We start from the raw sequence: 54,985 nt of genomic DNA, 5'->3' as shown, positions 1-54,985 counted from the left end.
AACAACATTCGAGGTTTGATGCTCGAAGACGTTGAAAAATCACGTGAGATGCTGACCAAACTTTCTGAAATGCTCCGCTACTCGTTGACCAAGAACAACGTGAATGCCATTGCGGTTTCAGAGGAGCTGGAAATGGTCGAGAATTACATCGCGCTTTCCAAGATACAGTTCGAAGACCGGTTGGAATATGTTGAAGAGGTCGACCCCGGTTGTCTGCAACTGCAAATCCCACCGATGATCATTCAATTGCTTATCGAAAATGCGGCCAAGCACGGCATTGCAACGCTAAAAAACGGTGGGAGGATTTTGTTGTCGATTCAAAGTGAAGCCTCGGTTTTGACGATAGTCGTCAAGAATACCGGTGTTTTGCAAATCGCAAAGAACAGTACCCAATTGGGATTAAAAAACATCAGACAGCGCTTACGATTGTTATACGGTGACCAAGCCCGTTTTGAATTGGGTGAAGATGCCGGAGAAGTGAAAGCTACCATCAAAATTCCATTGACATGAAAATACGGGCAGTTATCGTTGAAGATTCCCGGTTGGCCCGAAATGAGTTGAAAGAGCTGATCAAGACTTTCGACGAAATCGAGTTGGTCGGAGAGGCCGAGAATGTGGATATGGGTTTTGAGCTGCTGCAAAAAGAACTTCCGGATCTGTTGTTTTTGGATATCAATATGCCCGAGAAAGACGGGTTCGATCTACTCGAAATGCTCGATGAGGTCCCGATTACCGTATTTACAACGGCATTCGATGAATATGCTATCAAGTCATTCGAATACAACGCTTTGGATTACCTTTTAAAACCCATTAATGCCAAGCGTTTTGGTCTGGCCATTGAGAAAGTCAAGGTCCAGCTTGAGAAAACTTCGGATACGGACACCACCGCAACAAGATTGACCGGAAGTAGTCAGATCTTCATAAAAGATGGGGAACGTTGCTGGTTGGTCAAAATCGATGAAATCTCCCATTTTGAAATCGTTGGCAACTATACCCGGGTGTTTTTCGCCGAAGAGCGGCCCATGCTCTATAAATCATTGCAACAGATCGAGGAAAAGCTTCCTGAAGCCAACTTTTTCAGGACCAATCGACAGCAGATCGTCAATACGAATTTCATCAAAGAAGTGGTGCCATGGTTCAATGGCAAACTGAAGCTGGTCATGGGCAATGGGGAAGAAATCGAGGTCTCTAGACGACAGTCTTACCTTTTTAAAGATAAACTCAGTTTTTAGAAATCGCTTGATCGTTCTTTCATTGGATTACCGAACGACCTTAACGACATAGGTTGAAATGGCCTGGTTACCTGAGAAGATATGGAGGTCGTATTGCCCTCGCTTTTTGAAGGAATGCCGAAGGTGGATGGTATCACCATTGCGGTAGTGGATCGGGTCGATCTCTGTGGTTTTTCCATTTTTATTGATAACGAACCGCATCGGCCGGTCAGCCGGATTGTCAAGTTGTTCTATGGTGAACTCAAGGGGTTGGTCGACTTTGAGCGCGACGTCCATGGTGGCAGGGTAGGTTGGGTTTAATCGGTTTTTGAACGCCGATCGATAAATAATAGGTCCAGTGATAAACGTCTTGAAGGAGGGTGGCTCTTCGAGCAAGGTCCACCGTGGCTCGATCGGATAATGGTTCTTGATGAACAGTTTAGGGTCGGGCAAGAAATAGATGTCATTGAAATCGGGTTTGAAGGATATGGACTCCTTTTCAAACCGGATGCTTCCTGCCGACCAAGTAGCATCGCATAAATACCAGTTTCCCTCCAAATCAACGGCATTCCATGAATGGTTGGCAACACTTTGTTCATTCAAAGTGGTATGCGCGGTACGTCCGTAACCATCCACGATGCGGCAATCAAGCCCTGATAAAGATGAAAGTTCGCGAATCAGATAGGCATATCCGCTACAAGCGGTTTTTTTCTTCTTCAATAGGTTTTTGAACATGGTCGGCAAATACTTGCGGTTCCATTGTTCGAATGCCAAAGGCTTTTTCCTTAATTTTTGACGCCGGTGCTTTGTTTTGGTGAAGGCATCGTAATCGTTTGCGATGTTGGTGCTTACCCATGTGAAAATCGCCCTGAATTTTTCATGCTCGGTCGGTAGGTCTTTGGTCAGGCGAAATGCAAGTAGCGGTAGGTTGTCAAGTGACATCCCATGATGTATTGCGGCAATGCTATCGGCTTTATGGTAGGCAATGCCATTCTTTGCTTCCCATTGCCCAAATGCCGCAATACATGTAAGATACATTAGGATAAAGATCCGCATTATCTTCTGTTTTGGGGATGTTTTTTGATCGGGTCCGGCGTACTGCTATAGAGTCCTTCTACCATGACTTCACCCATTAAGAGGATATCGGCTTGATCGAATTGTACCGTAATCACCACCTTTTGGCCTGTCTCTTTCGTGACCTCATAAGACTTGGTGTCATAGCCCAAGAAACTGAAAAGCAAAGTGTCCCCTACTTTTAGGGGTTTTGGAAATTCGAACTTACCGTTGAAGTCCGTTGTTGTCCAAAGTTCACTATCCTTCAAGACTACATTGGCTCCGACCATCGGAATACCCTGGTCATCGAATACGGTTCCTGAGACTATGGATTCACCCACGGTCGCGGTAACTACGGCTTTATCAGTATCGATTGAGGTCGTGACCTCTTGTGCCTGCAAGTTTTGGGTAGCCAAAACGCCCAATAGTGAGAAACCGGCCAATCGCAGTCCATGTCTACGCTTGAGGGGATCGAATAGTTGACCGATCTTGAAACGACCGCACAAGGCATCTTTTCCGTGTTCCAGACGTTGCATCATCTCGTCTCTGCCCATTTGGGTAAAATCGATGACTTCCTTGCTGCAGCTTTGGCAGAAGCCCCCGGATCGGGTCGGTTCAAAACCTTCAAAATCTTCGGTGCACGGCGTTTTCAGTGTAATTTTTTTCATTGTTTCCATGGGATTCAAATTTTGATTAGAACCTGAAAGTACTTTAGGTGAACGTGTAGTCAAACCTAAAAATAGTGGTCGCGTACCTTGAACGAGTGACGCTGGGGTTTCATTGAGGTAAAAAAAAAGCCCCGTTTGGGGCTTTTGCGATTCAGGTCAAGCTTTCAGTATCTCGGCGTATCGATCCTTGTATCCGACCAAGGCAAGCACGTTCAAGACCAATAGGGCCAGGGCAGGTCCGATATTCGGAGGATCCAAGGTGGCATGGAATAGTACGGCGCAAACCGAAATACTCATCAAAACCACGGCCATTAAAGCGCCCCATTTGTTGAAAATCAACGCCAGGCCGGCCAAGGTCTCGACCACACCGACCATGGTCAAGTGCTGGCTTTTCGATAAAGCGGTGAAATACTCAAGAGGGTCACCGGTCAATTCAAAGGCGGGCAGGAACTGAAAAAACTTATTCAGTCCGAAGACCAAAACGAACAAGCCCAACAATATCCGTACGGCCATAAAAACTTTTGCATTCATAAGGAATATAATTAGTTAGTTATCAATTAAATGTAGCAAAAAATGCGAATTCCTTACGCTTTTGGGATTTTTTCTATAAAGACTTTAGGAGTCCGCCATCGATCGGAAGGTTGATACCGTTGATATAAGCGGCCTTGTCCGAAGCCAGAAAAGCGACTAAAAACCCATACTCTTCAGGATTCCCGATGCGGTTAGCAGGTACCTTTTTTTCCATTTCGGAGCGTACCTCAGCTTCTTCGATCCCCATTTTTTCAGCTTTCTTGGCATTCAGTGATGCCAGACGTTCGGTGTCGAAGTACCCGGTCAATATGTTGTTTACCGTAATCCCGTCCCGTGCGACATCGATCGCAAGGCTCTTTGCCCAAGTAACAACGGCAGCTCGTATGGTATTCGAAAGGGCCAAATAATTCAAGGGTTCCTTGACCGAAATCGAAGCGACATTAATGATTCGTCCCCAGTTCGACCGTTGCATTTCCTTCAGGGCCAGTTGCGTGGTATAGACCACCGATTTGAACAACTGATCGAATGCCTTTTGATAATCCTCGACCGATTTTTCAAGGGCACCTCCCGCTTCGGGGCCTTGGGTATTATTGACAAGGATATCGATATGGTTATTGGCGAAAAACCGCGCTAGAACCCTTTTATACCCTTCGAAATCGTTGAAATCGACCACAAGGTATCCATGTTGTTGTCTTTCATGGGTTGGTAAATCGGTGATAATCTCTTGCAGCAGTTTTTCACTTCTTGCCATAAGGGTAACCTGGGCACCACTTTCGGCCAATTGTTTGGCAATGGCCTTTCCGATACCCCGGCTGCTCCCACCGATCAAGGCACGTTTGTTTTTTAAGGAAACGATCATTTGTACGCTTCCCTTACCGGACTGAAAACGTCCATTAGTTTGCATGGGGTCAATGCTTTTCCGCCATGTGGGGTATCGGAAGGGATGACCACGACATCAGCTGCACGGTAAACCGAGGTTTTTCCGTCAAGGGTGAATTCGAATTCCCCTTCGACCACGTGCATGATCTGCTCGTGATGGTGTTGGTGTATGGGAACTTCAGCGTCTTTCTCGACAGTCCAAAAGACCCAACTTAGTTTTTCTCCATGGACCATTTTTCCGTGGTACCCTGGCATGATTTCTTTCGAAACCAAAGATGATAGGTTCATAGGCGCAAATTTCTGTATGAAGTTAAAAATATTCCTCAAGGCCAATGGCTATCTTTGATGCGAAATCCATTTCAATGAAAATCCATTTTATCGCAATCGGCGGTAGCGCCATGCACAACCTTGCTTTGGCCTTGGCCTATAAAGGGTATACGGTAACGGGAAGTGATGATATTATTTTTGAACCCTCCAAGGGAAGGTTAAAAGCCAAAGGCCTTTTGCCCGAAACCTTCGGTTGGTTTCCTGAAAAGATAACCGCCGACCTTGATGCCGTTATTTTGGGAATGCACGCCAAACCCGACAACCCTGAATTGGAGCGGGCCCAGGAGCTGGGAGTGAAGATCTTCTCCTATCCGGAATTCCTCTATGAACAATCGAAAGACAAAACAAGGGTCGTTATCGGCGGTAGCCATGGGAAGACCACGATTACTTCCATGATCTTACATGTATTGGATTACCACGATATATCAGTGGATTATATGGTTGGGGCCCAATTGGATGGGTTCGAACGTATGGTCCATTTGACCGAAACCAATGATTTCATCGTACTGGAAGGCGACGAGTATTTGAGTTCGCCCATAGACCGACGACCAAAATTCCATTTATACCAGGCGAATATCGCGCTCTTGAGCGGTATCGCATGGGATCATATCAATGTCTTTCCGACTTTTGAGAACTATGTGGCCCAATTTCAAACCTTTATCGATGGGATCGTCCGTGGTGGTAGTATTACCTATTTTTCGGAAGATCCAACGGTAGTCCAGGTGGTCGAGGCTACGGAGAACACCATTCGAAAGTTCCCCTATGCCGTTCCGGAATATGAAGTGATTGGAGGTGAAACCTATCTGCGGACCGAAGATGGTCCGTTACCCTTGCAGGTATTCGGTCGACATAATTTAGGTAATGTGATGGGGGCAAAATGGATCTGCCAGCAAATGGGCGTTGATGAAACGGATTTTTATGAGGCCATAGCAAGCTTCAAGGGTGCCAGTAAACGAATGGAGAAAATCGCAGAGAAATCGAATCGGGTAGCGTTTAAGGATTTTGCACATTCCCCGAGCAAAGTAGGGGCAACAACCGCGGCCTTGCGGGAGCAGTACCCTGAGCATCACTTGCTGGCCTGTCTCGAATTGCATACCTACAGCAGTTTGAACCATGACTTTCTCGAACAATATCGAAATGCCCTCGATAAGGCAGACGAAGCGGTCGTATTTTATTCGCCAGAGGCCGTCAAGATCAAACGGTTGGACGAGGTGTCACCAGATCGCATAAAGAGTGCTTTCAAGCGCGAAGATTTACTGGTGTTCACCGATCCGAAGGCCTTCGAAGCCTATTTGTTTGAAAAAGACTTCGCCAATACCGCCTTGCTTTTAATGAGTTCAGGAAATTACGGCGGACTTGATGTTGAGGCCTTACTCAGCAGATTTTAGGCAATTTTGTCAGTTCGGACATCTTAGGAACGGCTTTTGAAATCCATCAAACATGAAAAAGCATGGTACGATGAAACGTTCTGCTAAGCTCCTGCGCTTACTTTCAATGACGTTAATGGCGGTAATGATCGGTTTTTCAAATAGTATTTTGGAAGAAAACAGAAGCATCAACGATACTAGGGCCCGTATCGAGCAGCAGTTCGAACAGGCTGACGAAGAAGAATGAAGGCGTGTCGATCAAAGGCCGAATTGGCGCAGATGGTGGTCGAGATGTTTGTACTGCATTTGTCCCCATTGCTCTCGGGTAAAGGTGCCGAACAATGGATGGGGGTTCCATTCTTCCCGGTTTTTCACCCCATGGCATTCGTCGATCAACGCTTTTAGTTTTGGAAGCTCGACCATAAAATCCTTATCCTCTTTTGCTACCAATCCCGGCGCCGTCGGAAGGTTTTTGCGCCAAGGCTTGTCATTGTACATTGATTTTTTGAACAACCACCGTACCAACGGGTTGCCCTTTACCTTATGGGGTTCGTTCTTAATGGCCAGTTTTAAAGGAAACTGACAATGCCAAACCATTTGTGCGGCAGTCATTTTACCCCATTGCCGCGGAGAATCCGGTTGGAGCTGTTCTAGACGGGTCATGATCTCGCCATGGTGCCGGGTATCAAAAATTGACTTCATCCTTTCGTTTTTTTACAAATTAAGGAAAGCATGCCAAAGAAGTGGCAAAAACCATAAAAACGAATGGGGATACCGAAACAGCACCTGGCCATAAAGGATTGGGCCATTGATGACAAGCCTAGGGAAAAGCTTTTGGAAAAAGGAAGCTCCGTCCTTTCCGATGCCGAGATCATTGCCATCCTTATCGGCTCCGGAAACCGCTATGAAAGTGCCGTAGAACTCTCCAAACGCATTCTTTCAAGTGTCGATCATGATCTTGATAAATTAGGAAGGCTTTCGGTCGACCGCTTGTTGCACTTCAAAGGCATCGGTGAAGCCAAGGCCATTACCATAACCGCAGCCCTTGAATTAGGACGGAGAAAACGACTGGTTGGTGCATTCCGTTCGCTGAGGATCCATAAAAGTTCCGATGTATTCGAGTTGATGTATCCTGTAATCGGTGATTTGCCCCATGAAGAATTTTGGGTCCTATACCTCAACAATTCGAACAAGCTTTTGGCAAAAGATCTGATCAGTAAAGGGGGTATCACAGGAACACTGGTCGATGTGAGGTTGGTGTTAAAGCGAAGTCTTGAGCTAGGGGCCATAGGCCTCATATTGATCCACAACCATCCTTCCGGGTCATTACGGCCAAGTAATCAAGACAAGCAAGTGACCAAAAAAATGAAAAATGCCGCGAATATCATCGACATCAAAATATTGGATCATGTGATCTTGGCCGAAAAAAACTATTTCAGCTTTGCCGACGAAGGCATTCTTTGAGTAATTCACGGTTCTTATCGGCGGTGACGGGTTGGCGGTGATATTCGTACATTTGGGTTTTGAAGACTATGCTACTTGTCTACACCCATAAGATAACCAACAGGTTCAGTTATACGGCCAGGCATCTTTTTACACGGATTTTAGGGGTAGAAGTCGATTTTACGACAAAAGTCGAGGATTTTATAAAGCATAAGGGCCCCAAGATCACCTACACCAAAAAACCTTTACAGAATGAGTTTTTCATTCGGTCGAATGACCTGTTATTCGAACAAGGGATCAATGATATTGCCCTAAAAATGGGGAATTGGGACGGTCTGCCCTGTTTTTTCGAGGCAGGGGAGCGCAGCAATGTGCCCTTCGACATCTTTGCGGCGAGTTTTTATTTATTGAGTAGGTATGAAGAATACTTGCCCCATGTAAAAGATCATTTAGGACGATTTCCACCAGAGACAGGGCTTGCCCATCAAGAAGGGTTTTTGGAACGGCCATTGGTCGATCTTTGGTCGAAGAAACTGCTTATGTTGTTACAAGAACGTTTTCCTGATTTGATGTATCGACCAAAAACATATCGTTTTACGTCCATAATCAACGTAACCAGTTCGCATTCCTATGCACTCCGCGGTTTTTCAAGGGGTTTTGCGGGTTTTGTACATGATTTGGGCCGGTTTAAGTTACGAAGGTTGGCAAGAAGGGTGGCCGTTTGGTTCGATCCAAAAAAAGACCCCTTTGACAATTTTTCCGGTTTGATCGCTATACACAAGCGTTTCAAGATGAAAACGATGTTCTTCTTTCAATTTGCCGATTACTCTCGGCATGACAAGAATATTTCCATCCACAAGAACAAATTCCGCTTTTTGATCAAGTCCATAGCCGATTATAGTAGGGTGTCGTTGAGTGCGTCGATGGCCTCTTCCATGAACAATGCTATTTTGATCGAAGAGAAGGCGCGCTTGTCCCAGTTGATCAATCGGCCGGTGAACAGTTCAAGGATGCGGTACAACAAAGTCGTCTTGCCGGAAACCTACAGAAATCTAGTCGAGGCCGAGTTTACCGATGATTATTCCATGGGGTTCACCCATCGGATCGGCTATCGCGCCGGCACCAGCTCACCCTTCTATTTTTACGATATCAATCTTGAGGTACAACAACCGATCAAGATACATCCGTTTGCTTTTTGCGACCATGCCCTGGTCAACTGTACCACCAAAGATGAGGTTTTTGCCTTGACCGATCCTTTGTTCGATGAGGCCAAACAGGTCGGTAGTGATTTCGTCATGGTGTTCTCGAATCAATTGTTGGGCAGTAAGCATAAAATAAACTGGCTTGAATTGTATGAGGCTATGGTAAAGCGGTACTATGTTTAAAGAAAGGGTCACCGATGTCTTTTTCGATTTGGATCATACCCTTTGGGACTTCGAGCGAAATTCGGCCCTTACCTTTGGTAAAATATTCGCTGAAATCGGCATAGCGGTCGATTTAGAGGCATTCTTGCAACATTATGTACCCATAAACCATAGCTATTGGAAGTTGTTTCGTGAAAACAAGGTGACCAAGCAAACACTGCGTTTTGAGCGATTGCAGCGCTCTTTTCAGGCCTTGGGGGTGCAACTTCCCGATGCGGTCATCGATACCCTTTCAGATGCCTATATCGATACCCTTTCCTCGTTTAACCACGTTTTTCCGGGAGCCTATGAAATTTTGACCTATTTGAAACCGCATTATAAGTTGCATATCATAACCAATGGATTCGATCGGGTTCAGGATAAGAAGCTTAGAAATGCCGATCTCGATGCGTTTTTCTCCATTGTGGTCAACTCAGAAATGGCGGGAGTTAAAAAACCGGATCCGGGCATATTCGAAATGGCCTTGGCGAAAGCCGGGGCAAGTCCGGAAAAGTCATTGATGATCGGAGATAACCTTGAAGCCGATATCTTGGGTGCCATGAAGCTCGGAATGTATGGGCTCCACTTTAATTCAAACGATGAACCCGAGCATGGGTTTTGTCCGATTATTACCGATTTGGGCGAAATAAAATCATTTTTATGAAGTTATAGTAGGGTAACAGGACCACTTAGCTGTTCTACCTACAAACCTCAGAAGATGAACCGGACGATTTTCGGTATTGCGATAGTTTTTTTGTTTTTGGCCCTGGGCGCATGTGCCGATGAACAGAACTTCGATCAGGTTGATGATTTGGAAGTCATTCCCACCGCGGCGACCAGTATTTTTTATTTCGAATCGGATGAGAATACCATTAATCAGGCGCCAATAGGTGCATTTTATACCCAAACCTTCACTTTTGAAGCCTTCAATCAAGACTTCGTCGCCGACAACGTGTTGGACGGTACCATTACCTATCAGGTTGAGAATACCACGAGCAAGCAACTGGATATTTTGATCGAATTCTTGGATGCCGCGGGAAATGTGCTTGATACGGAGAATTTCATCATCCAACCGGAACCAACGGCCCTGATCGAGCGTCAAATCACCTATGGGCCCGGAGGAAGGAACCTTGATATCTTGATCAATACCACCGATATACGGGTGGTCGGAACCAACCTTGGTGACAACACCAGTCAATCTTCGGCCCCACAACCTCTAATCATTTTAAGATCCAGCGCAGTATTTAGGGTAAGACTACTATGAGAAAACTACTGACAATGGTTTTGGTCACATTGGTTTTCGGTGTGGGCGGACTCACTGCGCAAAATCGACAGCTACTGTACGATTTTTATGAGATCCCCCAATCCGCAATGCTGAATCCCGGAGTGAAGACGATACAGCAATGGCATGCAGGCCTGCCCTTACTTTCAGGCTTGACCTTCCAAGCCGGAACCAGCGGCATCACGGTAAACGACCTGTTCGCTGATGATGGCATCGACTTCACAACCAAATTACGCGACCGTGCGATCAATGGGTTGGGTCAAAACGATGAATTTGGAGCCAGCGGCACCATTGAGGTTTTCAGCGGAGGGTTTCGAACTGCGAATCGACCGAATGACTACTATTCTTTCGGAGTGTATGGGGAAGGGTTCATTTCACAATTTTGGCCCAAGGATATCGCCATATTGGCCTTCGAGGGCAATGCACCGAATATTAATAGAAGGTTCAGTCTGAACCATTTCGCAAACCAAGGGGAGGCGGTCAATGTGTTTCATTTCGGGCTGAACCGAAAGCTCAACCAAAAGTGGACCGTCGGGGTGAGGGCAAAGCTTTACTCCAGTGTATTCGAATTCCGATCGGCCAAGAACGATGGGTATTTCGTGACGACGGTCGGCGAGAACAATTTATTGCGCAATACCTTGGTGGCCGATGTACGTATGCGTACCTCAGGGGTCGATGAACTGCTTGATATTCTCACTGACGATTCCGCAGCAACCCGGGAGGAACTCTCCAAACTACTTATTCGTAAATCGCTCTTGGGCGGTAACCTAGGGTTGGGTATGGATTTCGGATTTACCCATGAGCTAAGCAGGCAGACCGTCATAACGGGCAGCGTCTTGGACCTCGGTTTCATCTATTACAATAAGAACGTAAAGAATTATACGTTGAACGGCGCCGCTTCCAATGAAGGTATTGAGATCATCCTACCTGAGGATCTGACCAATCTTACCAGTGATATTTGGCAAGAACTTGTCGATGAAATCGAAAGATTGGTGCCCTTTGAAACCGATGAAGATGCTTATTTGGCCATGAGACCGATCAAGTTATACGGTTCGATCCGACATAATTTCGGCCAAAAGGACCCCCGTAGTAATGATTGTGACTGTGACATCAAACCGAAGATAAACCTTGATCGGTTCGATTATATCAACAGCGTCGGGGCCCAATTGTTCATGATGCAGCGGCCTAGGGGCCCCCAATTGGCTTTGACGGCATTTTTCCAAAAACGTTTTGGTAATTTCCTAACCCTGAAAACAACATATACCGCCGATAAATACTCCTTGTCGAACATTGGTATGGGGATGAGTTGGCAGCTGGGAAAATTCAATTTCTACGCCATGGCCGACAATCTTTTAGGGTACACCAATATTCCCGATAGCCATTACGCATCTTTCCATTTAGGATTTAATATCATATCTTGGAACGGTAATTGATTACTAGCTCAGCATGAAGAAAATTGTATTTGTTTCGCTCCTTGTTTTCGGTTTAAGTTTCAATGGGTCGGCACAGCTGAACGGTTTCAAATACGTCATCGTTCCTAAAAAATTCAGTGCCTTTAAGAACATGAACGAATTTCAGACCAGTACCTTGATCAAGTTCTTGTTCGATAAAGCCGATTTCAATGTGGTCTATGATGACAATTTACCTGATGACCTCAAAGACGACCCTTGTCTCGGAGCCCTTCTTGATTTAGAAGACGAATCGAATTTGTTCGCAACAAAAACCAGACTTCTGGTTAGGGATTGTGAGGGGAAGTTCGTATTCGGCAGCGTCCAGGGAAAATCGAAACTTAAGGATTTCAAAAAGTCGTATCAAGAAGCGATAACCGAAGCTTTTGCATCGTTTAAGGGCATGGAGTACGCCTATGATCCCGAGTTGCGAAAGAAACGGAGCACCGAGGGGCGGAAAACCGAAGAAAAGTCCGAACCCGAATCGGAGACGGTCACGGTAAGTTTCAAAGACGACGTCAAAAACATTGATGAAGTTGAAGAACGCGATGTGAACGTGATGCCTGAAAGTACCGAAAACCAGACTCCAGCACCGATAACCACCGGATCAAAGGGCGATAAAGATATCTTATATGCCCAACCAGTGGCAGAGGGCTACCAATTGGTCGATAGTAGCCCGGCGGTAGTTTATGTACTACGAGCTACCTCTTCACCGGATATCTTTATGGTCACGAAGGATGGTAAAAACGGAATCGTTTACAAGAGCGGTGAAAAATGGTTCCTTGAGATGGACGGAAAAAGTAAAAAAGCGACGGAGCTTAAGATCAAATTCTAAAAATTGTACTTGTCTTTCCACCGCTGTTTTAGGAAGGCACGAATCGCATTCTCGCGTTGGCTGTTTCCTGGCTGGTAAAATTCCGTACCTGAAATTTCTTCGGGTAAGAACTCTGAGGCCACGAAATTTTTTTCATAATCATGCGCGTACGCATAACCATCACCATAACCCAATTCCTTCATGAGTTGGGTCGGTGCATTTCGTATGGCCAAGGGTACTGAAAGATCTCCGGTATCCTTAACGGTTTTTTGGGCTTTTTTGATCGCGACATAGCTTGCATTGCTTTTCGGTGAGCCAGCCAAATATGTGGCACATTGGCTCAAAATGATCCGGGCTTCAGGGTAGCCGATGGTGTTTACCGCTTGGAAGGTGGCATTGGCCAAAACCAGGGCCGTGGGGTTGGCGTTACCAATATCCTCCGAAGCGAGTATCAACATACGGCGGGCAATGAACTTCACGTCTTCGCCCCCTTCGATCATACGTGCCAACCAATAAACGGCTGCATTGGGGTCGCTGCCCCGTATCGATTTGATAAAGGCCGAAATGATGTCATAATGCTGTTCGCCGGTCTTGTCATAGAGTACCGTGTTCTTTTGGACCCGCTGCAATACCTTGTCATTGGTAATCTTAATGTCTTCCGAAGGTTCCGAATTGATCAACAATTCGAAAATATTCAATAGTTTTCTTCCATCACCCCCTGAAAGTCTGAATAAGGCTTCGGTTTCTTCGATCTTGATTTTTTTCGTTTTTAAAATGGGATCCGTCTTCACGGCCCGGTCAAGGAGCGACTGAAGATCCTCTTTGGAAAAAGGATTCAAAACGTAGACCTGGCATCTTGACAGCAGTGCCGGAATTACTTCAAAACTAGGGTTTTCAGTGGTCGCCCCGATTAGGGTGACCCAGCCTTTTTCTACGGCACCCAATAAAGAATCTTGTTGTGATTTGCTGAACCGATGGATTTCATCAATAAAAAGGATGGGGTTTTTCGCAGTGAACAAACCACCGCCTTTTTTTGCTTTTTCGATGACTTCGCGAACGTCTTTGACCCCACTGCTTATGGCACTCAAGGTATAAAAAGGACGTTCACTTTCTTCAGCGATAATATGGGCCAATGTCGTTTTTCCAGTACCTGGGGGACCCCAAAAAATCAACGATGGAATGACCCCTGAGGTAATTTGGTTCGTTAACGAGCCATCGGTGCCCACAAGATGCCCTTGGCTGACGTATTCGTCTAAGGATTTAGGTCGGATGCGTTCTGCTAAGGGTTCGTTCATAGGGTAAAAATACGGAAATAGCAGGATGACAATTTATCAGATTTTGCATTTCTGGTAAGTTAATTGCAATTTTAAAGGAATGACTGAAAAAGGGGATTTGCGGTTTTCGTTAGGCTTATTGATCGTTCCATTGTTCGCGGTATTGTCCATTTGGTTCGTTTTTTGGCTTGAGTTGATCACAGGATCGAATTTCAATACGCATGGTATTTATCCCCGTCGTTTGAACGGTCTACAGGGCATCGCATTCAGTCCGTTCATCCATGGTTCCGTCGAACACTTGTATAACAACACCATTCCATTAGCGGTTTTGACCACAGCCTTGGTCTATTTTTATAGGAGTAGTGCCTTCAAGGTCATCGTGTTCGGCTTGCTGCTTTCAGGGATTCTGACATGGGTGATCGGGAGACCGTCTTATCATATCGGGGCTAGCGGATTGATCTATGTTTTGGTCAGTTTCATTTTCTTTAAAGGAATTTTCGCAAAGCACTTTCGTTTGATCGCACTTTCATTGGGGATCGTCTTTTTGTACGGAAGCATGCTTTGGTATATTTTTCCTATCGAAGACGGGATTTCTTGGGAAGGACACCTGTCCGGATTTTTGACAGGGCTCTTTTTGGCCCGGTTCATCAAGGTCGATTTGCCAAAAAAGAGAACGTATCAATGGGAAAGGGATGATTACAATGAAGAGGAAGATGAGTTTTTAAGACATTTTGACAAAGACGGGAACTTTATCGAACGACCAGTTGATGATATCGAGATCGTATACCACTTCAAAAAAAAGGAACGAAAAGATGGCGACTAAGCCTGGCGTTGTCGAACGACTTCGTATAAAAAGGCCCCACAGGCCACTGAGACATTCAAGGAATCGATTTCACCGAGCATTGGCAATTTCGCTTTTTCGTCGACCAATTTCAATAGTTGATCGGAGACCCCTTTTCCTTCAGATCCCATTAATATCGCTGTGGGCTGGTTGAAATCGACATCGTAAAGCAGCTTGTCGGTCTTTTCGGTCGCCGCAATAATGCGGACACCTGAAGCATTGAGGTAGTATATGGCATCTTTTAGATGGTCTACTTTACTAATAGGGACATTGAAGACCCCTCCTGCCGATGTCTTTACCGTATCTTGATTGACCGGAGCCGAACCTGATTTTGGTACGATGACCGCATGTGCCCCGGTACATTCCGCCGTTCTAAGGATCGCCCCGAAATTCCTGACATCGGTGACTTGATCCAGCAACAATAGAAAGGGCACACCATCTTTCGCGAGCACCTCCTCGATAAGTGTCTCGAAATCCCTAAAGTTGATCGGTGCTATTTTCGCTACGGCCCCTTGATGGTTGTTTTGAGTGAACCTGTTCAATCGTTCAACGGGCACGTAGGAAACGCTCAGCCCTTGTTTTCTCGCCTTATGTTCAAGTTCGCGAAAAAGGGGGCCTGATAGTCCTTTTTGCAAAAAAAGCTTGTTTATGGGCTTTTCTGCACTTATTGCTTCAAGTACGGTTCGGATACCGTAAATCTGTTGTTCTTCTTTCATTCGGAAGGCAAAGGTAGCCTTTTGGAACAAATCGTTGCCTAAAAACCAGTTATAGGTTTTTTGATAAAAGAAATGCAGCCCGGATAAGGCTGCATTTCATAGTTGTTAAGACGGATGGGGTATCAGCTGTTCAGAAATTGAACTACCTTATGGATATCGCCCTCGTCACTCACTTTGATCCTGTTCTCTTTCAAAAACGACTTTAATTCACTTTGCTTGTCGCCTTCGACAAGGTTGAGTAGTTTTTTATTGCTGAGTTGCACCTCATCGATGCGGTTGCCGCCATCGACTTCGATATAGTACTCCGTGAATTTGGTAAATCGGGCCGGTGAAGCTTTGACGAACGTATTCGGTGCTTTCTTGGCTTCTTTGAACGTAATCTTAAGGCGTTTGTATAGTTTGTACTTGCCATCGCTCAAAAGCGTCAGATAGCCATTTTGGGTCTTTCCGTTACGATCTATAAAGGTCTTGAAGGCCATTCGCTTCCCATCGACGACAAGATTGATTTTCTTGTCACGACCCAGTGCGCGTATCGGCTCTTCTTCGACATTTTGCTGCTTGAGTTCGATTTCATCGTTATGGGCATTATACCTATAGAACATATCGCCTGCTTTTTCATCCCCATAATAGATTTGCGTCAACTTGAACTCATTCGCCATATAGGGCGAACCTTCGATGTTCTCATCGAGATAAGTTGCTTTGGCCTCTGAATCCTCTATCGATCCCATGGCATATTTGTAAAGGGCATCTGAAACCCCGCCATCGGCAGAATTCGCGTTATAACTGACTACTTGTCCTGAAGTTTGGGCGTTGCCGACGGCGACTATCGCCAGAGCGGCCAAAAAACTGCATACTTTTTTCATTTTGATTGATTTTATTTTTCTTTAAAATACGTTTTTTTTTTCGACAGCAGGGTAAAGGTTCATCGGGAGGCAAAAAAAAACGGCCTGAAAAGGCCGTTTTTAAACGTAGTACCACGCGGTATTAGCTGTTCAAATATTCAAGGACTTCATACACATCGTATTCGTCTTTGATTTTGATTTTGTTCTCTTTAAGGTATGCCTTCAGTTCCGCTTTTTTAGCATCCGGAATCAACTTGAGTAACTTTCTGTTGCTCAATTCCAATTGATCGATCCTATTGACACCTTCGATTTCCAAATAATATTCAGTGAACTTGGTAAATCGGGCCGGAATCGCAGGAATGAACGAATTTTGGGCTTTTTGACCTTCAGTGAATTTTACATCGGTTCGCTTGTACAAGCTATATTTACCATCCCTAAGTTGGGTCAAATACCCGTTTTGGGTGGTTCCTTTCTCATCGATAAACGTCTTGAAACTCATCGGTCTTCCGTTGATCTTGATGGAAATTTTCTTATCTCGGCCCAAAGCGCGAACCCCTTCGGACTCCAAATTGGTTTCCTTGATCTCGATTTCTTCGTTATAGGCATTGTAACGATAGAATAGGTTTCCTAGGTTCTCGTCACCATAGTAAAGTACGGTTGGCAAAAATACATCCGAAGTGTAAGGCGATCCTTGGAAATCATCGTTCTTGAAAGCTAATTTTTGATTCGCTTCCTGGATTGGCCCCAAGACCGCATTTAATTGCCCCGCAGAAGCGAAGTTCGCGCTTCCTGAAGAGCTGTAGTTTGCAATTTGGCCGGTCGCTTGTGCAGCTGCGATAAACGTACCTGCCACAAAAGCCAAAAGGGTAAAAAGGTTTTTCATTTTCAAGTGATTTTTGAGAATAGCAAATCTAACGAAATAAAGGTGTCATATAACGCGATTCGTGATAAAACTTTCATAAAAATCGTCATACGGTTCAGAGGCCAAGACTTTGTATTTCAGGGGCGTCCTTGTCATAATGGTACCCTCTCCAGAAGAAGCCGGATGTGGTATACCGCCAAACCAGTCCTCCATCGGGGTCGACTTCCCAAAATCCGAAGTCACCTTCGGTAATCAAACGATTGCCATTGGGCAATGCGACCGCACCGGATACCCTGCCCGAAAACAGATCGGTGTCTGTGAAACTCCATACGACTTCAGGCTCGTTGTCGGTATTGGCCAAAAGCGAAAACGTAGAGGGCATCTCGAGTTCGTAGACGGTCGATTGCGCCGCGTTGAAACCATTGGCGAAAATCAACATATTGCCAGCCGATTCACCAGTCAAAAGGTTGGGGTGATGGTTGCGATCGAACCTTCTTACCCCTTGATCGTTGTTATAGGCGGTCGGGTTGCCGAAGCGGTACAGAAGGTCTCCTCCTACACCAAAGTTCCCCCCAGTACCCGTTTGGGCTTCAGCAGTGCTGGTACTGTGGTCTATGACCCAAACCTCACTGTAAAAATTGGCGCTGATGTAAATCAGGTCGTTTTCCGCATCATAAGCCAAGCCGTTGGCATGACTGACATCACCGTCATCATTCGGAACTTCCAAATAATTGATGTCGATTCGGTTCGGATTGTCCGCTACGGATCCAAAATTCAGTTTGGTGTCGTCGAAGTCTTGGACCAAATGATCCCACATATGCCATTGCCAAACGATTTCATCCGTTGATGGGTCGATTTCGAAAACAGCATCGTAAATTACCTGAGTGCCGGCCGAAAAACCGATCTCGGTGGCTTCTTCCATTGATTTTCGTTCCCAAGTCAGAAAAAGGATGTTTCCGTTGGGCAACATCACGGCATCGTGGTGGGCGATGTGTTCCGAACTTGAATATTCGTACGACCACTCAACACCCCCATCTTTATCCAACAATGCAATGACCCCTCCGAAACCACCTAGGGTGATTTCTGGGCTTTCCGATTCCAGCATGGTCAACAATTGGCCGTTGGGTAGTAAGAACGCATCATTGCCCAAACGGCTGCCGTTCAAGTTCCATTCGAAAATCGTGGCGGCCTCTTTGTTCATTAGATACACCCGATTTGCCGAAGCATCGTTCACCAAAATAAACCCGTCATAAACCAAGTCGGCATTGAACACTTCCAAGCCTTCTACCGGAGGAGGGGCGTCGTCATCGCCGCCTGAGACATCGTCATCGGTCTGAACTACATCATCGGTAATGGATCCGTCATCGTTGTTACAGCCTATAAAAAAAATAAATAGCAAAAGGGCCGCGAAAGGGCCGAGTAATTTATGTGATAGTTTCATAGCAATGGTGTTTGGGTCGTAAGGCCCTGAACATCGGTGAAAAGATACGAAATCATTTCATTAACGCATGCAATTGAACCGGACCGTCATTTTGGGTTGCTATCAAATAAAGGTCATCGGTGCCGGTAATCAAATCGAGGTCTTTGATGTTTCCTTCAAGAAGCAAGCCCGATTCGGCCCAGGGTAGGGGAGTATACCCGTCTTTTCGGTTTGAAAGCAGGACCAGGCCTGAAAAAGCGTCCAACCTTGGGGTTTCGACTTCGGTTTCGTAGATATTGCCACCTACGATGAGGTCTTTGAAACCGTCCTTATCGATATCGAGTGAAATCAAATCCAGTATCGGGAACAATTGTGCCTCAAAAGGCAGGTAGTGTTTGCTAAAGGTCCCATCCCCATTGTTCAAAAGCAAAGAGGAACGGAACTCGGTAACCTCGCCCTCATACCCTGAATTCAACTTCTCACCATAGATGTCTACCAATTTGGCATTTGCGAATTCAGAATAGGTCTCGAATTTTTGTTGGATGAACGGCATTTGTTGTGAAGAACATTCGCGGCCCCGAACTGGAACGTATTCGCCATTGTATTGCTTGCTCAACACGATATCATTGGTTCCGTTTCCATCAAAATCATTGGCATATACCTTGAACGGTTTCTTTTGACTTGCCTTGAATTTGATGTTCAACCCTGCATTGCCCAATACATAGTCGGGTAGACCATCATTGTTGACATCGGTTTCGGTAATCCCGAACCACCAACCTTGGTTTTCCTCTCTGGCCACGAGATCGTTGTCACGGGTGAATCGTCCTTCCGAATTGGTGAAAAACCCAATACCATTCCATTCGCCAACAGCGATGAAGTCTGCCCAACCGTCGCCGTTGTAATCGGTTACAAGAATGTCATTGATGATGCCGAATCTTTCCAATTCAGGCGCCACCTCGGCGGTGACGTCGATCAGGGTGCCGTTTTCGTTTTTCCATAAGGTCGAGCTCGATGGGTTTGGATAATTTTGGGCGACGATTCGGTTTCCGACCAATAAATCCGGTTGGCCATCACGGTTAAAATCGATAACATCCACAGATCGACCGCTTTTCGGATTCCGTTGTAAGGCATCGATTTCCGCTTTCGAAAAATTCCCGATACCGTCGTTCAGATAGAGTCGATCGGCATATAAGGACGAATAATTGGCGAATTCGTTGCCACCACTTACCACGAAAAGGTCAAGATCGCCATCCCCATCGAAATCAAAAAACAGTCCTTGCATGTCTTCATAACTGCGATCGTTCTCAAAAGCCTTGGTCGATTTGGCCGTGAATTCGCCATTAGGCCGCTGCAAGTATAGCATACCGTATTGGCCGGAAGCACCACCGATGTACAGGTCTTCCAATTGATCGCCATTCACGTCCCCTTTGGTTACAAAAGGTCCTAGGGTAGATTGTTTGTAGGGCAGCAATACTTCCGTAGCGAAATCGTCATACGTATTTTCCTTATGCACGAAATCCAACCCGCTTTTCATGACATCGATTGGATTGAAATAGGTCGGGTGCGGACTTGTTTCTTGATTTTGGGCGAGGTCTCCATCCTCTTCATTGACTTCAAGAAGGGTGTTGGCTTTGATTTCGTAGAAACGTTGGATGGCCCCGCTCGGCCATTTGACGATAACGCTATCGACTTTATCGTGTGTTCCCAGTCCGAAATGGCTGATATCCTCGTGTGCCGAACGGTAACCACGAACCCGTCTTGATTCAACGAGTTGGGTTTCACCATTGTAGGAGATTGCAATTTGTGGGAAGGCCTCGGATAACTTGCCCTGGGCCTTTATTTTTAAATAATTACCACCACCGTTTTCCATGGTCATGTTGCGATACAGAAAACCCACATCGTCGATGTTGTTCACCACCAGATCCAAATCTCCATCGTTGTCGAGATCGCCCTGGGCGGCCCCATTGCTAAAAGAGAAGTCCGCTAATCCCCATGATTTCGCTTTTTCCGAAAAATCAAGCTTACCGCCGTTCTCATAAAGGATGTTTGGGAGCTTTTCGGAGGGCATGGATTCATAGAGCTGCTTTTTAACGGCCAAAGGCACCTGACCTTTATATTTTCTTTTGGCTTCGAAAACACTTCGTTGAAGGTCGTTATCGAGTGCATAACGCCGGTATCCGTTCGTGATATAGATGTCCTTGTCCGTGTCGTTGTCAAAATCCGACATCAAGACCGACCAACTCCAATCCGTATTGGCCATGGTCGTTGCCTGTGAAATGTTCGAGAATTTGGTATCGGCCGTTCGGAGTTGAAGGGAATTATACATGTATTGATGGTGAAAACCGGCATCATTGACCAAGTAATCAAAGCGATCGGTATTCATGGAGGCCATCAAGGTCTTTGAACGCACATGGTCGTTGGCGGCCATATCGAGGACGAAAATATCTTGTTGCCCGTCGTTGTTGATGTCGGCTACATCCATACCCATTCCGTAGAAAGAAATTTGCTTGGTATAGGTCTTGATTTCATCCGAAAACGTACCGTCATGGTTGTTTATGAAAAGGGCATCAGGTATGTAATAATCACTCGCGATATAAAAATCGAGCCAACCGTCGTTGTTGATATCGGCTACTGATAGGCCCAATCCGAAAATCGGGCGTTCAATTCCGGCTTCTTTGGTCACGTCGACAAAGCGACCGTTATCATTGCGGTACAAGTGTGAGCTGTTGAAATAGGTGCTTTCTTCATTTTCGGCGACCAAGCGATAAAGATTGATGGGGTCGACACCATAGAGTTCATTTTCGTTCATGACGAGGCAATCAAGGTCACCGTCACGATCGTAATCGAAGAATACCGATTGCGTGCTGATCCCCATGTCAGCTAAGCCGTAATCAGCAGCAGATTCTATAAAAGTATCATCTTGCTGGTTGATGAACAATAGATTTTTGCGTTGTAACCTGGGGTTTGGCCCTCCTTGCGAGACATAGATGTCCAACCAACCATCGGAGTTGATGTCAGCGAAGGTTACCCCATTTGACCATAGCTTACCTGCATTGATGTCCGCGGTCGGAGAAATGTCAACGAAGGTAAGGTTGCCCTGGTTGATGTAAAGCTTGTTGTCGACTTGATTGCCACAAAAAAAGATATCGGGCAAACCGTCGTTGTTCAAGTCGGCAATTCCAACGCCGGCTCCATTGTAGAAATAATCGTAGTTGAATAGATTGGCTAGGGAATTTACGTCTTCTTGAATTTGGTTTTTAAAGTCGATTCCGCTGTCTTCGGATGAAACCGATTGGAAGACCGGTGAAGGTTGTTCGGTCACATCATGTAGTTCCTGTTCAACAGCTTTTTTGCATCCGAAAAACGATACACTAACAAGAAGGGCTAAGGGAAGAAGAAAACGGACAAAACCAAGTTGCCGGCTATGACTATTTTTCAACGGACTCATGTATATCAAATACTGTAAATGCGGTTAAATGTACTAATTTGGAAAGATACCGATAGCTGAAGCAATGTTAAATCCCTTTTTAGGAATAGTCTTTAAAATAGTAAAGGCCTTACGCTTATATAAAGCGCATAAAAAAAGCCACCTTAATAGGTGGCTTTTCTATTCTGAAAAATTCGATTAGTCTTTGCAGAAATCGATAGCGATGCTTCCTGCCGGTGTACTGGCCGGAATATCCGCTACTGTATTGCCATTCGGTGTAATCAATTGGAACGACATTTCACCCCAGAAATCACCCCTGAAGTTGAAATCGGCAGCTTCGGTCAAACCGGCCGGAACGGTAAACGTTGCCGTACCTGCGCTTGCACCATCAGTACAATCGTAACCTGGATCTTCGTAAGGCGTACAAAGTCCGATTTCGAATACAGTGCCGTCACTTAGGGTAATAACCAGACCAGGACCGCCACCACCACTGGTAGTAGGTTGCCATCCATCTCCGTATGAATCCTGCATGTTCACGGTCCAAACCCCTGGTGTCGGGGGCTTCGGTGGGCAAACCACCGTAGCGGTGTACAAGAATGGAGAGCTGAAGAAGGAACCGGTCAAGGTACCCGAGTTGTCAGCGAACGAATAGCGGCTGCCATCGCTCAATACCAATTCAAAACGAATCGTGAACTGGTCGGAACCGTCAACGGTCGAATCTGAAATCGGAAGTGCCGCAACCAATTGCGGTAGCGTAATCATGTACATGAACCTAGGCAATCCGAACTCACCGGTGGTGAAGGTCGAAGCATCCAAAGTTTCAGCCAACACTTCATCCGCACTGAAATCAGTACCTCCGTCAGCGACTGAATTGTCACGGAACCCGACCCAGACCTCTACGGACTGGACCAAGGTGCCATCCTCTTGGTCTTGGACCTCGAGTTCGACGGCGAAATTGGAATCTGCACTACCGATCGGAATTTCATTGGATATCACGCTAACGGTTCTTAGAATGGCCCCTCGGGTCTCGGCATCAACAATGCTATCAAAAACGGTGTCACCGTCCTCACAGCCGACGAAGAGCATGGCCAAACCTAGTAGCGAGTAAAGAGTAATTTTTATTTTTTTCATCAGTAGTTTATTAATGATATTGTGGTAAACCGGCTATGAATACCGGACTTTAAGAAGACAACCATCCGATTTGGATGGTTGTCCTTAATATAGCTATGACTAGACTTTAGTCAGTGTTACCTCGGCATCTACGCCTCCACCACAATCATCGCTCTCATCATCCCTAAGGACGATATTGAAAACGCTATCATCGAATGGATCGTAAGTTCCTGGTGCAGCATCGATCGGTGGGCCCAAAGTGATACCACCAGAACATTGTAGCCCTGAAGCTTGTGAAGCTATCGGATTAACCGACTCACAAACCAAATCAAAGGCAAAAGCACGTGGTCCGTTGCCGATTCCGAAATCTGGAAGGTAAACGGCTTCAAATACCCGTTGGGTAGAAGTTTCACCAATGGCCAAGGTTACGGTAGTACCATCACCCCAGGTATTTGAACTGAAGATACCTGGAACCACTTGGTTCACCACATAGTCACCTACGAACTGCTCTGCACCTACCGGGCAAACCACGGTGGGTGTATACAAGAATGGAGAGCTGAAGAACGAACCGGTCAATGTACCGGAGTTATCAGCGAAGGAGAACCTACGCCCATCGTTCAATACCAATTCGAAGCGTACAGTGAACTGATCACCTCCGAAAAGGTCATCCTCACTTACACCTGTAAAGGAAAGCATTTCAACAAGGGTTACCGCAAACGACGTTCTTGGTAGTCCAAATTCACCAATAGTGAATTCGCTACTAGGAATGGTCGTGAACAAGCTTTCAGCAACATCCAAATCGGTGCCACCTTCCGCAACGGTATTATCCCTGTATCCAACGAAAACTTCAATGTTGTTTACGTTGTTTCCATTGGCTTGATCTTGTACCTCTACTTCGACAGAAAAACCAGCATCGGCAACACCGATAGGCAATTCGTTCGAAATAAGGTTAACCGTTCTTAGGATCGCACCCCGTTGCTCTGCATCGATGATGGTGTCGAAAACGGTATCACCGTCTTCACACGCCGTGAACATCAATACTGAAGCCAAGGAAGCGAAACCAAGAATATTTTTAATGATTCTTTTCATATCGCAATTATTTAGTTAGCAGGTGGGAAGGTCGGACTAGCCGGATTGTTATCCCAGAATACCTGCGTGGTCAAATCTGTTCTTTGATCCAAGTTCGGGTTGTTGATCACCTCGTTCTGTGGCAATAGGAACGTTCTTGGGAACGGTCCAGGGTTCAATTCCCAGTTCGGTAAAACCGTAGTAGGGAAACCAGTTTGACGGTAGTAGTTGAATGCATCGGTTCCTCCACCGAACAAAGTGGTGAAGTACTGCTCCGCATAGATGTTCTCCTTGTCATCACCTGTAGCGGCATCGAAAGCAGCTACGATTCCATCAACATAGGCAGTTACAGCCGCAGCATCAGGGGCGAAAGAAGTGTCAGCTCCTCCATCAAGGGCACCGAAAGTTTGAACTTTAGCGATAGACTTAGTAAGACCATCACGTAGGAAACCTGAACGGGCAGCATCACTTGCAGCCATCTGACCTCTCCAGAAGTCGATGTAAGAGGCAAGGATGATCGGCTCGATACCGGCTCCACCGCCACCAAGTCCAAGACCAACATTTCCAAAGCTGTTGTCGTCAAAGCGACCACCAGCAGGATATACCCCAACAGCAGCTCTCAAGAAGTTGTCGGGCGGCGTACCTTCATCGTTACCGTGAGATCTACCCCAGTACCCGTTAGGGACACTGCAGTACGTAAATCCACCATCTTGGTAGTGCTGTGGTGGAACGACCAATGAACAGGCCAAAGTCTCTTCGTTTGGCGGTTCGTCAGCACCAGGCGTAGTGGCACGCTGGCGGTAGAAGTAATAACGGATACGTGGATCATTGTTGTTCAACATCAATTCCATCAACCAGTTCGACTGATAAATGTTAGCACCTGAAGGGGTGTAATCAGCAGCGAAATCTGGATGTCTGTCATCAGGCTGCAACTCACTTGTTCCGTAAGTCAATTGGAAATCATCAGCGGAATCAGTGATGAAATTTCCACCTGAAATAACCCCGTTGAACGCGGCTACATCACCGGTGTTCTTGTAAGCCAATAGTCGAATCGAGTTGATCAATCGAACCCATTGTGCAGTATCACCACCGTAGAAGATATCGGCAGCACCCTGTGTAGCTGGTCCTGAAGACAATGCGCTAGAGGCTTCATCCAATAATCCCAATGCAGCAGTGTAAACAGCTTGCCCATCATCCAAAGTCGGAGCTGGGAACTCAGCTGGATTACCAGCTTGGCTGAAAGCCGCTTGGCCAAGGAAATCGACCAATTGGATCAATGAGTGAGCATAAAGCGTCTTGGCAACCCCGATGTGAAACGAATAATCCGTTTCAGAAGCGGCGTCGATGGCCTCCAAGTTTTGAAGGTTGGTCAAGATACCGATAGATACGAAATCACCGGCACCGTTACCACCTGAACTATAGGTTCTAGACCAAACACCGTTCAAGGTGTTACCTGGCAATTGGTTGAAGTAATCCCTTCCGAAGAAGTAATCGATTCGTGTCAATTCCGCAGCCCTGTCACTCAACGTTTGTTGGTTTGTTGCGTAGGCCAACTGAATCGAGTTCAATAACAGGTTAGGATCCGCCTGGTCGGCAGCAAGATCGTTAGGACTTACCCTTAAGTCCAATTCTGTCGTCTCACATGCGGTAAACAGGCCACCTGCTATGAAGACGATCGAAATATATTTAATAAAATTTCTCATAATTTCTATATCGTTAACAATTTTTATTAGAAAGTGGCTTTGATGCTGATACCATATCTTCTAGAGCTAGGCCCGTTGATGAAATCGAAGCCCCTACCGTTACCGATACCGACACCCTGTACGTTAGGGTCGAAGTTCGCCCCGTCAGGAGTGTTGTAGGCATCGTACCAAAGGTTGAAGCCCTGTGCGGTCAAGGTCAAGGAACCGAAAGGTGTCTTGTCCAAGAATTTCGATGGGAAAGTGTATCCCAAAGAAACCTCCTGTAGACGTACGACAGACGCATCGTAGATACGGGTCTCTGTCGGACCGAATAGCAAGTTGCTGAAGAAATAGGTCGAGTTGTTCAACTGGATGTTGTTCACCTCACCTGTGCTCTGACGTACCCCTGGAAGGACGTACGTGTTCAAACGATCTTCAGTTTCAACGATAAGACCCCTACCTAGAAGTACAGCAACGGTACTTGAAAGGATGTCACCACCTTTGACGTGGTTGATCTGGAAGTTCAAGTTCCAGTTCTTCCAACGTAGGTTGTTGATGAAGTTCATGGTGTAATCAGGAATCGCATCACCGATGATCGGCACGTTTCCGTCATTATCCTGCTCAGCAACTACAAAGCTACCACCATCATTGATCAAGAAGTTACCGGCTTCATCACGAGCGATAGCGGTACCTACGATAGTACCCAATGATTCGCCTTCGATGGCCGCGTTGGAACCTCTGAACAATCCACCACCAACTGCCAATGATCCAGCGTAAGCGATGAAATCCTGCTCTTGCTCTGTCACTGTTTCGTTGTTGGTAAAGAAGTTCACACGAGAGTTCCAGCTGAAGTTGTCACCTCTGAAGATGTCAACACCAAGATCAACCTCGATACCTTCGTTCTGGATCTCACCAATGTTACTTTGAGTAAAGCTAAATCCTGTTGAAGGAGGAAGTGGCTCAGTTACGATCAAGTCATTCGTCCTTCTGTCAAAGTAGGTGAAATCGATAGAAATCCTGTTCTTCCAAAGTTTCGATTCGAAACCGAATTCCAACTCTTCCAAAAGCTCAGGCTTAAGATCTGGATTCGCACGGAAGTTATCCACCTGGTTGGTCGTTAACGGACCGGTGAAAATCTGTGTGTTCTGCTCGATTACGTTAACCGTAGGATATCCAGTTGGGAAGGTAGCTGAAGTACCGTAAGAAGCACGAACTTTCAAGAAGTTCAATCCGTTCTCCGATTTCAAGCCGCTGAAGGCATTGGTCGGTAGGAACGACAAACTAGCTCCTGGATAGGTCTTACTGTTGTTCTCCGTAGTCAAGTTCGAAACCCAGTCAGTACGGGCCGATACGTTCAAGAAGAGGTAATCGTCATAGTCTAAGGTCGCTTGACCCAAAACACCTACGATGTTCCTTTTCTGAGAGAATTGGATCGGAGTCTGGTTTTCGAAGTTAAAGTGTCTCTTAACACCGAATACGATCTGACCGGTACTTGAAACCCCTGATTGATCGAAGAAATCCTGACGTGAAGTCGCACCAGCTGTAAATGAAAGACCTAGCTTTTCAGAAAGATCGTAGTTGGCGTTCAACGAAAGGAAGTGATCCCAGATCGTGTTGTTGTTATCGAATGTTTGTAGGAATCCGAAAATAGCAGAGTTGAATTCTACCCCACCTTTGTTCGAACCATTGATGTTACGCTCGTTGTAGAAATCAAGACCTGATCTCCAGTTCAAGGTCATGTTGTCGTTCAACTCGTAAGCCAATGATACGTTCCAGTTGAAACGATTGGTCAACTGACGGTTGGTGACGTTTTGCGCCGTCCAACGTGGGTTGATGATGTCGTTACCGTTACGGTAGTATACACTAGATCCATCTACTGGGTTTTCGAAAGGAAGCCCCAATAAATCGACACTACGAGGTGTAAAGAGAACATTACCATAAACTGAAAGACCGTCAGTACCGTTACCCCTACTCGATGCGATCGGAGGTGTGCGGTAGTCGGTACGGGCGTAGTTCATGGTACCGGTTACGGTGAACTTGTTCGATAGTTTCGAACGACCACCGATCGATACGTTGGTCCTGTTCAAGGAGTTGCCCGGGGTAAACCCGATATCGTTAAGGTAACCGACGTTGACGTTATAGTTGGTATTGCCATCGGTAGTGCTACCCGCGATGTTCACGGAAGTATTGGTCACATACCCTGGACGGAAGAACTCCTCTACGGAATCATAAGGCCTCCAATCGTAGCGAGCGCCTTGAAGCTCTGGGAAGGCGGCCCTGGTCGAAGCTACCGAAGTAGTCGAGTATGGGTGCTCCAAAGTACCGGCATCATCGATGGCCGATTGGTTGCCCCATCCGGCTACACCACCACGGTCGAAGCTTGGTCCCCAGTTACTGAAGAACCATCCGAACGACTGGTCGAAACCGTTACCGTACTGGTCTTGGTAATCTGGCAAGGAAGCGAACTCGTTGGTGAAGAACGACTGGCTGACCGTAATCTCGGTCTTCTTGGCGCCACTTGTAGCGGCACCGGCCTTGGTCGTAATCAAGATTACACCGTTCTTACCCTGTGTACCGTAAAGTGTCGCGGCGGCAAGACCTTTCAATACCTCCACACTGGCGATGTTGTTCGGGTCAAGGTCCAAGAAACGCGAACCTTGCGTAGCACCGTTTACGAAGTTGGTGGTGTTGTTGGTATCGTTACTGAACGGGATACCATCAACGATGAACAGTGCCTGGTTACTTCCACTAAAGGAACTAAGACCCCGAACCGTTACGTTGGTTGCGGAACCTGAGGCACCACCCGCAGAGGTGATCTGTACACCCGCTGCCTTACCGGAAAGAACCCTGGCGACATCACCCTCGGTTCTGTTTTCCAATTGTTCCGAGCTGACGGAGGTCACGGCGTACCCTAGGGCCTTCTTTTCCCTTTTGATACCCTGGGCGGTCACAACCACTTCCTCGAGTGCCTGTGCATCCTCCTCCATCTGCACGTTGACGGTAGTTCCGGCACCGACTGTCCTTCTGACATCCTTCTGACCAATGTAGGTGAAAAGGAGACTCTGACCTTCGCTGGCCGTAATCGAGTAATTACCATCAAAATCCGTTTGGGTACCGTTAGAGGTGCCCTCGACGACAATGTTGACCCCGGGTAATGGTAGACCGTCTGAATCGGTAACCGTACCTGAAATCGTCTTGTCTTGTGCAAAAGAAATGTGCACAACAAACGCCAATAATAGCGTTAAGATTCCATTTAGTTTTGTTCTCATTTTTAAATTATTTGAATTAGCTAACCGCTAAAATCATAATTTCATGTTAATAATCCAAACTAATTTCACTAAAATTTCACACTCCCGATAAATATTCACCATATCGCAAAACAGGGCGTATATATTAGGTGTACGTTAATATTTAGCCATTTTTTTGATGAATACGAATTGCACATTTAACATTAATAAGAACTCAGCTACAGCCTATCGTTTCGGTGTGGCGGAAAACGGTCAGTCGATAGGTGTCGGAATCAAAAGGCTTTTGGTAGCCATCTTGGTTTCCTTGCCTTTGTTATGTCTAGGTCAAGGAGAAGGTGGGGCGTTCACCCAATCACGTTTTGCCTTATTAAAGAGTGGTGACGGAGGTGGTCTAGGTAACAACCCCAATGCCCTGAATTGGTTCAATGACCTTCGTAACAAAACCGCGGTATTGGGATCCGAGCGCAAACTTGGACTTGATGATATTGAAGGGAGCGTCTATTTGAACGGCCAATTCATAATGGGGTCGGTATTCTATGGTAACGAGCTTTATGGCAAATACAAATTGCGTTATGATGCCTTTAATGACGAAGTCGAGTTGATACGAAATGCCGGTGGGGTGATCGAAGCGCTTCATAAGAGTGAGCCTATTTCCTGTGAGATCTCGAATGAGGTATTGGTTTACCGTCCATTTAAAAATCAAAAAGGCGAGATACAGCGGGGTTATCTTTTTAGGTTGATCAAGGAAGGGCGTTTCCAATTGTATCAGCGCAAAACCAAAATCTTCAAAGAAGGAAAGCAAGCCACAACCTCATTGCAGAATTCGTTTCCCCACAGGTTTGTCGATAAGGTGGGTTGGTATCTTTCCGTCGACGGGGGTGATCCAACATTTTTCCGTCCATCGAAAAAGGCCGTGTCCGCTTTTCTTTCCAAGTCCGAAGCGAAGTCGCTGGCCGCTTATGTCAATTCAAACAACCTTAGCTTTAAAGACCCTGATCACTTGGTGGTCATTTGTAACTATTTGAATGGGTTGGAGTAATCGCTTGTAGTGTAAGTCGGGTTTTCTTAGGGAATTGTTTCATGGATCCAAGGAGTCCTGGCCTTTCAAGTGGTGACTTTGACGGTGTCAGTAGGCCTTGTCTTGCGCTATTAGGTGATGAGAGAGTTATGCGCTAAAAAAATGTGCCTATATATATAAGGTATAGCCGTTCAAAGACAAACCGGATAAATACATCGCTTTTTTTCTTTTTCCATTTATAAAATTTAGGGGGTTTGGGGTTTTGATCAATAGGTCTGATGTTCAGGTTCAAACCCGAAAATCAGCCGTTCCTAAGATCGAGAATCAGGAGTTGACGATAAATTAATTTGAGGCTATTTGATTTATGGTCAAAAAATTATACATTTGCAGCCCTCAAAATGAGGGTTTTTTGATTTTTAACAAAGAAGTTAATGCCAACAATTTCACAATTAGTAAGAAAAGGAAGGGTCACGATTACCAAGAAGAGTAAATCGGCTGCTTTGGATTCTTGCCCCCAACGTAGGGGAGTTTGTACGCGTGTATACACCACGACACCGAAAAAACCGAATTCGGCTATGCGAAAAGTAGCTAGGGTCCGGTTGACGAACGGTAAAGAGGTCAACGCATACATCCCCGGAGAAGGGCACAACCTCCAAGAGCACTCGATAGTATTGGTAAGAGGTGGAAGGGTCAAGGATTTGCCAGGTGTTAGATACCACATCGTTCGTGGTGCTTTGGATACCGCCGGTGTTGCCGGTCGTACCCAAAGGAGGTCTAAGTACGGTGCAAAACGACCTAAGAAGTAATCAACTTTAAAAGGAAGCAATGAGAAAAAGACAGGCAAAGAAACGGCCGTTGTTGCCAGATCCACGATTTGGTGACCAATTGGTGACACGATTTGTCAACATGATGATGTGGGATGGTAAAAAATCCGTGGCGTTCAGGATCTTCTACGACGCCATCGACATTGTCGAAGAGAAAAAGACCGATGAGGAAAAGTCAGGTCTAGAACTTTGGAAGGATGCATTATCGAACGTAATGCCACACGTTGAAGTCCGTAGTAGACGGGTCGGTGGGGCAACGTTCCAGATTCCGATGCAAATCCGTCCAGACCGTAAGATCTCAACAGCCATGAAATGGTTGATCACTTTCGCAAGAAAGCGTAACGAGAAATCCATGGCCCAGAAATTGGCCGCTGAGATTTTAGCAGCGTCCAAGGAAGAAGGGGCAGCGGTCAAGAAAAGGGTCGATACCCACAAAATGGCGGAAGCAAACAAAGCATTCTCTCACTTTAGATTCTAAGTACCAAAATGGCAAGAGATTTAAAATACACTAGGAATATCGGTATCGCTGCACACATCGATGCCGGAAAGACCACTACCACGGAGCGGATTTTGTTCTACACCGGGGTAAGCCATAAGATCGGGGAGGTGCATGATGGTGCGGCTACTATGGACTGGATGGAGCAAGAGCAAGAGCGTGGGATTACTATTACCTCTGCCGCTACCACCTGTACTTGGCAGTTCCCGACCGAAAACGGGCAACCGACCGCCGATGCGAAAGGATACCACTTCAATATCATCGATACCCCCGGGCACGTTGACTTTACCGTAGAGGTAAACCGTTCATTGCGTGTTTTGGACGGATTGGTGTTCTTGTTCAGTGCTGTAGACGGGGTAGAGCCACAGTCGGAAACCAACTGGAGACTCGCCGATAACTATAAAGTTCCACGAATCGGGTTCGTCAACAAAATGGACCGTCAAGGGTCCAACTTCTTGAACGTGTGCAAACAGGTTCGCGAAATGTTGGGTTCGAACGCCGTACCGATCGTATTGCCGATCGGTGAGGAAGCCGATTTCAAAGGAATCGTCGATTTGGCCAAGAACAGGGCCATCGTATGGCATGATGAGAACTTCGGTTCGACCTTCGATGTCATCGACATTCCTGCAGAAATGCAAGACGAGGTAAAAGAATACCGTGCGGCTTTGATCGAAGCCGTTGCGGAATATGATGAGGAGTTGATGGAGAAATTCTTTGAAGACGAAGATTCCATCACTGAAGAGGAAGTACACGCCGCCCTTAGGGCAGCGGTTATGGATCGTGCCATCATCCCGATGGTCTGTGGATCTTCGTTCAAGAACAAAGGGGTGCAGTTCCTTTTGGATGCGGTTTGCCGTTACCTGCCATCTCCATTGGACAAGGACGATATCATCGGTACCGATCCGGATACCGGGGGTGAGATCACCAGAAAACCAGATCCAAAAGAGCCATTCTCTGCATTGGCCTTTAAGATCGCGACCGATCCATTCGTTGGCCGTTTGGCCTTCTTCCGTGCCTATTCGGGCCGCTTGGATGCCGGGTCGTACATTTTGAACAACCGTTCGGGCAAGAAAGAGCGTATTTCGCGGATCTACCAGATGCACTCGAACAAGCAGAACGCCATCGAATACATCGAAGCAGGTGATATCGGGGCCGCTGTTGGGTTCAAGGATATCAAGACCGGTGACACCATGTCTGCCGAGAAGCATCCGATCGTTTTGGAAAGTATGGATTTCCCCGATCCCGTAATCGGTATCGCGGTAGAGCCTAAGACCAAGGCGGATGTCGATAAATTGGGGATGTCTTTGGCCAAATTGGCCGAGGAGGATCCGACCTTCCAGGTTAAGACCGATGAGGCCTCAGGGCAGACGATCATTTCCGGAATGGGCGAGTTGCACTTGGATATCATCGTAGACCGATTGAAGCGTGAGTTCAAGGTAGAGGTCAACCAAGGGCAACCACAAGTAGAGTACAAAGAAGCACTTACGGCAAAAGCTGATCACAGGGAGGTTTACAAGAAGCAGACCGGTGGTCGTGGTAAGTTCGCCGATATCGTCTTCTCGATGGAGCCTGCCAGTGAAGAAACCAAAGCAGGTCTTGAGTTCGTCAATGAGATCAAGGGTGGTAACATTCCTAAGGAATACATCCCATCGGTCGAGAAAGGATTCAAGGAAGCCATGAAAAACGGGCCGTTGGCCGGTTTTGAGATGGACAGTATGAAAATTACCCTTAAGGACGGATCATTCCACCCTGTGGATTCCGACTCGCTTTCATTCGAGTTGGCCGCCAAATTGGGATACAAGGAAGCTGCCCGTGCCGCCCGTGCGGTATTGATGGAGCCTATCATGAAGCTTGAGGTGTTGACACCTGAAGAGAACATGGGTGATATCGTTGGCGATTTGAACCGTCGTCGTGGCCAAGTCAACAATATGGATGACAGGGCCGGATCGAAGGTGATCAAGGCAGAAGTGCCACTTTCGGAAATGTTCGGTTATGTGACCTCGCTCCGTACCTTGAGTTCGGGCCGTGCCACATCGACCATGGAGTTCTCGCACTACGCGGAGACCCCATCGAATATTGCCGAAGAGGTAATCAAAGCAACCAAAGGTGTAACCGCTTAATTTTCAGAAGATGAGTCAAAAAATTAGAATAAAATTGAAGTCTTACGACCACAATTTGGTAGACAAGTCTGCTGAAAAGATCGTAAAGACCGTGAAAACGACTGGGGCTGTGGTAACGGGGCCGATCCCATTGCCTACCCATAAAAAAATCTTTACGGTATTGCGTTCACCGCACGTGAACAAGAAATCGAGAGAGCAATTCCAACTGAGTTCGTACAAGCGATTGTTGGATATTTACAGTTCTTCTTCCAAAACAATTGACGCTTTAATGAAATTAGAGTTGCCAAGTGGTGTGGAAGTCGAAATAAAAGTGTAAATTTGCACGCCCTTTAAGAAACGAAGGGGTGACATGTCCTGAGCTGCGTGCGAAGGAAAAACGGGAAAAAGAATCAAATCTGGGTCACAGAATGCGTTCTTTGACCCAATTTTTTTGCCTCGGTTTCGGGGTTTAACAGAGAATAAAAACGTAATAATACAAGTATGTCTGGGTTAATAGGAAGAAAAATCGGCATGACCAGCATCTTCGACGAGAATGGAAAGAACATTCCATGTACCGTTATCGAAGCTGGGCCATGTGTGGTTACCCAAGTCAGAACCGAAGAGGTTGACGGGTACAATGCCCTTCAGCTCGGTTTCGATGACAAGGCAGAAAGACGTGCCAACAAGGCCGAAACAGGTCATTTCAAGAAGGCAGGTGCATCTCCTAAGAAGAAAGTCGTCGAATTCCGTGATTTTGAAGGTGAGTTTAAATTAGGGGACACCATCGGTGCCGACCTTTTCCAAGAAGGGGAGTTCGTCGATGTTGTAGGTACTTCTAAAGGAAAAGGATTCCAAGGTGTCGTAAAGCGACATGGTTTCGCGGGTGTAGGTCAAGCGACCCACGGTCAGCACAACCGATTGAGGGCTCCAGGTTCCATTGGTGCGGCCTCTTACCCTGCAAGGGTTTTCAAAGGAATGAAAATGGCCGGTAGAATGGGTGGTGAACGGGTAACCGTTCAAAACCTTCGCGTGCTCAAAGTCGTTCCTGAAAAGAACATCATTGTAGTGAAAGGTGCGGTGCCAGGCCACAAGAACGCTTATGTAACCGTAGAAAAGTAAGGTCATGAAGGTAGCGGTATTAGATATTAAAGGAAAGGAAACAGGTCGTAAAGTCGAGCTTTCGGACGCTGTTTTCGCTATAGAGCCGAACGAGCACGCCATCTATTTGGATGTGAAGCAGTATTTGGCCCACCAACGACAAGGAACGCACAAAGCGAAAGAGCGTGCCGAAATCGCGGGTAGTACACGAAAGATCAAGAAACAAAAAGGTACCGGAACCGCAAGGGCCGGTAGCATCAAGTCCCCTGTTTTTAGGGGCGGTGGTCGCATCTTCGGTCCAAGACCGAAAGACTACACCCAAAAGTTGAACAAGAACGTCAAGCGATTGGCCCGTAAATCGGCCTTGAGTTTAAAGTCACAGGAAAAGGAGCTTTTGATCGTTGAGGATTTCAACTTCGAAAGTCCAAAGACCAAAGACTTCAAAGCGGTCTTGAAATCGTTGGGTATCGAGAACAAAAAGACCTTGGTCGTTTTGGGGGGTTCCAATGAGAACGTGTACCTATCGGCCCGAAACCTTAAAGGTTCCGAAGTGGTTACCAATTCTGAGTTGAGCACATACAAGATCTTGAACGCCAAGAGCGTCGTTCTATTGGAAAGTGCCGTAGCGGGAATCGAATCGAACTTAAGTTAAGAAAAGGATCATGAGTGTATTGATAAAACCGATCATCACCGAGAAAATGACCGCTGATAGCGAGCTCTTCAACCGGTATGGTTTTTATGTTGACCCAGCTGCGAACAAATTGCAGATCAAAGAAGCCGTAGAGGCTACTTACGGGGTTTCGGTCGAAAAAGTCCGAACCATGAACTACGGTCCTTCACGAAGGACCCGCTATACCAAGACCGGTATCCAGCATGGGAAAACGAATATGAGAAAGAAGGCCATCGTAGATGTGGCCGAGGGTGATATTATTGATTTTTACAGTAATCTATAAAGACGATCATGTCAGTTAGAAAGTTAAAACCAATCACCCCTGGACAGCGTTTTAGAGTAGTAAACGGATTTGACGCGATTACTACTGATAAGCCGGAGAAGAGCTTGCTCGCTCCGTTAAAAAAGTCAGGGGGTAGAAACAGTCAAGGAAAGATGACCATGCGCCATAGAGGTGGGGGTCACAAAAGAAGGTACCGTATCATTGATTTCAAGCGTGACAAACAAGGTGTCGATGCTGAAGTGAAATCGATCCAGTACGATCCGAACCGAAGTGCGTTCATCGCCCTTTTGGAATACAAAGACGGTGAGAAGCGCTATGTGATCGCACAGAACGGTCTTCAGGTCGGGCAATCGGTCTCAGCAGGTTCGAATTCGGCCCCTGAAATCGGAAACGCACTTCCATTGAGCGAGATTCCGTTGGGTACGATCATCTCTTGCATCGAATTGCGACCTGGACAAGGAGCCGTTATGGCGCGTAGTGCAGGAACCTTCGCCCAATTGATGGCGAAAGACGGAAAGTTCGTTACCGTTAAGCTTCCTTCAGGGGAAACCCGTTTGATCTTGGCGAATTGCTTGGCCACCATCGGTGCCGTATCGAATTCAGATCACCAGTTGTTGGTTTCAGGTAAGGCTGGTCGCAGCAGATGGTTGGGTAGACGACCAAGAACACGTCCGGTAGTGATGAACCCTGTCGATCACCCAATGGGTGGTGGTGAAGGAAGGGCTTCCGGAGGTCACCCAAGGTCTAGAAACGGTATTCCGGCCAAAGGCTTCAGGACCCGTTCCAAAACCAAGGCAAGTAACAGATACATCATCGAACGTAGAAAGAAATAAAAGGATAAGTAAATGGCACGTTCATTAAAAAAAGGACCATACGTTCATCATAGTTTGGAAAAGAAAGTCCAACAAAATGTGGAGTCAGGAAAAAAATCCGTCATCAAGACCTGGTCAAGGGCCTCGATGATCACTCCCGATTTCGTTGGTCAGACCATCGCGGTGCACAACGGAAGACAATTCGTTCCCGTATATGTAACCGAGAACATGGTAGGTCATAAATTAGGAGAATTTTCACCCACACGTTCTTTTAGGGGACATGCCGGGGCAAAAAATAAAGGTAAAAAGTAAGCTATGGGAGTTCGAAAAAGACAGATGGCTGAAAGAATCAAGGCAGAGCGCAAGGAAACGGCCTTCGCTAAATTGAACAACTGCCCGACTTCACCACGAAAAATGCGGTTGGTAGCTGATTTGATCCGAGGTAAGCAAATCGAAATGGCGTTGGCCATTTTGAGGTTCAACCCAAAGGAGGCTTCCCGCAGGTTAGAGAAGCTTTTGCTTTCGGCAATCGCCAATTGGGAAGCAAAAAACGAGGATGGCAACATCGAAGAAGCCGATCTTTTCATCAAAGAGATCCGCGTTGACGGGGGAACCATGTTGAAAAGGTTGCGTCCGGCCCCACAGGGCCGTGCCCACAGGATTAGAAAACGTTCGAACCATGTCACCTTGGTTTTAGGTGCTAACAATAACACAGAAGCTAAAGCATAATATGGGACAGAAGACCAATCCGATAGGAAATCGCTTAGGAATCATCAGGGGATGGGAATCCAACTGGTACGGTGGAAACGACTATGGCGATAAATTGGCCGAGGATGACAAGATCAGAAAGTACATCCATGCGCGTTTAGCGAAAGCCAGTGTTTCAAGGGTCATCATCGAAAGGACCTTGAAGTTGATCACCATTACCATCACTACGGCCCGTCCGGGTATCATCATCGGTAAAGGTGGACAGGAAGTCGACAAGTTGAAAGAGGAGTTGAAAAAGATCACCAACAAGGAGGTCCAGATCAACATCCACGAGATAAAACGACCTGAGGTCGATGCCAATTTGGTAGCGGCCAGCGTTGCGAGACAGATCGAGAGTAGGATTTCTTACCGTCGTGCCATCAAAATGGCGATCGCGGCTGCGATCCGAATGAATGCCGAAGGTATCAAAATCCAAATCTCCGGACGATTGAACGGTGCTGAAATGGCGCGTTCCGAATCGTACAAGGAAGGTAGGATCCCATTGTCTACCTTCAGGGCAGACGTTGATTATGCCTTGGTCGAAGCACATACGACTTATGGTCGTTTGGGCATCAAGGTCTGGATCATGAAAGGTGAAGTATACGGCAAACGTGAGTTGTCACCACTTGTCGGCCTTTCAAAAGGACAAGGTAAATCGGGTAAGCAAGACGGCGGTAAAAGACAACGTCGTAGAAAGTAATTAGAAAAGCATAAAGTAAGATGTTACAGCCGAAAAGAACAAAGTTCCGTAAAGCCCAGAAAGGGCGGATGAAAGGAATCTCACAGCGAGGTCACCGGCTTTCAAATGGGATGTTCGGAATCAAGTCATTGGATTCGCATTTCATTACTGCAAGACAGATCGAAGCGGCGCGTATCGCTGCGACACGATATATGAAAAGGCAAGGTCAGCTTTGGATCAAGATTTTCCCGGACAAGCCCATTACCAAAAAACCTCTAGAGGTACGTATGGGTAAAGGTAAGGGGGCACCTGAATATTGGGTCGCCGTCGTCAAACCCGGAAGGATCATGTTCGAAGTAGCCGGTGTGCCCCACGATATTGCCAAAGAGGCATTGCGATTGGCCGCACAGAAGTTGCCTGTCAAAACGAAATTTGTTGTAGCCAGGGACTACGCTGGATAAACTGATACGAGATGAAACAAGCAGAAATTAAAGAACTATCGGTTGAAGAGCTTCAGCAGAAGTTGTCTGAACTCAAGAAAGAATACGCTGATTTGAAAATGGCACATTCAGTGACACCATTGGAAAATCCGATGCAGATAAAAAGAACAAGGAAGACGGTCGCACGATTGGCAACTGAGTTAACAAAAAGGGAATTACAATAACGGGTTCGGCCTTATGGAAGAAAACACAAGAAATCTAAGAAAAGAAAGGGTAGGCGTTGTTACCAGCAACAAGATGGAAAAGTCCATTGTTGTTTCTGAGGTAAAACGTGTCAAGCACCCGATGTACGGAAAATTCGTTTTGAAGACCAAAAAGTACGTTGCCCATGATGAAAAGAATGACTGCAACGAAGGCGATACCGTAAGAATCATGGAAACCCGACCATTGAGTAAGACAAAGTGCTGGAGGTTGGTCGAAATCCTAGAAAGAGCTAAATAATTATGTTACAGCAAGAATCTAGATTAAAGGTTGCGGACAATACCGGTGCTAAAGAAGTACTGACCATCCGTGTCCTTGGCGGAACAAAAAGGAGGTATGCCTCCGTAGGTGACAAGATCGTCGTTACGGTTAAGGAAGCTACCCCGAACGGAACCATTAAAAAAGGAGCGGTCTCTACCGCCGTTGTGGTTCGGACCAAGAAAGAAGTAAGAAGACCTGACGGTTCGTACATCAGGTTCGACGATAACGCATGTGTGCTTTTGAACCCAACGGGTGAGATGAGGGGTACGCGTGTATTCGGTCCGGTCGCCAGGGAATTGCGTGACCGACAGTTCATGAAAATCGTTTCATTGGCCCCTGAGGTGCTGTAAAGAGATAGTAAGATGGGAAAGTTGAAAATTAAAACAGGAGATACCGTAAGGGTGATTGCCGGAGACCACAAAGGTTCCGAGGGCAAGGTCATGAGTGTCGACTTCGGTAAGAACAAAGCCATAGTCGAAGGCACCAACATCGTGAAGAAACACGAAAAGCCAAGTGCCCAGAACCCACAAGGAGGTATCGTTGAGAAAGAAGCACCGATCCATGTATCGAACCTTTCATTGATCGACGCCAAATCAGGGGAAGCGACCCGAGTAGGTTACGAAATGAGGGATGGCAAAAAAGTAAGGGTTTCTAAAAAATCCGGAGAAATTATTTAGTCATGAGTTACATTCCAAGATTAAAGCAAGAATATAGAGAGCGTGTGGTCAAGGCCCTTTCCGAAGAGTTTGGCTACCAGAATGTGATGCAGGTACCGAAGTTGCAGAAAATCGTCGTTAGCCGAGGTGTCGGCGCGGCCGTGGCCGATAAAAAACTGATCGACCATGCCGTAGATGAATTGACGATGATCACCGGTCAGAAGGCCGTTTCAACGGTTTCGAAGAAAGACGTTGCCGCGTTCAAACTCAGAAAGGGAATGCCCATCGGGGCCAAAGTGACCTTGAGGGGTGAGCGTATGTATGAGTTTTTGGATCGATTGATCACCACGGCATTGCCAAGGGTGCGTGATTTCCAAGGAGTTCGGGCCACAGGTTTCGACGGTAGGGGTAACTACAACCTAGGGGTGACCGAACAGATCATCTTTCCTGAGATCAATATCGATAAGATCAACCGTATCAACGGTATGGATATCACCTTTGTCACCAGCGCCGCTACCGACAAAGAAGCAAAGTCATTGTTAACCGAACTAGGGGTACCCTTTAAAAAGAATTGATATGGCCAAAGAATCTATGAAAGCCCGCGAACGCAAAAGGGCAAAAACGGTAGCCAAATATGCAGCAAAGCGCAAGGCCCTAAAAGAGGCCGGTGATTATGAAGCACTCCAGAAGTTGCCGAAGAACGCTTCACCGGTACGCATGCGCAACCGATGCAAGTTGACAGGAAGACCGAGAGGGTACATGAGAAACTTCGGTATTTCAAGGGTGACCTTTAGGGAAATGGCCAACCAAGGATTGATCCCTGGTGTGAAAAAAGCAAGTTGGTAAACTAGAATAAAAGAAAGTAGAGAAGATGCTAACAGATCCAATATCAGATTATTTGACCAGAATCAGAAATGCCAGCAGGGCCGGTCACCGTGTGGTCGACATTCCTGCTTCGAACCTGAAAAGGGAGATGACCAAGATCCTTTTCGATCAGGGGTATATTTTGAGCTATAAGTTCGAAGATGATTCGGTACAGGGCAATATCAAGATTGCATTGAAGTACGATAAGTTTACCAAAGAACCCGTCATCAAGAAATTGCAGCGGGTCAGTAAGCCCGGGCTACGTAAGTATACCGGATCAGGAGAATTGCCAAGGGTGTTGAACGGATTGGGTATCGCCATCGTTTCAACCTCCCACGGGGTAATGACCAGCAAGCAGGCTAAAGCCGAAAATGTAGGTGGTGAAGTACTTTGCTACGTATATTAATCAATAAGAAAGAATAAGGAAATGTCAAGAATAGGTAATAATCCGATCGCGATTCCAGAAGGGGTGACCGTTGATATCAATGATGGTGTGGTCACCGTGAAGGGCAAATTGGGTGAACTTTCACAAGATTTCGCCGGTGTCGAGGTAAAATTGGAAGACGGTAACTTGGTCGTTGCCAGAAATTCAGAATCAAAAGACCACAAAGCCAAGCACGGGTTGTACCGCGCACTTTTCAGCAATATGGTCGATGGGGTTACCAAAGGATGGACCAAGGAGTTGGAATTGGTAGGTGTCGGTTACCGTGCGAGCAACCAAGGACAGAAATTGGATTTGGCCTTGGGCTTTTCACACAACATCGTGATGGATATCGCCCCTGAGGTCAAAATCGAGACCACTTCCGAAAAAGGAAAGAACCCGATCGTGAAATTGACATCACACGACAAACAATTGGTCGGTCAGGTCGCTGCTAAGATCAGGGCCTTCCGCAAGCCGGAACCTTACAAAGGGAAAGGGATCAGGTTCGTCGGGGAACAAATCAGAAGGAAAGCAGGTAAATCAGCTTAATAATAAAGTATTATGGGATTGTCCAAAACCGATAGAAGATTACGAATCCGAAGAAGAATACGAAAGGTATCCTTCGGTACTGCCGAAAGACCCCGTTTGTCGGTTTTTCGTAGCAATAAAGAAATTTATGCCCAATTGATCGATGATAACAACGGCAAGACATTGGCCGCTGCATCATCTCGTGACAAGGGCGTTGAAGTGAAAGGGACCAAAACCGAAGTCGCCACAGCGGTAGGTAAGGCCATCGCCGAGAAAGCGTTGAAAGCCGGTATCGAGACCGTAGCGTTCGATAGGGGAGGTAACCTGTATCACGGACGAGTTAAAGCATTGGCCGATGGTGCCAGGGAAGGCGGATTAAAATTCTAGATCAATATGTACCAGAAATACAAAAATGTAGAAATCGTTAAGCCAGGTGGTCTAGAGTTGAAAGACCGACTTGTCGGAGTACAACGGGTAACCAAGGTGACCAAAGGGGGTAGGGCCTTCGGATTTTCAGCCATCGTAGTCGTTGGTGACGAAAACGGAGTGGTCGGCCACGGATTGGGTAAGTCGAAAGAAGTCGCAACGGCCATCGCCAAAGCGATCGAAGACGCTAAAAAGAACTTGGTCCGTATCCCATTGAACAAAGGTACCTTGCCACACGAGCAGAAAGGCAAGTATGGAGGTGCAAGGGTGTTTATCAAGCCCGCTTCACAGGGTACCGGGGTTATCGCCGGTGGTGCCGTTCGCGCCGTCTTGGAAGCCGTTGGTATTCACGACGTTCTTTCAAAATCACAAGGTTCTTCGAACCCGCACAATGTGGTAAAGGCAACATTCGATGCCCTATTGCAGTTGCGCGACGCCGGAACCGTGGCAAAGCAACGTGGAGTTAGTTTGGAAAAAGTCTTTAAAGGATAAACTTGATGGCAAAGATTAAGGTAAAGCAATTGAAGAGTGCGATTAAAAGACCGCAAAACCAAAAGCGGACTTTGGAAGCATTGGGTTTGAGGAAGATCGGTCAGGTCGTAGAGCACGACGCGACTCCTAACATCCTTGGAATGATAAAAAAAGTTGAACACTTGGTTTCCACTGAGGAAGCTTAAACGAAGGCAAAGGAATGGACTTAAGTAATTTAAAACCAGCAGAAGGATCGGTAAACCGTGCCGGAAAACGCTTGGGAAGAGGCCAAGGTTCCGGAAAAGGAGGTACTGCCGCTCGTGGCCATAAAGGTGCGAAATCAAGATCTGGTTATTCAAAGAAAATCGGTTTTGAAGGGGGTCAAATGCCACTTCAACGACGTGTTCCGAAGTTCGGCTTCAAGAACATCAACCGCAAAGAATACCAAGGTATCAACCTAGACAAGCTACAGGCCTTGGTCGATAGCAAAGCCATCAAAGGTGAAGTGACCTTTGAGAACATGGTAGCGCTACGATTGGTCGGTAAGAACGAATTGGTGAAGATTTTGGGCGGAGGCGAATTGAAGGCCAAGCTCAAGGTTTCAGCCCATAAATTCAGTGCTTCGGCAAAAGCGGCCATCGAGGCTGCCGGTGGTGAGGCCATAAGTTTGTAAGCATACGATTATGAAGAAATTTATTGAGACCATATCGAATATCTGGAAAATCGAAGAGCTGAGAAGACGCATTTTGATCACGCTCAGCTTGCTCTTGGTGTACCGTTTCGGTGCCCAGGTGGTACTTCCAGGGATCGATACTTCTCAATTGGCTGAATTGAGCGCCAATGCCGGAGACGGTATTTTGGGTATTTTGAACGCATTTACGGGAGGGGCTTTTGCCAATGCTTCCGTATTCGCATTGGGGATCATGCCCTATATCTCAGCTTCAATCGTGGTGCAATTGATGAGCATCGCGATTCCGTATTTGCAGAAATTGGACAAGGAAGGCGAGAGCGGTCGTAAGACCAAAAACCAGATTACCCGTTGGTTGACCATCGCGATCTGTATCGTACAGGCCCCGGCCTATCTGTACGGATTGGAAGCGTTGGGTGTGCCATCATCAGCGTTCATTTTAGGAAAAGGACTCGATTTCATCGTTCCTTCCGTGATCATTTTGGTGACCGGTTGTGTCTTTGCCATGTGGTTGGGGGAGAAGATCACCGACAAAGGGATTGGAAACGGGATTTCGTTATTGATCATGATCGGGATCATCGCGACCATGCCACAATCGTTCGTTCAGGAGTTCATCTCACGAACCACCAACAATACCGGTGGGTTGATGTTCATGTTGATCGAATTGATCATTTGGTTCTTGGTCATCTTGGCCAGTGTGTTATTGGTCATGGCGATCCGTCAGATTCCCGTACAATACGCGCGAAGAAGTGCCTCTGGTGGGTATGAAAAGAACGTAATGGGTTCAAGACAGTATATTCCTTTGAAGCTGAACGCTTCAGGGGTTATGCCGATCATTTTCGCCCAGGCGATCATGTTCGCCCCGAGTTTGATCGGAAGGACCTTCAACAATACCGCTGTAGGTCAATGGATGGAAGTGCAGTTCGCCGATATCTTCGGTCTTGCGTACAACATCCTCTTTGGGGTCTTGATCATCATCTTTACCTACTTCTATACGGCCATCACCGTTCCTACGAACAAAATGGCCGATGATTTGAAACGAAGCGGAGGGTTTATCCCAGGTATCCGCCCAGGTAAGGAAACCGGCGATTATTTGGACAAGATCATGTCATTGATCACTTTTCCCGGATCGGTATTTTTGGCCTTGTTGGCCGTATTGCCGGCCGTAGTGGTCAAATTGATGGATGTCCAGGCCGGATGGGCACTATTTTACGGAGGAACGTCATTGCTGATCATGGTCGGTGTCGCCATCGATACCGTACAGCAGGTGAACTCCTACCTATTGAACAGACATTACGATGGTTTGATGAAAACCGGTAAAAATAGAAAAGTAGCATAAGTTATGGCGAAGCAACCGGCGATAGAACAAGATGGTACGATTATCGAAGCATTGTCGAACGCTATGTTTCGTGTTGAGCTGGAAAACGGCCATATCGTAACGGCTCATATTTCAGGAAAGATGCGTATGCACTACATCAAGCTTTTGCCCGGAGATAAGGTAAAGCTTGAGATGAGTCCATATGATTTGACTAAAGCAAGAATTACATATAGATATTAAGAGATAACGATGAAGGTAAGGGCATCAATTAAGAAAAGAAGTGCAGACTGCAAGATCGTTCGCCGAAAAGGCAGATTGTACGTGATCAACAAGAAGAATCCTAGATTTAAACAAAGACAAGGGTAATTATGGCAAGAATCGCAGGTGTAGACATTCCAAAACAGAAGCGTGGCGTAATTTCGCTCACCTATATCTACGGAATTGGAAAAAGCCGTGCCAAGGAGATCTTGGAGAAAGCTGGCGTAAGTGAAGAAACCAAGGTTTCTGATTGGAACGATGATGAGATCGGTAAGATCCGTGAGGCGGTATCCGCTTTCACCATCGAAGGGGAATTGCGCTCTGAAACCCAATTGAACATCAAGCGTTTGATGGACATCGGTTGTTACAGGGGTATCCGCCACCGTTCAGGTCTTCCGTTAAGGGGCCAACGTACCAAGAACAACTCACGTACAAGAAAAGGAAAACGTAAAACAGTTGCCAACAAGAAGAAGGCGACTAAATAATAGATAGGGTAGATGGCAAAGGCAGGTACTAAAACTACTAAGAAAAGAAAAGTAATCGTTGATTCTACGGGCGAGGCGCACATCGTGGCTTCGTTCAACAACATTATCATTTCCTTGACCAACAAGAAGGGCGATGTGATCTCATGGTCCTCAGCTGGTAAAATGGGATTCCGTGGTTCGAAAAAGAACACACCTTACGCCGCTCAAGTCGCTGCTGAGGATTGTTCCAAAGTAGCCCACGAAGCCGGTTTGCGCAAAGTCAAGGTGTATGTCAAAGGACCCGGTAACGGAAGGGAATCGGCAATCCGAACCATCCACAATGCTGGCATCGAGGTAACCGAGATCATCGACGTTACCCCACTACCGCACAACGGATGTAGACCCCCTAAAAGAAGAAGAGTTTAATTAATTCAATACGGTCCGCCCATGGCGGATCTTCACACAAAGGTGCACTGACGGTTATCGAAGGATCAGCCTTAATTCATAATCGCACCTTGTAAACAACTAGAAGATGGCAAGATATACAGGACCAAAAACAAAAATCGCCCGTAAATTCGGTGAAGCGATTTTCGGAGACGACAAGTCATTCGAGAAAAAAAGTTACCCTCCAGGTCAGCACGGGAACAACCGTCGACGTGGAAAGAAATCTGAGTACGCGATCCAATTGCAAGAAAAGCAGAAAGCGAAGTATACCTACGGTATTCTTGAGCGCCAGTTCCGTAACCTATTTACCGAGGCCAAGCGCCGTGAAGGGGTTACCGGTGAGGTATTGTTGCAATTGTGTGAGTCACGATTGGACAATGTCGTTTTCCGAATGGGTATCGCCCCATCGCGAAGGGGTGCACGCCAATTGGTATCGCACCGTCACATCACCGTCAACGGTAATGTGGTGAACATTCCTTCGTACTCTTTACGCGCCGGTGATGTCATCGGTGTCCGTGAAAAATCAAAATCCGTCCAAGCCATCAACGATTCGTTGGCCAACAACAGCAGTGTCTATGAGTGGATCACTTGGAACGGTGACAAAAAAGAAGGTACCTATGTATCGGTACCCGAAAGACTCCAGATTCCTGAGAATATCAAGGAGCAACTAATCGTCGAGTTATACTCTAAATAAACAATAAGGATCCTATTATGGCATTACTTAATTTTCAGAAGCCCGATAAAGTTATAATGATTGACTCAACAGATTTCGAAGGGAAATTTGAATTTCGCCCTTTGGAACCTGGTTATGGCTTGACTGTTGGCAATGCATTGCGAAGGGTATTACTTTCCTCATTGGAAGGATTCGCGATCACCTCGGTTCGAATCGATGGGGTTGACCATGAGTTTTCGGTCATTCCTGGCGTTGTTGAAGATGTTACCGAGATGATCTTGAACCTCAAGCAGGTTCGTTTCAAAAGACAGATCGATGACGTCGAAAGTGAGACGGTATCGGTTTCGGTTAGCGGTAAGGATCAATTGACCGCAGGTGATTTTCAAAAATTCATTTCAGGGTACCAAGTTTTGAACCCTGACCTGGTCATCTGTAATATGGATGCCAACGTGGCCATCAACCTTGAGATCATCATCGAGAAAGGACGTGGTTACGTTCCAGCCGAAGAGAACAAGAAATCGAATGCCCCATTGGGTAGCATCGCTGTCGACTCGGTATACACTCCGGTCAAAAACGTAAAGTACAGCATCGAGAACTTTAGGGTAGAGCAAAAGACCGATTACGAAAAATTGGTTTTCGAGATCGTTACCGACGGTTCCATCCATCCGAAAGATGCCTTGACCGAAGCTGCCAAGGTGTTGATCCACCACTTCATGTTGTTCTCTGACGAGCGCATCACTTTAGAGGCCGATGAGATCGCACAGACCGAAACTTATGACGAAGAATCATTGCACATGCGCCAACTGTTGAAGACCAAATTGGTCGATATGGATTTGTCTGTCCGTGCTTTGAATTGTTTGAAGGCCGCCGAAGTCGATACCTTGGGTGACCTTGTTTCGTTCAACAAGAACGATTTGATGAAATTCAGGAATTTCGGTAAAAAATCATTGACCGAGTTGGAAGAATTGGTGATCAACAAAGGATTGCAGTTCGGAATGGATTTGACCAAATACAAATTGGATAAAGATTAATCAATCATAATTTGCTCCCTCTTCATTAGGGGTATGGTAGCAAGATGGTAAGTATATAACAATGAGACACGGAAAGAAATTTAACCATTTAGGCCGGACCGCGGCACACAGAAAGGCAATGTTGGCCAATATGGCCTGTTCGTTGATCGAGCACAAAAGAATCAACACCACTGTGGCCAAGGCCAAGGCGTTGAAGCAGTTCGTAGAACCGTTGATCACCCGTTCGAAAGTCGACAATAACCAGACGACCGAGAAAGGGATGCACAACAGAAGGATCGTATTCAGTAGCCTTCGCAACAAGCATGCGATTACCGAGTTGTTCGGTACCGTTGCCGAAAAGGTAGGGGATCGCCCAGGAGGGTATACCCGTATCATCAAATTGGGGAACCGATTGGGGGATAACGCCGATATGGCCATGATCGAGTTGGTAGATTTCAATGAAACCTACAACGCGGGCAAACCGAAGAAGAAATCGACCCGAAGAAGTCGTCGTGGTGGTGCCAAGAAAGTTGAGGCTGCACCGGTCGCTGAAACAACAACTGATGATTCTGAAGAATAAGATGTTGATTATTAGTTAAAAATAGAAAAAAGGATACGCCGAAACGTATCCTTTTTTTATGTTCTTTTGTGAAATTTTATGCGCTAAATAGCGAAAATCGAGAATACCAAAAAAATCGTTGATGAAGTACAAAACAAGAAAAAAGGCATTGTTGTTATTGGAAGATGGTACCATCTTCTACGGAAAAGCTGTTGGGGATCATGAAGGAACCGCTTTTGGCGAAGTGTGTTTCAATACCGGTATGACCGGCTATCAAGAGATTTTCACCGACCCTTCCTATTTCGGGCAGTTGATGGTCATGACTAACGCCCATATCGGAAACTACGGTACGAACAATGATGAAATTGAATCGGATTCGGTCAAGATCGCCGGGCTGATCTGTAAGAACTTCAGCTACGAGTACTCACGGCCCAATGCCGATGCCAGCTTGTTGGAATTTTTGGAGACGAACGGGCTTTTCGCCATTTCGGATGTCGATACCAGGGCCTTGGTCGCCTACATCCGTGACAACGGCGCCATGAATGCCGTCATCTCTACCCGTATCGATGAAGTCGATGCCCTTAAGGCCGAACTCAAGGAGGTGCCCAGTATGGAAGGCTTGGAACTGGCGTCGAAAGTATCGACCAAAGAACCTTATTTCTACGGTGATGAAAAAGCCAAATTCAAGATATCGGCCCTTGATATCGGGATCAAAAAGAACATCCTCAGAAATTTGGCCAAGCGCGATGCGTATATCAAGGTCTTCCCATACGATGCTTCCAAAGAAGATATGGAGGCATGGAACCCTGACGGCTACTTTATTTCGAACGGCCCTGGGGATCCAGAACCCCTGACCGCGGCCATATCGACCACTAAAGAGATCTTGAAAGACAGCAAACCCCTATTCGGAATCTGCCTGGGCCACCAAGTATTGGCTTTGGCCAATGGGGTGTCGACCTTTAAAATGCACCATGGGCATCGGGGGATCAACCATCCGATATTGAACCTGATGACCGGTAAGGGCGAGATTACCTCCCAAAACCACGGTTTTGCCATTAACCGTGAAGAGACCGAGGCGAATCCCGACCTTGAGATCACCCATACCCATTTGAACGACCACACCGTGGCCGGGATCAAGATGAAATACAAGAACGTCTTTTCGGTACAGTACCATCCGGAAGCAAGTCCGGGGCCGCACGATGCCGATTACCTTTTCGATCAATTCTTTGAGGCGATAAAGGCCAGTAGCAACTAAAACGTTGTAGTTTATTTTTTGGTTATTTCATTGAATTTAGGGCGGTTATAAAGCAATATCCTTCTGCTACCTTTTGTATCTTCGTCGAATTAAATTTGAACAAAAAGCAAACACATCATGAGCATTATCATCAACATTCATGCAAGACAGATTTTAGATTCACGGGGTAACCCGACCGTTGAGGTCGACGTAGTCACCGAAAACGGTGTTATGGGACGCGCAGCGGTTCCTTCAGGGGCCTCTACAGGGGAGCATGAAGCCGTTGAGCTTCGTGATGGCGGTAGTTCGTTCATGGGCAAGGGTGTCGGTCAGGCGGTCAACAACGTAAATACCCTGATTGCTGAAGAGTTGGTCGGTACCTCGGTATTCGAACAAAACTATATCGACGCCGCTATGATCGCCCTTGACGGCACGCCGAATAAATCAAAATTGGGGGCCAATGCCATTTTAGGGGTTTCCTTGGCCGTGGCCAAAGCCGCTGCCGAAGAATTAGGGATGCCTTTATACCGCTACGTCGGTGGGGTCAGTGCCAATACGCTGCCGGTGCCGATGATGAACATCATCAATGGGGGGTCGCATTCGGACGCGCCGATCGCCTTCCAAGAATTCATGGTCATGCCGGTCAAGGCCAATGACTTTAGCCACGCCATGCAAATGGGCACCGAGATCTTCCACAACCTAAAGAAAGTACTCCATGACCGTGGTTTAAGTACCGCAGTAGGGGATGAAGGTGGTTTCGCCCCAACCTTGGATGGTACCGAAGATGCCTTGGATACCATTGGTTTGGCAGTGGAAAAAGCTGGATACAAGCTCGGTGACGATGTCATGATCGCGTTGGATTGTGCCTCAGCGGAGTTTTATGTCGACGGCAAATACGATTACACCAAGTTCGAAGGCGATAAAGGGGCCGTTCGCAGCTCGGAGGAACAAGCCCAATACCTTGCGGATCTTTGCGCCAAGTACCCGATCATCTCCATCGAAGATGGGATGGATGAAAATGATTGGGATGGATGGAAGCGATTGACCGAAAAGGTCGGTGAGAAGGTACAATTGGTCGGAGACGATCTTTTCGTCACCAATGTCGAACGTCTTTCTAGGGGAATCGAAAACGGCATTGCGAATTCCATTTTGATCAAGGTGAACCAAATCGGGACCTTGACCGAAACGATCGCAGCGGTCAATATGGCCAAGAACGCAGGTTACACTTCAGTCATGTCGCACCGGTCAGGAGAGACCGAAGACAACACCATAGCCGATTTGGCCGTAGCCTTGAATACCGGACAGATCAAAACCGGTTCGGCTTCTAGAAGCGACCGTATGGCGAAGTACAACCAACTGTTGCGTATCGAAGAAGAATTGGGCGAAGTGGCGTACTATCCTAAAGAAAACGCCTTCAAGGTGAAATGATAACCGAAAATTAGCAATAAGAAAGCCTTTCTTCCCCAAGAAAGGCTTTTTTTTGACGAACATTAGACCTAACTTAAGCCGACCTAGTTTCCTCAAGTACTATGAACAACTTTTTGTTTGCCGCCGCCGAGAACGATGCCATTCCGAATTGCAAAGCAGGGGGTATGGGCGATGTGGTACGTGACGTACCGAGACAGATTTCCGAACGGGGCGATAAGGTCCATGTGGTGGTGCCATCCTATGGAAGATTGCACCAAGACGGCCTGTTCAAGACCAAATTGAATTTCAATTTACGGGGCCAGATCTATGTGGCCGAGTTGTATGAGGTGCGTCCGAAGAAGGAGTTCCCGAATATCCATCATTACGTCATCCATCATCCTGAGATCGAGGCTGGGGGCATTGCCCATATCTACCACGACGATCCCGAAGAGCCGTTTTATACCGATGCGATCAAGTATATCATATTCTGTACCGCGGTGGCTGAAGCTATCAAGAAGGGCAGTTTCGGAAAGCTCGATGTGGCACACCTCCACGATTGGCATTCGAGCCTGTTGTTGTTCTTGCGGAAATTCCATGCCGATTACACCCACCTGAAAGAGATCCGTTTCGTCTATAGCATCCATAACCTGGCCATCCAAGGGATACGTCCCTTTACCGATAACTACTCCTCGGTACGCAATTGGTTCCCTGAAATCCCTTTCGATACCGACATATTGAAAGATTACCGGTATCAAGATTGTATCAACCTTATGGCGGTCGGTATCCGTTTGGCCGATGCGGTACATACGGTGTCACCCTCCTACAAAGAAGATGTGATGCAACCCAGTTCACCGCCCGAGTTCATCGGCGGGGAGGGGTTGGAAACCGACTTGCGTAATGCCGACAATGAAGGTCGATTGATCGGAATTTTGAACGGCTGCAATTACGCGAACATCAATGTCGAGGCCAAGGGGTTCATTTATCGCAACACGGTGAAGGCGCTGTTTCGTTGGTTGCAAGAAGAATCGAAGAAATACAAGGCCGATTTCTTGGCCCATACAGGCGAAAAGGTCATGGAATTGGTCGATAACCGCCCAAAGTTCATTGCGTCAAGTGTAGCCCGGTTGACCGAACAGAAATTCTATTTTTTCAAACGTTCTCCCGAAGCGTTCACGGCCATCCTCGAAAAATTGGAAAAAGTGGGTGGTATCTTCATGTTGTTGGGGACCGGCGCCCCTGAATACGAGGAATTGTTTCGCGATTTGAGCTATAAACACCGGAACTTCATATTTACCAACGGCCAGTCGGAAAGCCTAATCGATTCCATTTACTTGGAGTCGGACCTTTATTTCATGCCCAGTCTTTTCGAACCTTGTGGGATCAGTCAGATGTTGGCCATGCGAAACGGCAACCCCTGCTTGGTGCACCACACCGGCGGTCTCAAGGACACCGTGACCCATATGAAGACCGGCTTCGCCTTCGATGGGGCGACCTACGAAGAAAAGATAACGAACATGCTTTCTACCATGGATGCCGCTTTGGAGATTTTTGAAAATGACCCCACTACTTGGAAGAAAATCAAGGCCAACGCGAAACGCATGCGGTTTACCTGGAAAAAGTCAGTGGACGCCTATTACGATCAGCTGTATTTGTTGTAAGATTGATACGCTTTATCGACTATTGTTAAGAATACTCCAAAATGAGGGGGATTAATTGTTAATGCCTTGGCTTTTTCTTAAATTTAACATCTTTTCAAAACCACATTAAAATAGATACATGTCGAGTACCGCAACACTGGAATTTGAGGGTAAAAAATATGAATTTCCCGTTATTAAGGGATCTGAAAACGAGTTGGCCATAGACATCAAAACGATGCGGGGTGCCAGTGGAATGGTGACCATCGATCCCGGTTACAAGAACACCGGGTCTTGTGAGAGCGCCATTACGTTTTTGGACGGTGAAAAGGGTATTCTAAGATACCGCGGCTACTCCATCGAGGATTTGGCCGAAAAGGCTGATTTTTTGGAAGTAGCCTACCTTTTGATTTTCGGGGAACTTCCAAATCAAGAGCAACTCGAAAAATTCGATAGTGATATCAAAGCCGAATCGCATGTCGATGAGGAAATGAAAAAGATTTTGGACGGATTCCCGAAATCCGCCCATCCTATGGGGGTCCTCTCTTCATTGACCAGTGCGCTCGTCGCGTTCAACCCTACTTCGGTTGACGTTTCATCAGATGAAGCCATGTACAGTTCCATCGTGAGGATCATGGCGAAATTTCCCGTATTAGTCGCATGGACCATGCGCAAGAAAATGGGCCTTCCCCTGGATTATGGTGATGATAGTCTCGAATATGTAGAGAACATCCATAAGATGATGTTCAAGCGCCCGAACAAGGAATACGAAAAAAACAAGGTCATCATCGATGCTTTGGACAAGCTGTTGATCTTGCATGCCGACCATGAGCAGAATTGTTCGACTTCGACCGTCCGCATCGTTGGATCGTCTCACGCCGGGCTTTTCGCTTCGCTTTCAGCAGGGATCTCCGCTTTGTGGGGGCCACTTCACGGGGGAGCCAATCAAGCCGTGCTTGAAATGTTGGAAGCCATCCAAGAAGATGGGGGCGATACCAAGAAATATATGGGCAAGGCAAAAGATAAAAGTGATCCCTTCCGTTTGATGGGCTTCGGCCACCGGGTATACAAAAACTTCGATCCGCGGGCTAGGATCATTAAAAAAGCAGCTGATGAGGTATTGGGTGATCTCGGAATCGAAGATCCGATTTTGGGCATCGCCAAAGGTCTTGAACAAGAAGCCTTGGAAGACCAGTATTTCGTAGATCGTAAGCTATATCCAAACGTTGATTTCTACTCGGGCATCATCTACCGTGCCATGGGTATCCCAGTCGATATGTTCACGGTGATGTTCGCTTTGGGCCGTTTGCCCGGATGGATCGCCCAATGGCGCGAAATGCGATTAAGGGGAGAACCGATTGGACGTCCAAGACAGATTTATATCGGTGAGACCCATCGTGATTTCCCTGAATTGAAAGATCGTCAATAGTAACCGCATTGTACAACGGCGTCCATTTTCAAATGACGATTATGGACGTTTTTTAGTACCCAATTTTTCGTTCGATGTTAAAACTCCATGTAGTCGATGAAACCTCAAGGCTGAAAGCGGTGGTCTTAGGTACCGCCGAAAGTTGCGGTCCGACACCGACGGCCGAGGAAGCTTACGACCCGAAGTCTTTAGAGCATATTCTTGCAGGCACCTATCCTAAAGAAGAAGACATGGTGGCCGAAATGGAGGCTTTCGCCCAGGTCTTCAAAAAATACGGCGTAACGGTTTACCGTCCTTCGGTCATAGCGAACTGTAATCAGATTTTTTCGAGGGATATCGCCTTCGTTATAGAAGATAGACTCTTTCATTCCAATATCCTTCCAGATCGAGAAAAGGAATTCGATGCGATTCAGCACGTTCTCGAGCAGCTACCGGCCGATCAAATCGTTAGGCCTCCTGAAGAAGTTCATATAGAAGGTGGGGATGTCATGCCATGGCACGACTATATTTTCGTCGGCACCTATACCGCACCCGACTATCCGGATTATATCACCGCACGGACCAATAAGGCAGCCGTAGCCTTTTTACAGGAACAATTCCCGGATAAAACGGTCAAATCCTTTGAGTTGCGAAAATCGAATACCGATGCCAAGTCCAATGCCCTGCATTTGGATTGTTGTTTCCAACCCATTGGCACCGACAAGGCGATTTTACATAAAAACGGCTTTTTGGTCGAAGAAGAATACCAATGGCTCGTCGATTTTTTCGGACCGGCGAACGTCTTCGAAATCAGTGCTGATGAGATGTACAACATGTTCAGTAATGTATTTTCAATTGCGCCCGATGTGGTCGTATCAGAACGCGGGTTCACCCGCTTGAACGATTGGATGCGCGCGCAAGGGATTACCGTAGAGGAAATCCCGTACGCTGAAATTGCCAAACAAGAAGGTTTGCTGCGCTGCAGTACCCTTCCGTTGCTAAGAGAATAAGGAATACCCCATGCAAATAACCGATACTATTTTGATGATCCGTCCGGTGGCGTTTCGAATGAACGAGCAGACCGCGGTGAACAATTATTTTCAGGAGAATCCTGAACTGACCGCTAACGAGATCAATACCAAGGCCCAGAACGAATTCGATGGGTTTGTTGAAATCCTAAGGGACCATGGGGTCAAGGTCATCGTCATCGATGATACATTAGATCCCGACACCCCCGATTCCATTTTTCCGAATAACTGGATATCGTTCCATCGCAGTGGCACCGTTGTCGTCTATCCGATGTTCGCCGAGAATCGCAGAAAAGAACGGAGGGAAGATATTTTCGATGTACTGGAGGCCGAGGGTTTCAAGATCAAGAATGTTTTGGATTATACCGCGGCCGAAGCGGAAAATATTTTTTTGGAAGGTACCGGCAGTATTCTCAAAGACCGTGTCAACCAAAAGGCATACTGTGCCTTGTCGGAAAGGGCCCATGAATCCCTATTTATCGAGTTCTGTGAGGATTTCGATTGCTTTCCGGTAATTTTTACCGCCAATCAGACCGTAGAAGGCGAGCGCAAGGCCATTTACCATACCAATGTGATGATGGCCATGGCCGAATCCTTTGCCGTTATTTGCTTGGATGCCATTGATGACCGAAAGGAACGTGAGGGTGTCATCAAACACCTTAAAGAGGATGAAAAGGAAATCATCGCGATTTCTGAAGCGCAGATGCATGCCTTCGCAGGTAACATGCTTCAGGTCATTGGAGCCAATGATCAACGGTATATGGTTATGAGCACCCAGGCCTATAATAGCTTGAAACCGGAACAACTCACCGCGATCAAAAAACATTGTGAAATCATCCACAGTTCCTTGGATACCATTGAAACCTGTGGGGGTGGATCGGCACGTTGTA

The 54,985-nt window shown here is 46.6% G+C and carries 66 protein-coding genes (2 of these 66 only partly in view); 50 read left to right on the top strand and 16 right to left on the bottom strand.

All coding sequences use genetic code 11. The features are described 5' to 3' along the window. Nucleotides 1–510, top strand: partial view of a sensor histidine kinase gene (locus tag ABV409_RS13390; protein WP_353878094.1) — the end only. It extends 549 nt beyond the left edge of the window; the window shows 510 of its 1,059 coding nt (coding positions 550–1,059); the start codon falls outside the window, past its left edge; the stop codon is at nucleotides 508–510. Then, nucleotides 507–1,232, top strand: a complete 726-nt coding sequence (locus tag ABV409_RS13385) for a LytR/AlgR family response regulator transcription factor (RefSeq protein ID WP_353878093.1) — start codon at nucleotides 507–509, stop codon at nucleotides 1,230–1,232. Before ABV409_RS13390 ends, ABV409_RS13385 begins: the two co-directional genes overlap by 4 nt. A 27-nt stretch (nucleotides 1,233–1,259) precedes the next feature. Here ABV409_RS13385 and ABV409_RS13380 read toward each other — a convergent pair whose 3' ends face one another. The 5 genes from ABV409_RS13380 to ABV409_RS13360 all read right to left on the bottom strand — a co-directional run bounded on the left by ABV409_RS13380 (nucleotide 1,260) and on the right by ABV409_RS13360 (nucleotide 4,630). Further along, a complete protein-coding gene (locus ABV409_RS13380; RefSeq protein ID WP_353878092.1) occupies nucleotides 1,260–2,267 on the bottom strand; it encodes a transglutaminase domain-containing protein in 1,008 nt (335 codons plus the stop codon). After that, nucleotides 2,267–2,941, bottom strand: a complete 675-nt coding sequence (locus ABV409_RS13375) for a carboxypeptidase-like regulatory domain-containing protein (protein WP_353878091.1) — start codon at nucleotides 2,939–2,941, stop codon at nucleotides 2,267–2,269. The genes ABV409_RS13380 and ABV409_RS13375 overlap by 1 nt, the downstream gene beginning before the upstream one ends. A 147-nt stretch (nucleotides 2,942–3,088) precedes the next feature. After that, nucleotides 3,089–3,463, bottom strand: coding sequence for a DoxX family membrane protein (locus ABV409_RS13370; protein WP_353878090.1), 375 nt, complete (start codon nucleotides 3,461–3,463; stop codon nucleotides 3,089–3,091). A 73-nt stretch (nucleotides 3,464–3,536) separates the two neighbouring features. After that, complete coding sequence (locus ABV409_RS13365; protein ID WP_353878179.1) at nucleotides 3,537–4,322, bottom strand: SDR family oxidoreductase; 786 nt, start codon at nucleotides 4,320–4,322, stop codon at nucleotides 3,537–3,539. Beyond that, on the bottom strand, nucleotides 4,319–4,630 hold the full coding sequence (locus ABV409_RS13360) for a cupin domain-containing protein (RefSeq protein WP_353878089.1): 312 nt from the start codon (nucleotides 4,628–4,630) through the stop codon (nucleotides 4,319–4,321). Before ABV409_RS13360 ends, ABV409_RS13365 begins: the two co-directional genes overlap by 4 nt. 74 nt (nucleotides 4,631–4,704) lie before the next feature. Here ABV409_RS13360 and ABV409_RS13355 point away from each other — a divergent pair, with 74 nt between their 5' ends. Beyond that, nucleotides 4,705–6,057, top strand: a complete 1,353-nt coding sequence (locus ABV409_RS13355; protein ID WP_353878088.1) for a UDP-N-acetylmuramate--L-alanine ligase — start codon at nucleotides 4,705–4,707, stop codon at nucleotides 6,055–6,057. 70 nt (nucleotides 6,058–6,127) lie between these two features. Then, nucleotides 6,128–6,283, top strand: a complete 156-nt coding sequence (locus ABV409_RS13350; protein ID WP_353878087.1) for a hypothetical protein — start codon at nucleotides 6,128–6,130, stop codon at nucleotides 6,281–6,283. Between the two features lie 11 nt (nucleotides 6,284–6,294). Here the strand turns inward: ABV409_RS13350 and ABV409_RS13345 are convergent, their stop codons facing one another. Further along, complete coding sequence (locus ABV409_RS13345; RefSeq protein WP_353878086.1) at nucleotides 6,295–6,738, bottom strand: DUF1569 domain-containing protein; 444 nt, start codon at nucleotides 6,736–6,738, stop codon at nucleotides 6,295–6,297. 63 nt (nucleotides 6,739–6,801) lie between these two features. On the opposite strand from ABV409_RS13345, the gene radC reads away from it, so the two are divergent. The 6 genes from radC (at nucleotide 6,802) to ABV409_RS13315 (ending at nucleotide 12,447) form a co-directional block, all read left to right on the top strand. Beyond that, nucleotides 6,802–7,500, top strand: a complete 699-nt coding sequence (radC, locus tag ABV409_RS13340) for a RadC family protein (RefSeq protein WP_353878085.1) — start codon at nucleotides 6,802–6,804, stop codon at nucleotides 7,498–7,500. Nucleotides 7,501–7,568: 68 nt separating this feature from the next. Beyond that, on the top strand, nucleotides 7,569–8,864 hold the full coding sequence (locus ABV409_RS13335; RefSeq protein ID WP_353878178.1) for a polysaccharide deacetylase family protein: 1,296 nt from the start codon (nucleotides 7,569–7,571) through the stop codon (nucleotides 8,862–8,864). Continuing rightward, nucleotides 8,857–9,546 carry a YjjG family noncanonical pyrimidine nucleotidase gene (locus tag ABV409_RS13330; protein WP_353878084.1) on the top strand — a complete coding sequence of 230 codons (690 nt, stop codon included), beginning with the start codon at nucleotides 8,857–8,859 and terminating at the stop codon, nucleotides 9,544–9,546. Before ABV409_RS13335 ends, ABV409_RS13330 begins: the two co-directional genes overlap by 8 nt. Nucleotides 9,547–9,600: 54 nt before the next feature. Continuing rightward, on the top strand, nucleotides 9,601–10,146 hold the full coding sequence (locus ABV409_RS13325; RefSeq protein ID WP_353878083.1) for a hypothetical protein: 546 nt from the start codon (nucleotides 9,601–9,603) through the stop codon (nucleotides 10,144–10,146). 14 nt (nucleotides 10,147–10,160) lie between these two features. Beyond that, complete coding sequence (locus tag ABV409_RS13320; protein ID WP_353878082.1) at nucleotides 10,161–11,597, top strand: DUF5723 family protein; 1,437 nt, start codon at nucleotides 10,161–10,163, stop codon at nucleotides 11,595–11,597. Nucleotides 11,598–11,610: 13 nt separating this feature from the next. Further along, the gene (locus ABV409_RS13315) at nucleotides 11,611–12,447 is read left to right on the top strand and encodes a hypothetical protein (protein WP_353878081.1); all 837 of its coding nucleotides are present in this window, start codon (nucleotides 11,611–11,613) and stop codon (nucleotides 12,445–12,447) included. Here ABV409_RS13315 and ABV409_RS13310 read toward each other — a convergent pair. After that, nucleotides 12,444–13,721, bottom strand: a complete 1,278-nt coding sequence (locus tag ABV409_RS13310; RefSeq protein WP_353878080.1) for a replication-associated recombination protein A — start codon at nucleotides 13,719–13,721, stop codon at nucleotides 12,444–12,446. The two genes, ABV409_RS13315 and ABV409_RS13310, sit on opposite strands and share 4 nt — an antisense overlap. Before the next feature lie 79 nt (nucleotides 13,722–13,800). On the opposite strand from ABV409_RS13310, the gene ABV409_RS13305 reads away from it, so the two are divergent. Beyond that, nucleotides 13,801–14,523, top strand: a complete 723-nt coding sequence (locus tag ABV409_RS13305) for a rhomboid family intramembrane serine protease (RefSeq protein ID WP_353878079.1) — start codon at nucleotides 13,801–13,803, stop codon at nucleotides 14,521–14,523. Here ABV409_RS13305 and rlmB read toward each other — a convergent pair. From rlmB to ABV409_RS13260, 9 genes are all read right to left on the bottom strand, one after another. Then, nucleotides 14,520–15,257: a 23S rRNA (guanosine(2251)-2'-O)-methyltransferase RlmB gene (gene rlmB / locus ABV409_RS13300; RefSeq protein ID WP_353878078.1), complete on the bottom strand. Its 738-nt coding sequence runs from the start codon at nucleotides 15,255–15,257 to the stop codon at nucleotides 14,520–14,522. The genes ABV409_RS13305 and rlmB overlap by 4 nt on opposite strands. 122 nt (nucleotides 15,258–15,379) lie before the next feature. Continuing rightward, nucleotides 15,380–16,120 (bottom strand): hypothetical protein, encoded by a 741-nt coding sequence (locus ABV409_RS13295; RefSeq protein ID WP_353878077.1) that lies wholly within the window; start codon nucleotides 16,118–16,120, stop codon nucleotides 15,380–15,382. Between the two features lie 121 nt (nucleotides 16,121–16,241). Beyond that, the gene (locus ABV409_RS13290) at nucleotides 16,242–16,982 is read right to left on the bottom strand and encodes a hypothetical protein (RefSeq protein WP_353878076.1); all 741 of its coding nucleotides are present in this window, start codon (nucleotides 16,980–16,982) and stop codon (nucleotides 16,242–16,244) included. Between the two features lie 94 nt (nucleotides 16,983–17,076). Further along, nucleotides 17,077–18,402, bottom strand: a complete 1,326-nt coding sequence (locus ABV409_RS13285) for an aryl-sulfate sulfotransferase (protein ID WP_353878075.1) — start codon at nucleotides 18,400–18,402, stop codon at nucleotides 17,077–17,079. 52 nt (nucleotides 18,403–18,454) lie between these two features. Next, a complete protein-coding gene (locus tag ABV409_RS13280) occupies nucleotides 18,455–21,703 on the bottom strand; it encodes a VCBS repeat-containing protein (RefSeq protein WP_353878074.1) in 3,249 nt (1,082 codons plus the stop codon). A gap of 303 nt (nucleotides 21,704–22,006) precedes the next feature. Continuing rightward, complete coding sequence (locus ABV409_RS13275) at nucleotides 22,007–22,939, bottom strand: hypothetical protein (protein ID WP_353878073.1); 933 nt, start codon at nucleotides 22,937–22,939, stop codon at nucleotides 22,007–22,009. 99 nt (nucleotides 22,940–23,038) lie between these two features. Then, nucleotides 23,039–24,007, bottom strand: a complete 969-nt coding sequence (locus tag ABV409_RS13270; RefSeq protein WP_353878072.1) for a hypothetical protein — start codon at nucleotides 24,005–24,007, stop codon at nucleotides 23,039–23,041. A gap of 11 nt (nucleotides 24,008–24,018) precedes the next feature. Continuing rightward, the gene (locus ABV409_RS13265; protein WP_353878071.1) at nucleotides 24,019–25,689 is read right to left on the bottom strand and encodes a SusD/RagB family nutrient-binding outer membrane lipoprotein; all 1,671 of its coding nucleotides are present in this window, start codon (nucleotides 25,687–25,689) and stop codon (nucleotides 24,019–24,021) included. Nucleotides 25,690–25,715: 26 nt separating this feature from the next. Further along, complete coding sequence (locus ABV409_RS13260; RefSeq protein WP_353878070.1) at nucleotides 25,716–28,937, bottom strand: SusC/RagA family TonB-linked outer membrane protein; 3,222 nt, start codon at nucleotides 28,935–28,937, stop codon at nucleotides 25,716–25,718. A 157-nt stretch (nucleotides 28,938–29,094) separates the two neighbouring features. On the opposite strand from ABV409_RS13260, the gene ABV409_RS13255 reads away from it, so the two are divergent. The 39 genes from ABV409_RS13255 to ctlX all read left to right on the top strand — a co-directional run. Continuing rightward, entirely contained in the window at nucleotides 29,095–29,955 is an 861-nt protein-coding gene (locus tag ABV409_RS13255) for a hypothetical protein (RefSeq protein ID WP_353878069.1), read from the top strand. A gap of 410 nt (nucleotides 29,956–30,365) precedes the next feature. Further along, a complete protein-coding gene (rpsL, locus tag ABV409_RS13250; protein WP_031445118.1) occupies nucleotides 30,366–30,740 on the top strand; it encodes a 30S ribosomal protein S12 in 375 nt (124 codons plus the stop codon). Between the two features lie 19 nt (nucleotides 30,741–30,759). Then, nucleotides 30,760–31,236: a 30S ribosomal protein S7 gene (gene rpsG / locus ABV409_RS13245; RefSeq protein WP_353878068.1), complete on the top strand. Its 477-nt coding sequence runs from the start codon at nucleotides 30,760–30,762 to the stop codon at nucleotides 31,234–31,236. 8 nt (nucleotides 31,237–31,244) lie between these two features. After that, entirely contained in the window at nucleotides 31,245–33,374 is a 2,130-nt protein-coding gene (gene fusA, locus ABV409_RS13240; protein WP_353878067.1) for an elongation factor G, read from the top strand. A gap of 10 nt (nucleotides 33,375–33,384) precedes the next feature. Continuing rightward, nucleotides 33,385–33,690, top strand: a complete 306-nt coding sequence (gene rpsJ / locus ABV409_RS13235; protein WP_007094989.1) for a 30S ribosomal protein S10 — start codon at nucleotides 33,385–33,387, stop codon at nucleotides 33,688–33,690. Nucleotides 33,691–33,854: 164 nt separating this feature from the next. Further along, entirely contained in the window at nucleotides 33,855–34,472 is a 618-nt protein-coding gene (gene rplC, locus ABV409_RS13230) for a 50S ribosomal protein L3 (RefSeq protein WP_353878066.1), read from the top strand. 4 nt (nucleotides 34,473–34,476) lie between these two features. Then, a complete protein-coding gene (gene rplD, locus ABV409_RS13225; protein ID WP_353878065.1) occupies nucleotides 34,477–35,103 on the top strand; it encodes a 50S ribosomal protein L4 in 627 nt (208 codons plus the stop codon). A 10-nt stretch (nucleotides 35,104–35,113) separates the two neighbouring features. Beyond that, nucleotides 35,114–35,404, top strand: a complete 291-nt coding sequence (gene rplW / locus ABV409_RS13220; RefSeq protein ID WP_353878064.1) for a 50S ribosomal protein L23 — start codon at nucleotides 35,114–35,116, stop codon at nucleotides 35,402–35,404. A gap of 8 nt (nucleotides 35,405–35,412) precedes the next feature. Next, on the top strand, nucleotides 35,413–36,237 hold the full coding sequence (gene rplB / locus ABV409_RS13215; protein ID WP_353878063.1) for a 50S ribosomal protein L2: 825 nt from the start codon (nucleotides 35,413–35,415) through the stop codon (nucleotides 36,235–36,237). Between the two features lie 12 nt (nucleotides 36,238–36,249). After that, the gene (gene rpsS / locus ABV409_RS13210; RefSeq protein ID WP_339143656.1) at nucleotides 36,250–36,528 is read left to right on the top strand and encodes a 30S ribosomal protein S19; all 279 of its coding nucleotides are present in this window, start codon (nucleotides 36,250–36,252) and stop codon (nucleotides 36,526–36,528) included. Nucleotides 36,529–36,531: 3 nt separating this feature from the next. Beyond that, nucleotides 36,532–36,945, top strand: a complete 414-nt coding sequence (rplV, locus tag ABV409_RS13205; RefSeq protein ID WP_353878062.1) for a 50S ribosomal protein L22 — start codon at nucleotides 36,532–36,534, stop codon at nucleotides 36,943–36,945. 1 nt (nucleotide 36,946) lies between these two features. Then, nucleotides 36,947–37,663 carry a 30S ribosomal protein S3 gene (rpsC, locus tag ABV409_RS13200; protein ID WP_353878061.1) on the top strand — a complete coding sequence of 239 codons (717 nt, stop codon included), beginning with the start codon at nucleotides 36,947–36,949 and terminating at the stop codon, nucleotides 37,661–37,663. Nucleotides 37,664–37,683: 20 nt separating this feature from the next. Beyond that, nucleotides 37,684–38,103 (top strand): 50S ribosomal protein L16, encoded by a 420-nt coding sequence (gene rplP, locus ABV409_RS13195; RefSeq protein WP_353878060.1) that lies wholly within the window; start codon nucleotides 37,684–37,686, stop codon nucleotides 38,101–38,103. 11 nt (nucleotides 38,104–38,114) lie between these two features. Next, on the top strand, nucleotides 38,115–38,306 hold the full coding sequence (gene rpmC, locus ABV409_RS13190; RefSeq protein ID WP_353878059.1) for a 50S ribosomal protein L29: 192 nt from the start codon (nucleotides 38,115–38,117) through the stop codon (nucleotides 38,304–38,306). Between the two features lie 13 nt (nucleotides 38,307–38,319). Next, a complete protein-coding gene (gene rpsQ, locus ABV409_RS13185; protein WP_353878058.1) occupies nucleotides 38,320–38,583 on the top strand; it encodes a 30S ribosomal protein S17 in 264 nt (87 codons plus the stop codon). A gap of 2 nt (nucleotides 38,584–38,585) precedes the next feature. Next, nucleotides 38,586–38,954 carry a 50S ribosomal protein L14 gene (gene rplN / locus ABV409_RS13180; RefSeq protein ID WP_353878057.1) on the top strand — a complete coding sequence of 123 codons (369 nt, stop codon included), beginning with the start codon at nucleotides 38,586–38,588 and terminating at the stop codon, nucleotides 38,952–38,954. Between the two features lie 12 nt (nucleotides 38,955–38,966). Then, nucleotides 38,967–39,281, top strand: a complete 315-nt coding sequence (rplX, locus tag ABV409_RS13175) for a 50S ribosomal protein L24 (protein WP_353878056.1) — start codon at nucleotides 38,967–38,969, stop codon at nucleotides 39,279–39,281. A 2-nt stretch (nucleotides 39,282–39,283) separates the two neighbouring features. Next, nucleotides 39,284–39,835: a 50S ribosomal protein L5 gene (gene rplE / locus ABV409_RS13170; RefSeq protein WP_353878055.1), complete on the top strand. Its 552-nt coding sequence runs from the start codon at nucleotides 39,284–39,286 to the stop codon at nucleotides 39,833–39,835. Nucleotide 39,836: 1 nt separating this feature from the next. Continuing rightward, complete coding sequence (gene rpsN / locus ABV409_RS13165) at nucleotides 39,837–40,106, top strand: 30S ribosomal protein S14 (RefSeq protein ID WP_353878054.1); 270 nt, start codon at nucleotides 39,837–39,839, stop codon at nucleotides 40,104–40,106. 25 nt (nucleotides 40,107–40,131) lie between these two features. Next, the gene (rpsH, locus tag ABV409_RS13160) at nucleotides 40,132–40,530 is read left to right on the top strand and encodes a 30S ribosomal protein S8 (protein ID WP_353878053.1); all 399 of its coding nucleotides are present in this window, start codon (nucleotides 40,132–40,134) and stop codon (nucleotides 40,528–40,530) included. Nucleotides 40,531–40,551: 21 nt separating this feature from the next. Next, nucleotides 40,552–41,094 (top strand): 50S ribosomal protein L6, encoded by a 543-nt coding sequence (rplF, locus tag ABV409_RS13155; protein ID WP_353878052.1) that lies wholly within the window; start codon nucleotides 40,552–40,554, stop codon nucleotides 41,092–41,094. Nucleotides 41,095–41,106: 12 nt separating this feature from the next. Further along, on the top strand, nucleotides 41,107–41,460 hold the full coding sequence (gene rplR / locus ABV409_RS13150; protein WP_353878051.1) for a 50S ribosomal protein L18: 354 nt from the start codon (nucleotides 41,107–41,109) through the stop codon (nucleotides 41,458–41,460). Nucleotides 41,461–41,466: 6 nt separating this feature from the next. Continuing rightward, nucleotides 41,467–41,991, top strand: coding sequence for a 30S ribosomal protein S5 (gene rpsE, locus ABV409_RS13145; protein WP_353878050.1), 525 nt, complete (start codon nucleotides 41,467–41,469; stop codon nucleotides 41,989–41,991). A 5-nt stretch (nucleotides 41,992–41,996) separates the two neighbouring features. Continuing rightward, nucleotides 41,997–42,176 (top strand): 50S ribosomal protein L30, encoded by a 180-nt coding sequence (gene rpmD, locus ABV409_RS13140; protein WP_353878049.1) that lies wholly within the window; start codon nucleotides 41,997–41,999, stop codon nucleotides 42,174–42,176. 14 nt (nucleotides 42,177–42,190) lie between these two features. Continuing rightward, a complete protein-coding gene (gene rplO / locus ABV409_RS13135) occupies nucleotides 42,191–42,643 on the top strand; it encodes a 50S ribosomal protein L15 (protein ID WP_353878048.1) in 453 nt (150 codons plus the stop codon). Nucleotides 42,644–42,653: 10 nt separating this feature from the next. Next, complete coding sequence (secY, locus tag ABV409_RS13130) at nucleotides 42,654–43,997, top strand: preprotein translocase subunit SecY (RefSeq protein ID WP_353878047.1); 1,344 nt, start codon at nucleotides 42,654–42,656, stop codon at nucleotides 43,995–43,997. A 3-nt stretch (nucleotides 43,998–44,000) separates the two neighbouring features. After that, on the top strand, nucleotides 44,001–44,216 hold the full coding sequence (infA, locus tag ABV409_RS13125) for a translation initiation factor IF-1 (RefSeq protein WP_010519234.1): 216 nt from the start codon (nucleotides 44,001–44,003) through the stop codon (nucleotides 44,214–44,216). A 9-nt stretch (nucleotides 44,217–44,225) separates the two neighbouring features. Next, entirely contained in the window at nucleotides 44,226–44,342 is a 117-nt protein-coding gene (gene ykgO, locus ABV409_RS13120; protein WP_010519235.1) for a type B 50S ribosomal protein L36, read from the top strand. A 2-nt stretch (nucleotides 44,343–44,344) separates the two neighbouring features. After that, a complete protein-coding gene (gene rpsM / locus ABV409_RS13115) occupies nucleotides 44,345–44,719 on the top strand; it encodes a 30S ribosomal protein S13 (RefSeq protein ID WP_353878046.1) in 375 nt (124 codons plus the stop codon). 12 nt (nucleotides 44,720–44,731) lie between these two features. Further along, the gene (gene rpsK / locus ABV409_RS13110) at nucleotides 44,732–45,124 is read left to right on the top strand and encodes a 30S ribosomal protein S11 (RefSeq protein WP_353878045.1); all 393 of its coding nucleotides are present in this window, start codon (nucleotides 44,732–44,734) and stop codon (nucleotides 45,122–45,124) included. A gap of 106 nt (nucleotides 45,125–45,230) precedes the next feature. After that, on the top strand, nucleotides 45,231–45,836 hold the full coding sequence (rpsD, locus tag ABV409_RS13105; protein WP_353878044.1) for a 30S ribosomal protein S4: 606 nt from the start codon (nucleotides 45,231–45,233) through the stop codon (nucleotides 45,834–45,836). A gap of 17 nt (nucleotides 45,837–45,853) precedes the next feature. After that, entirely contained in the window at nucleotides 45,854–46,846 is a 993-nt protein-coding gene (locus ABV409_RS13100; protein WP_353878043.1) for a DNA-directed RNA polymerase subunit alpha, read from the top strand. Between the two features lie 61 nt (nucleotides 46,847–46,907). Beyond that, entirely contained in the window at nucleotides 46,908–47,405 is a 498-nt protein-coding gene (rplQ, locus tag ABV409_RS13095) for a 50S ribosomal protein L17 (protein ID WP_353878042.1), read from the top strand. 121 nt (nucleotides 47,406–47,526) lie between these two features. Next, complete coding sequence (gene carA / locus ABV409_RS13090) at nucleotides 47,527–48,639, top strand: glutamine-hydrolyzing carbamoyl-phosphate synthase small subunit (RefSeq protein ID WP_353878041.1); 1,113 nt, start codon at nucleotides 47,527–47,529, stop codon at nucleotides 48,637–48,639. Nucleotides 48,640–48,756: 117 nt separating this feature from the next. Next, nucleotides 48,757–50,046 carry a phosphopyruvate hydratase gene (eno, locus tag ABV409_RS13085; RefSeq protein ID WP_353878040.1) on the top strand — a complete coding sequence of 430 codons (1,290 nt, stop codon included), beginning with the start codon at nucleotides 48,757–48,759 and terminating at the stop codon, nucleotides 50,044–50,046. A 101-nt stretch (nucleotides 50,047–50,147) separates the two neighbouring features. Beyond that, nucleotides 50,148–51,683, top strand: a complete 1,536-nt coding sequence (locus ABV409_RS13080; protein ID WP_353878039.1) for a glycogen synthase — start codon at nucleotides 50,148–50,150, stop codon at nucleotides 51,681–51,683. Between the two features lie 118 nt (nucleotides 51,684–51,801). Further along, a complete protein-coding gene (locus tag ABV409_RS13075) occupies nucleotides 51,802–53,088 on the top strand; it encodes a citrate synthase (protein ID WP_353878038.1) in 1,287 nt (428 codons plus the stop codon). Between the two features lie 74 nt (nucleotides 53,089–53,162). Then, nucleotides 53,163–54,077 carry a dimethylarginine dimethylaminohydrolase family protein gene (locus tag ABV409_RS13070; RefSeq protein WP_353878037.1) on the top strand — a complete coding sequence of 305 codons (915 nt, stop codon included), beginning with the start codon at nucleotides 53,163–53,165 and terminating at the stop codon, nucleotides 54,075–54,077. Nucleotides 54,078–54,087: 10 nt separating this feature from the next. Beyond that, on the top strand, nucleotides 54,088–54,985 hold the 5' portion of the coding sequence (gene ctlX / locus ABV409_RS13065) for a citrulline utilization hydrolase CtlX (RefSeq protein WP_353878036.1). The gene runs 29 nt beyond the window's last position; 898 of the gene's 927 nt are visible here — the first part of the coding sequence; it begins with the start codon at nucleotides 54,088–54,090; its stop codon lies off the right edge, out of view.

Origin of the sequence: Flagellimonas algarum (assembly GCF_040513375.1) — a bacterium.
Classification (GTDB): Bacteria; Bacteroidota; Bacteroidia; order Flavobacteriales; family Flavobacteriaceae; genus Flagellimonas_B; species Flagellimonas_B algarum.
The sequence above is the reverse complement of the archived record's forward strand: the minus strand, read 5'-3'. Positions and strand labels throughout refer to the sequence as shown.

Excerpts from the sequence above, each read along its gene's own strand:
- ABV409_RS13385 (WP_353878093.1), top strand. The coding sequence starts at position 507 with ATGAAAATACGGGCAGTTATCGTTGAAGATTCCCGGTTGGCCCGAAAT.
- ABV409_RS13380 (WP_353878092.1), bottom strand. The coding sequence starts at position 2,267 with ATGCGGATCTTTATCCTAATGTATCTTACATGTATTGCGGCATTTGGG.
- ABV409_RS13375 (WP_353878091.1), bottom strand. The coding sequence starts at position 2,941 with ATGGAAACAATGAAAAAAATTACACTGAAAACGCCGTGCACCGAAGAT.
- ABV409_RS13370 (WP_353878090.1), bottom strand. The coding sequence starts at position 3,463 with ATGAATGCAAAAGTTTTTATGGCCGTACGGATATTGTTGGGCTTGTTC.
- ABV409_RS13365 (WP_353878179.1), bottom strand. The coding sequence starts at position 4,322 with ATGATCGTTTCCTTAAAAAACAAACGTGCCTTGATCGGTGGGAGCAGC.
- ABV409_RS13360 (WP_353878089.1), bottom strand. The coding sequence starts at position 4,630 with ATGAACCTATCATCTTTGGTTTCGAAAGAAATCATGCCAGGGTACCAC.
- ABV409_RS13355 (WP_353878088.1), top strand. The coding sequence starts at position 4,705 with ATGAAAATCCATTTTATCGCAATCGGCGGTAGCGCCATGCACAACCTT.
- ABV409_RS13350 (WP_353878087.1), top strand. The coding sequence starts at position 6,128 with ATGAAACGTTCTGCTAAGCTCCTGCGCTTACTTTCAATGACGTTAATG.
- ABV409_RS13345 (WP_353878086.1), bottom strand. The coding sequence starts at position 6,738 with ATGAAGTCAATTTTTGATACCCGGCACCATGGCGAGATCATGACCCGT.
- radC (WP_353878085.1), top strand. The coding sequence starts at position 6,802 with ATGGGGATACCGAAACAGCACCTGGCCATAAAGGATTGGGCCATTGAT.
- ABV409_RS13335 (WP_353878178.1), top strand. The coding sequence starts at position 7,569 with ATGCTACTTGTCTACACCCATAAGATAACCAACAGGTTCAGTTATACG.
- ABV409_RS13330 (WP_353878084.1), top strand. The coding sequence starts at position 8,857 with ATGTTTAAAGAAAGGGTCACCGATGTCTTTTTCGATTTGGATCATACC.
- ABV409_RS13325 (WP_353878083.1), top strand. The coding sequence starts at position 9,601 with ATGAACCGGACGATTTTCGGTATTGCGATAGTTTTTTTGTTTTTGGCC.
- ABV409_RS13320 (WP_353878082.1), top strand. The coding sequence starts at position 10,161 with ATGGTTTTGGTCACATTGGTTTTCGGTGTGGGCGGACTCACTGCGCAA.
- ABV409_RS13315 (WP_353878081.1), top strand. The coding sequence starts at position 11,611 with ATGAAGAAAATTGTATTTGTTTCGCTCCTTGTTTTCGGTTTAAGTTTC.
- ABV409_RS13310 (WP_353878080.1), bottom strand. The coding sequence starts at position 13,721 with ATGAACGAACCCTTAGCAGAACGCATCCGACCTAAATCCTTAGACGAA.
- ABV409_RS13305 (WP_353878079.1), top strand. The coding sequence starts at position 13,801 with ATGACTGAAAAAGGGGATTTGCGGTTTTCGTTAGGCTTATTGATCGTT.
- rlmB (WP_353878078.1), bottom strand. The coding sequence starts at position 15,257 with ATGAAAGAAGAACAACAGATTTACGGTATCCGAACCGTACTTGAAGCA.
- ABV409_RS13295 (WP_353878077.1), bottom strand. The coding sequence starts at position 16,120 with ATGAAAAAAGTATGCAGTTTTTTGGCCGCTCTGGCGATAGTCGCCGTC.
- ABV409_RS13290 (WP_353878076.1), bottom strand. The coding sequence starts at position 16,982 with ATGAAAAACCTTTTTACCCTTTTGGCTTTTGTGGCAGGTACGTTTATC.
- ABV409_RS13285 (WP_353878075.1), bottom strand. The coding sequence starts at position 18,402 with ATGAAACTATCACATAAATTACTCGGCCCTTTCGCGGCCCTTTTGCTA.
- ABV409_RS13275 (WP_353878073.1), bottom strand. The coding sequence starts at position 22,939 with ATGAAAAAAATAAAAATTACTCTTTACTCGCTACTAGGTTTGGCCATG.
- ABV409_RS13270 (WP_353878072.1), bottom strand. The coding sequence starts at position 24,007 with ATGAAAAGAATCATTAAAAATATTCTTGGTTTCGCTTCCTTGGCTTCA.
- ABV409_RS13265 (WP_353878071.1), bottom strand. The coding sequence starts at position 25,689 with ATGAGAAATTTTATTAAATATATTTCGATCGTCTTCATAGCAGGTGGC.
- ABV409_RS13260 (WP_353878070.1), bottom strand. The coding sequence starts at position 28,937 with ATGAGAACAAAACTAAATGGAATCTTAACGCTATTATTGGCGTTTGTT.
- ABV409_RS13255 (WP_353878069.1), top strand. The coding sequence starts at position 29,095 with ATGAATACGAATTGCACATTTAACATTAATAAGAACTCAGCTACAGCC.
- rpsL (WP_031445118.1), top strand. The coding sequence starts at position 30,366 with ATGCCAACAATTTCACAATTAGTAAGAAAAGGAAGGGTCACGATTACC.
- rpsG (WP_353878068.1), top strand. The coding sequence starts at position 30,760 with ATGAGAAAAAGACAGGCAAAGAAACGGCCGTTGTTGCCAGATCCACGA.
- fusA (WP_353878067.1), top strand. The coding sequence starts at position 31,245 with ATGGCAAGAGATTTAAAATACACTAGGAATATCGGTATCGCTGCACAC.
- rpsJ (WP_007094989.1), top strand. The coding sequence starts at position 33,385 with ATGAGTCAAAAAATTAGAATAAAATTGAAGTCTTACGACCACAATTTG.
- rplC (WP_353878066.1), top strand. The coding sequence starts at position 33,855 with ATGTCTGGGTTAATAGGAAGAAAAATCGGCATGACCAGCATCTTCGAC.
- rplD (WP_353878065.1), top strand. The coding sequence starts at position 34,477 with ATGAAGGTAGCGGTATTAGATATTAAAGGAAAGGAAACAGGTCGTAAA.
- rplW (WP_353878064.1), top strand. The coding sequence starts at position 35,114 with ATGAGTGTATTGATAAAACCGATCATCACCGAGAAAATGACCGCTGAT.
- rplB (WP_353878063.1), top strand. The coding sequence starts at position 35,413 with ATGTCAGTTAGAAAGTTAAAACCAATCACCCCTGGACAGCGTTTTAGA.
- rpsS (WP_339143656.1), top strand. The coding sequence starts at position 36,250 with ATGGCACGTTCATTAAAAAAAGGACCATACGTTCATCATAGTTTGGAA.
- rplV (WP_353878062.1), top strand. The coding sequence starts at position 36,532 with ATGGGAGTTCGAAAAAGACAGATGGCTGAAAGAATCAAGGCAGAGCGC.
- rpsC (WP_353878061.1), top strand. The coding sequence starts at position 36,947 with ATGGGACAGAAGACCAATCCGATAGGAAATCGCTTAGGAATCATCAGG.
- rplP (WP_353878060.1), top strand. The coding sequence starts at position 37,684 with ATGTTACAGCCGAAAAGAACAAAGTTCCGTAAAGCCCAGAAAGGGCGG.
- rpmC (WP_353878059.1), top strand. The coding sequence starts at position 38,115 with ATGAAACAAGCAGAAATTAAAGAACTATCGGTTGAAGAGCTTCAGCAG.
- rpsQ (WP_353878058.1), top strand. The coding sequence starts at position 38,320 with ATGGAAGAAAACACAAGAAATCTAAGAAAAGAAAGGGTAGGCGTTGTT.
- rplN (WP_353878057.1), top strand. The coding sequence starts at position 38,586 with ATGTTACAGCAAGAATCTAGATTAAAGGTTGCGGACAATACCGGTGCT.
- rplX (WP_353878056.1), top strand. The coding sequence starts at position 38,967 with ATGGGAAAGTTGAAAATTAAAACAGGAGATACCGTAAGGGTGATTGCC.
- rplE (WP_353878055.1), top strand. The coding sequence starts at position 39,284 with ATGAGTTACATTCCAAGATTAAAGCAAGAATATAGAGAGCGTGTGGTC.
- rpsN (WP_353878054.1), top strand. The coding sequence starts at position 39,837 with ATGGCCAAAGAATCTATGAAAGCCCGCGAACGCAAAAGGGCAAAAACG.
- rpsH (WP_353878053.1), top strand. The coding sequence starts at position 40,132 with ATGCTAACAGATCCAATATCAGATTATTTGACCAGAATCAGAAATGCC.
- rplF (WP_353878052.1), top strand. The coding sequence starts at position 40,552 with ATGTCAAGAATAGGTAATAATCCGATCGCGATTCCAGAAGGGGTGACC.
- rplR (WP_353878051.1), top strand. The coding sequence starts at position 41,107 with ATGGGATTGTCCAAAACCGATAGAAGATTACGAATCCGAAGAAGAATA.
- rpsE (WP_353878050.1), top strand. The coding sequence starts at position 41,467 with ATGTACCAGAAATACAAAAATGTAGAAATCGTTAAGCCAGGTGGTCTA.
- rpmD (WP_353878049.1), top strand. The coding sequence starts at position 41,997 with ATGGCAAAGATTAAGGTAAAGCAATTGAAGAGTGCGATTAAAAGACCG.
- rplO (WP_353878048.1), top strand. The coding sequence starts at position 42,191 with ATGGACTTAAGTAATTTAAAACCAGCAGAAGGATCGGTAAACCGTGCC.
- secY (WP_353878047.1), top strand. The coding sequence starts at position 42,654 with ATGAAGAAATTTATTGAGACCATATCGAATATCTGGAAAATCGAAGAG.
- infA (WP_010519234.1), top strand. The coding sequence starts at position 44,001 with ATGGCGAAGCAACCGGCGATAGAACAAGATGGTACGATTATCGAAGCA.
- ykgO (WP_010519235.1), top strand. The coding sequence starts at position 44,226 with ATGAAGGTAAGGGCATCAATTAAGAAAAGAAGTGCAGACTGCAAGATC.
- rpsM (WP_353878046.1), top strand. The coding sequence starts at position 44,345 with ATGGCAAGAATCGCAGGTGTAGACATTCCAAAACAGAAGCGTGGCGTA.
- rpsK (WP_353878045.1), top strand. The coding sequence starts at position 44,732 with ATGGCAAAGGCAGGTACTAAAACTACTAAGAAAAGAAAAGTAATCGTT.
- rpsD (WP_353878044.1), top strand. The coding sequence starts at position 45,231 with ATGGCAAGATATACAGGACCAAAAACAAAAATCGCCCGTAAATTCGGT.
- ABV409_RS13100 (WP_353878043.1), top strand. The coding sequence starts at position 45,854 with ATGGCATTACTTAATTTTCAGAAGCCCGATAAAGTTATAATGATTGAC.
- rplQ (WP_353878042.1), top strand. The coding sequence starts at position 46,908 with ATGAGACACGGAAAGAAATTTAACCATTTAGGCCGGACCGCGGCACAC.
- carA (WP_353878041.1), top strand. The coding sequence starts at position 47,527 with ATGAAGTACAAAACAAGAAAAAAGGCATTGTTGTTATTGGAAGATGGT.
- eno (WP_353878040.1), top strand. The coding sequence starts at position 48,757 with ATGAGCATTATCATCAACATTCATGCAAGACAGATTTTAGATTCACGG.
- ABV409_RS13080 (WP_353878039.1), top strand. The coding sequence starts at position 50,148 with ATGAACAACTTTTTGTTTGCCGCCGCCGAGAACGATGCCATTCCGAAT.
- ABV409_RS13075 (WP_353878038.1), top strand. The coding sequence starts at position 51,802 with ATGTCGAGTACCGCAACACTGGAATTTGAGGGTAAAAAATATGAATTT.
- ABV409_RS13070 (WP_353878037.1), top strand. The coding sequence starts at position 53,163 with ATGTTAAAACTCCATGTAGTCGATGAAACCTCAAGGCTGAAAGCGGTG.